Source organism: Serratia sp. GW822-FHT06E05, from assembly GCF_058799445.1.
On sequence record NZ_JBXALM010000001.1, the window covers coordinates 402,069 to 458,707 of the forward strand.

Genomic DNA, 56,639 nt, shown 5'->3' on the forward strand with positions numbered 1-56,639 from the left:
TTAAAGCTGCGGCAATCCCGCAGGCCCTGTTGCTCAGCCATCCGGCAGCCACCAACGTCGCCTCGCTGGCGAAAGTGATCCCGGACTGGGGTAAATCAGACGATTTCATCGCCCCCTGGTTCGCCACGCTTGAAGCGCAACAGGCTAAGAAATAAGGAGCGGTGATGGCAACGCAACCCCTTGTGCAGCCCGAATACAGCCGCAATATGCGGCTGATCGGTCACAGCGATCAGGGCGGCAGGCCGGACGGCGTACAGGTGATGGTTCATCGGGGCTATGCCTATATCGGCCACATGGTTTCGCAGGGCTTTTCCATCGTCGACGTACGCGATGCGAAGGATCCGAAACCCGCCGGCTTTATCCCTGCGCCACCCGGCACCTGGAATGTGCATTTACAGGCGCATGATGATTTGCTGCTGGTTATTAACGCCCGGGATTTATTTGCCGACGTCCGTTTTGCCGATGAAAAAGTCTATTACACCCGCGCCATCAGCCAGACGGTATCGAGCAGCGATCTCCGCGGCTGGAGCGCCGGGATGCGTATTTTCGATATTTCCACCCCGGACCGGCCACGGGAGATTGGTTTTCTGGCGCTGGAAGGGATCGGCGTACACCGCATCTGGTACGTGGGCGGGCGCTGGGCTTACGTTTCGGCGCTGATCGACGGCTACAGCGACTACATTTTTTTGACCGTCGATCTGGCCGACCCTTGTCATCCGCAAATCGCCGGGCGTTGGTGGCTACCGGGTATGCACAACGCCGGGGGTGAAACGCCCAACTGGCCGGAGGGCAAGCGCTACGCTTTGCACCATGCGATCATCAGCGGCGATACCGCCTATGCCAGCTGGCGCGACGGGGGGCTAACCCTGTTGGATATCAAGGACCGCAGTCAACCGCAGTTAATTGCCCATCGCAACTGGAGCCCGCCGTTTGGCGGCGGCACCCACACCGCACTACCGCTACCGGATCGGGACCTGCTGGTAGTATTGGATGAGGCGGTGCTCGACAACCAGCAGGACGGCGAAAAGTTGATCTGGCTGTTTGATATTCGCCAACCGACCAACCCGGTGAGCATCGCGACCTTCCCACAGCCGGATGAACGCGATTACGTCAGCAAAGGCGCACACTTCGGCCCCCATAATCTGCATGAGAACCGTCCTGGCAGCTTTATCAGTTCGACGCTGATTTTCGCCACTTACCAAAATGCCGGCGTTCGCGCTTACGACATCAGCAACCCTTATCAACCGAAGGAAACCGGCGCTTTGGTTCCCGCTGCGCCGCAGAGGATGATGGACACACGCCCCGATCGTCCGCAGGTTATTCAGTCGTGCGACGTATTTGTCGACGCTCAGGGGATCATTTACAGCACGGATTACAACGGCGGTTTGTCGATCATTGAATATCTGGGCTGAAAATTCAGCGCCGCGTCGTTCCTTTTGGGGCTATTAAGCCTAAGCTGAAGGAACGTGTAAGCAGGGACAAATAAGGGAAACTATGTTTAGTCATATCACCGTAGGCGTCAGCGATCTGGACAAAGCCGCTGCATTTTACGATGCGATTTTGCTGCCACTGGGACTCAAGCAACGCCCGGTCACGCCCGATGGCGGCCCCGGGGCTCGTTGCTGGGTATTGCCTGACCGGACATTGCCGCGTTTTTACGCCTACCAACCTTATAACCGACAGCCGGCCAGTGCCGGCAACGGCAGTATGGTGGCGTTCACCGCCCAGAATGAACAACAGGTTCGGCAAGCCTATGCCGCCGGGCTGGCGGCGGGCGGCACATCGGAAGGTGAAGCCGGCGAGCGGACCCATTACGGCAAAGGGTATTTTGGCGCTTATCTTCGCGATCCGGACGGCAACAAAATTCATATCACCTACCGGGGCGACCTGCTGTAATCATCCTCGTGCGGGCGGACGCCACCGTTTCTGGCAGCCATCACCAGCGCAAACGCCGCCAGCCCACCCGCGACCAGGTAGGTAATCTGCATGCCATTTGCAACGGCGTGCGACGAAGCCAACTTGATATCGCCGGTGTGGGTTGCCAGCATAAATAACGCCCCCATGGCCGAAGCGCCGGTGATCAACCCAAGGTTGCGCGAGAGGTTGATCATGCCCGAGATCACCCCACGCTGCTCGGGGGCGGCATGCTTCATCAAGGCCGTATTGTTGGCGACCTGAAAGAGCGCATAACCCAGCGTCATCAGGCACAGAGGTGCCACGTAGCCGAACACGCCCTGATTCAGCGACATCATCGACATGATGCCTGCCCCAACAGCCATGGTCGTCAGCCCCACCATAGTGATCCTTTGCGCCCCGAAGCGATCCACCCACCGACCGGCCGGTACCCCGAGCAACGCGGCCACTATTGGCCCCGCCGACATTACCAGTCCCGCTTGCCCAACCGCCAAACCCAGCCCATGCGTCAGATAAAATGGCCCTACCACCAGCGTCGTCATCATGATGGTCATGACCAGCGCACTCATCGCCAACCCGACGCTCAGACCCGGTTGGCGGAACAACGCCAACTGGATCAGGGGAAGCGCCGTGCGCTTTTGCAACCGGACAAATAACCCCATCCCCAGCGCCGCGCCCAGCAACAACGTCAGGTTAACGACGCCAAAGTCACCGCGCCCCAACGTCATCGACAGCGCATAGCAGGCCAGCGTTACCCCAAGCAGTAAGGTCCCTGCCCAGTCAAACCGACCGCGTTCTTTTTGCCGTTGCCGTTGTTCCTGCGGCAGGGAGCAATAAACCAGCAGAAAAGCCACTACGCCCACCGGTATGTTGACCAGAAACATCGCCCGCCAGCCGAAACCCAATATCAGTGCGCCCCCCAGCGAAGGGCCAAGCGCCGTGCCGATGGCCGACATGCTGCCCAGCAATCCCATGGCACGGCCGGTATTTTCTTTACCCACCGCCTCACCAACCAGCGCCATGGTCATTGCCATCATGACGGCCGCTCCCAAACCTTGCGCAACGCGCGCCGCCAACAATAGCCAGATGCCCGGCGCAATAGCACACAATCCGGACGCAAACGTGAACAGAGCAATCCCCGTCAGCAACAGGCGGCGGCGCCCCATCCTGTCCCCCAAGCGGCCCATGGCAATAATCGACGTGGTAACGGCCAGCAGGTAGACGATAACTACCCATTGTACCGCCTGAAAAGAGCTGTTGAACGCCTGCGCCAGCGTCGGCAAGCCCACGTTGGCAATGCTGGCGCCCAGCGAGGAAACCAGCATCGACAAAGAAAGGCTGGCAAGGATCCCACGCAAATTGACTGGCGGGCTGGCGTGTTGGGTTATTGACTTCATGTTGCTGACTCCTGAAAGAACCTGTCAGTAGCCTATGCCGTCCAGAGAGCAGGCGGAAGGCGCAGCAAATGCAGTTTATTAGTGCACCAGGCGCCATGTCACGGCGGACCTGTACCCGCATTAAGAAGCAAACGTCAAAACGGCTTCAGGTAGATGATGAGGACACCCCCTCAAGGAGAGATAGATAATGAAAATCGACCTGCTGTTTGACGATCTGTCGATGCGCGCCGTGCAGTACAACGCCCGTGCCTCGGTAGAAGATTTTGACGCCTGTATGGCGCAATATGAACAACTGGCCACGCAGGCCAAAGCGCAGACGCCGGGGATTTACGATATCCACTACGGGATGGGCGTCGCCGAGCGCCTGGACTTGTTCCCTGCCGCCAGACAACCGTCACCGCTGTTGGTGTTTATTCACGGCGGTTATTGGCACTCCCAGCGTAAGGAAGAAGCCTGTTCGATGGCGGCAACTTTCACCCAGCATGGCGTAGCGGTCGCTACGTTGGAATACACCTTGCAACCTGAAGCCACGCTGGCAGAAATCGTCCGAGAGGTTCGTAGCGCAATAGCCTGGCTTTACCACCACGCCGGCCAGTACGGCATCGACCCAGAACGCATCTTCGTCAGCGGCAGCTCGGCCGGCGGCCACCTGTGTGGCATGCTGATTGCCGATGACTGGCAGCACCTGTATCAGGTGCCCGTCAACGTGATCAAAGGGGCGCTGGCGCTGAGCGGCCTGTACGACATACGACCGCTGTGCGATATCTACATCAATGACTGGATGCGCCTGACGCCTGAGCAGGCGGCAACCCTCAGCCCGCTGTTTATGCTGCCGGAAAAGGCGCATGCGCCGCAGATCCTGCTCGACGTCGGCGCCAAAGAAACCCAGGGGTTCAGAAACCAGACGCTGGCTTACTTCGCCGCCTGCCGAGAAAAAGGGCTGAATGTGGCGCTGCTGGAAGATCGGCACAACAACCATTTCACGCTGGTTAACGAGTTGGCCAACCCCGACAGCATCCTGTTCCAACGCGTTATGGCAATGATTAAGTGACGCCGTGAGTCACTGCGGCGCCGATTCGAGGGTAGAGCCTGATTTTAAACGCGATCGTCACCGTCGCCAGCGCCGCGAACACCCCACCGGAGAGCATGATGCCCTGCAGCCCCACGGCATCAATAAAGCCGCCGCTGACCACCGAACCCAACGCCACCCCCAGATTGATAAAGGCAATATACAGCCCGGTGGCGAATTCCGGTGCCTGCGGCGCTTCGGCCGTCAGCCACATTTGTGTCACTATCAAACCGCTGGTATGCGCCGCCCCCCAAAACAGGCAAAGAACGATCATCGTGCCCAGATGGGTGCTGCCGTACAGATACAGCAACCCATAAGCCAGCGCCAGCACCACTGGGTGCAATAAGGTGGCCGCGAACCGGTGACGGTTCAGTAATTTCCCCGCCAGCAGATTGCCGGACACGCCGCCCAAGCCAAAAATCACCAGTAGCAAGCCAACCCTTGGTCCACTGATGCCGATTTCACCACTCAGGTATTCGGTGGCATAGGCATAAACGGAAAACATCGCAGCGAAGATCAGCACACAGGCAAGAATATTCAGCCACAGCGCACCGCTGCGCAATATTGCCAACTGCTTGCCATATTCCATTCGCTGGGGGGCACTATCAGGCAGGCAGAAAAATAAGCCGATACCCGCCAGCAGGTTAACCAGGGCACAAAACAGGAAAGAGGCCTCATAGCTGAACTGCCCGGCGATCCAATGCGTCAAGGGGATCCCCAGCACCATGCCCATACTGGTGCCGACAAAAGCATAAGCCGTCGCCCGCGTCACCTGCTGTTGGGGATACAACGAAGCCGCCGCCACCATCGCCAACGCGAAATATATCGGGTGGAACAGCGCCGGTAAAATGCGCAACACCAGCAGGGAGCCGAAACTGGCCGCATAAGCCGAGAGCACACTGGTCACGACAAATACGGCCAGTGAAATCAGCAGCATGCGCTTACGGTTAAACCGTGAGGCCAACAGCACCAACAGTGGCCCCAGCAAAGCAATCGTTATCGCGAAACCCCCCACCAGCCACCCTGCCTGCGAGGCTGAAATTGCGTAACGTTCCATGATCAGCGGTAATATGCCCACCACGCCAAATTCGATGCAGTACACACCGAACAGCCCCAGGGCAATGAAAAAAATCGGCGACAGGATTTTCATCATCATTGGTCTCCTGCGAGAAGCGGTAATCCGTCATATACCGCCTGGCAGAGTTCCCCGACAAATGCTCCCGCCATCCCTTCCAGCGCGGTATTGGTAAAAGCCACGACGCTGAGCTGCCGGGCCGGATCGACAAACCAGGAATGGCCGTACGTCCCGCCCATACGCCAGGTACCTACCGATTCCGGCGTCTGGGCCGCCCGCGGATCTTTCAATACGGTGATCCCCAGCCCAAAACCGCGCCCCGGCCAGAATGGCATCGGTAAATCGCCGATCTGGTTGCTGGTCATGACCGTTACCCACTCTTCGGGCAGCAATGGTGCGCCGCCCCGACGCAGGGTTTCCAGCAAACGCAGAAAATCTTCCGCCGAACCTACCATGCCGGCCCCGCCTGACGCATAGGCGCTGGCATCCAGCGCCCTGGCAGGTGAAAGCTTAAAACCGTCGGTGCCGTCAATAAACTCGATGCGATCCGGTTGTTGCAGAGGCCGGGGCTCGGGGTAATGGTTAGCGTAAGCCACTGTCAGCCGCTGCGCATCGTGGGTACTGAACCCGGTATCTCGCATCGCCATCGGTCCGGTCACCAGATGTGCCACCGCTTGTGCCAACGGCAAACCACTGGCTTGTTCAATCACCGCACCCAGCACATCGGTGGCAATCGAGTAGCGCCATTCGGTTCCTGGTGCTGCCTGCAGAGGAGCCGAGGCAATACGACGCACATTTTCCGCCAGGCTAAGCGGATCGTCATCCATACCGTCGGAAACTCCCGCCTGCGCATAGGATCCATGCTCAGGTTGGAAAAAGCGGTAACTCAGCCCTGCGGTGTGGGTCATCAGATGACGTACGGTCACTAAGGGTTGCTGGCCGTCCGGCGTACGCGGCCGGAACGACGGCAGCCAGCGCACCACCGGGTCTTCAAGCCGTAAACGCCCTTGAGCCATCAGCACCAGTGCCGCCGTGGACAGGATCGGTTTGGAGACCGAAGCCAAGCGAAACAGCGCATCGATGCGCATCGGTTTGCCCGCCTCTCGATCCGCCATACCGGCCGCACGACGATAGACCTGCTCGCCGCCCAACGCCACCAACACCACTGCACCCACCAGCCGTTTTTGTTCCAGCGCCAGATCGATGACCTTATCAATAGCCTTGGCATCAAGTTTGTATTTATTCATTAGCCATACCTCAGGTTGACAGCGAATTCTGTCAACCCCGAGGATAGATTGTGGCGAAAAGAAGAAAAACAGGCTAGATTTCCCTTCATAACGGACATTAACGTCCGTAATAGGAGGCACGAGATGGATAATCTGGCCGGGATCTCCGCCTTCGTTCAGGCGGCAGAAGCGCTCAGTTTTGTCGAGGCCGGACGCCTGTTGGGCGTATCCGCTTCGGCAATCGGTAAAAGCGTTGCCCGATTGGAGGCCCGTCTGGGCGTGCGATTGTTCCATCGCAGTACCCGCAGCATGACTTTGACGGCCGAAGGTCGGCTTTTCTTGCAGCGTTGCCAGCGGATCCTCGGAGAAATGGCAGCGGCGGAACAGGAACTCAGCGACACTCGCAGCGCCCCGCGTGGCAAACTTCGCGTCAGCTTGCCCCTGGTCGGCGGACTGCTCAACCCGGTGCTGGCGACGTTTATTCGTCGATATCCCGAAATTGAACTTGAACTGGACTTTTCCGACCGTCGTGTTGAGGTAATCGAGGAAGGATTCGACGCGGTGATCCGTGTTGGGGAAACGGAAGACTCAAGATTAATGAGCCGCCAACTGGGCAGTTTTCATCTGCAACTGGTCGCTTCGCCCGCCTATTTGCGTCAGGCCGGCACACCACAATGCCCGGACGATCTGCGTCAGCACGCCTGCTTGCTGTACAAATTCCCCACCACCGGCAAAGTCGAAGCCTGGCCGGTAATGGACTGGGATAAAATGCTCGGCGACGGTCTGCATGCAAGCGCAGTGTGCAACAGCGTCGATACGCTGATCTATTTGGCAGAACAGGGCCAGGGCATTGCCTGCCTGCCTGACTTTGCGGTAAAGCAGTCGCTGGCTGAGCAACGTCTTCAGCAACTGCTCGGTGCGCATTGCCGGCACACGGGCAGCTTTAAAATTCTCTGGCCCTCCAGCAAGCACCTGACGCCCCGACTGCGGGTGTTTATCGATCTGCTGAGTGAACAACTTTTCCCGCTTTAGCGCCCTTTTTTCTTAAGCCAAATGGCGACTTTGCTTTGCCTTAAAATGACTAAGCCAGATGCCCCGCGGTATTGAGCCAGCTTTATTGCCGGGATCGGCATCCACCATATTCCATTTTGAAATATGAAATTTCCGTTCGTTCTTTCGGGGCTAATGAAATCGCCACACAATGAAATCTGAATCGCAGGCCGGCGCATAACCGCATAAAAAATCAGGTTTTATATCTTGTCATCGCTCATAACCGCTCAATTTGCCCATTTGGTGCTGGATAGCCGGCCCGAAGCATCAGCCCTGTCGGCCGCCCGCCTTGGGCTGATAGATTATTTTGCCTGCGCGTTGCCGATCGCCCAGGGCGTACTCACCGACAGCGGCCTGGCAGCGGTAAAAAAAGTGTTCCCGCCTGCCAGTGCCGAGAACCGTGCGCTCTATTTCGGCTATATCAGCCATTCGCTGGATTTTGACGATTATCACCCCGCGCTGCGCGGGCACCCCAGCACGGTGGTGCTCTCTGCGCTGCTGGCATTGACCGACGATAACCCCGACGTTGACGCGCTACTGACCGCCTATGTCATTGGCGTAGAGGCAGCCGGGCGACTGGGGCTGGCTGCCGGTACTCAGCACTATCAGTTGGGATTTCACAGCACTGCCACCCTTGGTGCCGTTGCCGCCACTGCGGCGGCGGCACGCTATTTACACCTCACGCTGCACCAAACGCAGATCGCCCTTGGGCTGGCGGCCACCCAGGCCGCTGGGCTGCGCAGTCAGTTCGGGTCAGCCGCCAAGCCGTTGCACGCAGGGATCGCCGCTCGGGCGGCAGTCAATGCCGTGCTGCTGGCGCAACTGGGTTTTGCCGGGCAGCCGGAAGGCGTGATAGACAGCCTGTTGAGCTCGCATGGCGACGGACGGCAGCGGCCCGAGCTGTTGACGGCCGATTGGGGGGCGCCGTGGCGTATCCTGCAACCGGGGCTGGAATTTAAACGCTATCCCACCTGCGGCGGTACCCACAGCGCTGCGGAGGCCGCATTTATCCTGCGCGAACGCCTGCTCGAACAAGGCATTGCCGTCGAGGATATTTCCGCTGCCATCGCCAAGATCCAGGTCAGTTTTCCACCCGGTGCCGATACCGCTCCCTATATTCGCCGCCCGTCAACCGGCGTTGAGGCGCGTTTTAGCCTGGAATACGTCATCGCCGATGCGTTGTACAGCGGCAGCGTGCCGCTAATGCACTACGGTGAGGCCCCCGTTGACCCAAATATTTCAGCCCTGGCGGCACGGGTTGAACGCCATGCCGACCTGACGGCACCGCCAGACGAGCTGGATGCGGAGTTACGCTTCCACCGCGTCACGCTAACGCTGCACGACGGCCGCCAGTTAAGTGACATTGTCACAAGAAAGCAAACCGCCGCCCGACAGACCGACGTCGGTGCGAAACTGCGCAGCATCCTGCTATTGCTGCCGCATTTGAACGGTGACCGCGTGATCGAGGACTGCGCGCTAACGCAGCCCGCCGCGCTGAGCCGTTTAATCGAATTATTAAACCAATAATAAATATAGGAATAATTATGAGTACTTCACCTTCAACACCATCGCGTCAATTACGTCTCGGCCTGTTTGTTCAAGCTCTGGGCCATCACGTCGGCGGCTGGCGTGCCGAAGGGGCCAGCGGCTCGCCTACGGACATTGACTGGTTCACCTGGATCGCCCAAAAGGCCGAAGAAGGCACCTTTGATATGTTCTTCGTCGGCGATGCGCTGGCGACCAGCGTGCACCGCTTGCCTTCCACCCTGTCCCGCCTGGAGCCGCTGACGCTGCTGGCGGCGCTGGCGGTCAGAACCCGACACATCGGCCTGGCGGCCACCGCCTCCACCACTTTCGACCAGCCTTTCCACCTGGCGCGCGCCATGGCCTCTATCGATCACATCAGCCACGGCCGCGCCGCCTGGAACGTGGTGACGTCATTCTCCAGTGACGCGGCACGTAACTTCAGCCGTGACGATCTGCCTTCGCACGCCGAGCGTTATGAAGTGGCACGAGAGTTTCTCGAAGCCAGCTACAAGCTGTGGGACGGCTGGGAGGAAGGGGCTATCGTACGTGACAAGCACAGTGGCGTGTATGCCATTGACGAGAAAATCCACGCGGCCAACCACCAAGGCAAGCACTTCTCGGTGCAAGGCCCGCTGAACATTGCCCGTTCGCCACAGGGGCGCCCGGTGATCATCGAAGCCGGTTCTTCGCCGGCCGGACAACAGCTGGCCGCAGAGACCGCCGAGGTGGTGTTTACCGCCGCCGCCACGCTGGAGGAAGGCCAGGCCTTCTATCGCAGCCAGAAGAAATTTGTCGCCGATGCCGGCCGCAACCCGGATCACCTGCTGATCCTGCCGGGCGTGATGCCGATCGTGGGCCGCACCAAAGCCGAGGCGCAGGAAACCTGGTATCAGCTCAATCAACTGGTGGATATCGATAACGGCATCGAACAGCTTTCCGCCCGCTTCGGCTTCGATCTTAGCGACTTCCCGCTCGATGGCCCGGTACCGGACGTCGGCGCGACCGAAGGCGGCCAAAGCCGGGTGAAGCTGCTGACCGATCTGGCGGCACGCGAAAACCTGACGCTGCGTGAACTGGCGGCGGTTGCTGCCGGTTCGCGCGGGCATCGCGTGGTGGTGGGAACTGCCGAAGAGATCGCCGATGACTTCCAGCTGTGGCTGGAACAGCAAGGTGCCGACGGCTTTAACATCATGCCTGCGGTATTGCCGAATCAGTTGGAACTGTTCGTCGAACTGGTGATCCCGGAGCTACGCCGTCGCGGCCTGTTCCGCGAGGAATATCAGTATTCAACCCTGCGTGAAAACCTGGGCCTGCCGCAACCGGCAATCAACTTCGCTAACGTAAAATCGGCTTAATTCGCAGGGGAACATGATGAAAACCAACCTCAAACGCACCGTACTCTCCCTGCTGCTGGCCGGCGCTACCTTGGCTCCGCTGGCCGTTGGTTATGCCGCTGAAGGCGATGTGCCCTTCCGCGCCGCGGTAAAAGCCAGCGCCGATCCCGCACTGCACGACAGCCTGCCGGAAGCAATAAAAAAAGCCGGTTACATCGTGGCGGGCACCAACCCCAATACGCCCCCGACCACCTTCTATGAAGCCGACAACAAAACGCTGGCCGGGCGTGAAATCGACGTGATGAGCGCCATCGCCGATCGCCTCGGCGTGGCAATCCACTGGAAGGATACCGGCGGCTTCGACAATATCATCCCCGGCCTTAAATCCGGCCGTTATGACGTTGCCCTGGCCAATATCGACGCAAACAAGAAGCGCTTCCAACAGGTCGATTTTGTCGGCTATTACAACGCGTCCAAGCTGGCGCTGATCGCCCGTAAAGATGCCGCCCTCGGCCCTTACACCGAGCTGGCGCAGCTTTGTGGACAAACCGTCGGCGCCGGGGCGGGCACTTCACAAATTACCCGCTTGCAGCAGGCCAGCGACAGCTGCGTCAGCGGCGGAAAACCGGCGATCACCATTCCGATTTTCCCCGACCGTCCGGCCGGTGTTCAGGCCGTAATCAGCGGACGCGTGCCGATGTTCTTTGGTCCGTATGAAGGCCTGCGTTATCAGGCTACCCACGTTAAACCGCTGGCGCTGGCAGGCGACATCAACATTGAAGGCACCACGGTCGCCCTCGCCTTGCCGAAAGGTTCCGACCTGGTGAAACCGGTGCAGGCGGCGCTTAACTCGCTGATTGCCGACGGCAGCTACCAGAAAATCCTCGACGGTTGGGATATCGGCTTCGGCGCGGTGAAAACCGCTGGCATCAATGAAGAGATTGCAAAATGAATGGGCCACAAGCGACCGGTGATGCCGAACTGCGCATCGTCGGTCATCGGCATTATGGGCGCTGGTTCAGCGCCCTGTTGGTGCTGCTGATCGTCGGCATTATCGCCAATTCGATGCTGCATAACCCTCGCTTCGAATGGGCGGTGGTGGCGGAAAACTTTACCGAAGCGTCGATTATCAATGGCGTGATCATGACGCTGAAGCTCACCGTGATTTCGGTGATCTTCGGCTTCGCCGGGGGCGTGCTGCTGGCGTTGATGCGTCTGTCGGCCAACCCGGTGCTGGTGGCGGTGAGCTGGTTTTATACCTGGTTCTTCCGCGCGGTGCCGATGCTGGTGCAGCTTTTCCTGTGGTACAACATCGCCGCACTCTACCCGCGCATCAGTCTGTGGATCCCCTTCCTGGGTGAAGTGGCCAGCGCTCCGACCAACACCATCATCAGTACCTTCAGCGCGGCGGTGATCGCCCTGGTGATGCATCAGTCGGCTTATGCGGCGGAGATTGTGCGCGCCGGTATCCAAAGCGTCGGCAGTGGCCAGCTGGAGGCCGCCAAGGCCTTGGGGTATCGCCGTGGACAAATCCTGTGGCGCGTAGTTTTACCGCAGGCCATGCGCACCATTTTGCCCCCTGCCGGCAATGAGGTGATCGGGCAGCTTAAAACCACTGCGGTGGTGTCGGTGATTGCCCTGCAGGACGTGCTCTATTCGGCGCAGATCATCTATCAGCGCACCTATGAGGTGATCCCGCTGCTGTTGGTTGCCACGTTGTGGTATCTGGTGATGACCTCGATTTTGTCGATCGGCCAGTACTATGTTGAGCGCTATTTTGGTCGAGGTAGCCAGGCGGTGCGCAGCAACTGGCTGTTCCGTCCCCGCAAAGCCGCATCCAGTCCGCCACAGGAGACACAATCATGAGCGCCGCCATTCAGATCAACCAGGTGCGCAAGTCATTTTCCGGCACCGAAGTGTTGAAAAATATCAGCCTGCAGATCCCGGCAGGCTCGGTAACGGTGATCCTCGGCCCTTCCGGTTCGGGGAAGTCGACCTTGCTGCGCTGCATCAATCACCTGGAAAAACTCGACGGCGGAACCATTCGGGTGGGCGAGCAACTCATCGGGTACCGCCAAAAAGGCAACCAGCTGTATGAACTGAAGGAACGCGAAGTGGCCGAACAGCGTAAAAGCATCGGTATGGTGTTCCAACAGTTCAATTTATTCCCGCACCGCACAGTGCTGGAGAACGTTACTGAAGCCCCGCTGCTGGTCAAAAAGGAAAAGAAAAGCCTGGTGGTGGAACGGGCAAAAGCGCTGCTGGCCCGCGTCGGGCTGGAACATCGCATTCACGCCTGGCCACGCGAGCTTTCTGGTGGACAGCAACAGCGAGTGGCGATCGCCCGCGCCCTGGCGATGACGCCAGAGGTGCTACTGTTCGATGAGCCCACTTCTGCGCTCGATCCCGAATTGGTTGGCGAAGTGCTGCAGGTGATGAAAGGCCTGGCGCACTCTGGCATGACCATGGTGGTGGTGACGCATGAAATCGGTTTTGCCCGCGAAGTGGCGGACCAAATCATCTTTATGGATCAAGGAAAAGTGGTAGAAACGGGGACGGCAAAACAGGTGCTGGATGAACCGGTACATCAAAGAACGCGGGATTTCCTGGCAACGGTACTTTAAGCCTGCATCGGGGGGCATTGCGCCCCTCGAACATTATTTCAGCGTCAGCTCTTTTTCCCGCCCACGGCAGAAAACAGATTAAACAGTTCACCCAAGCCATAAATCGAGCCAAGCAACAAGGCAATCATTACCGGCACCATGATCACCACGGTGGCCAAACTCTCTAGCATTTCTAACATCGTTGTCTCCTGGTTTTTAAGCAGCAAAAAGCCTGCCCAGAAAGGAAAATTTCCCTGGAATTTCTTAAGGTTATTTTTGCTTGATTTCAATCTGTGATGCAGATCACAACTCAATATCGCTAATGTAACTTACACAGTTGCATTACCGCAATGCAAAAAAATGCTCTCTGTCAGGGACAACCAGCACCAGAAGCAGTGGCGCCAACACCCAGCGGTATCCGTACGCCAATGCAGGCCGGAACGCGTCATAGCCCATAACCCTCAGCCTTAGGATTTTTAACGCGTTTTAAGGATTATCCAACCTGCCCCAAGAGATAACAGGCTGGCGATTTAATCATCACCCCAAAGTAAAATGGCGATTAAATAAAATCCGATGGCACAAAATTAAGAATATTTACCTGTTCTATTTTCTTTCGGCAGAATACATTCATCTCAACTTCTACCGGCCGATTAATCAGTGCTTTCTTTGTCTGTTAATTAGGCAATTTATCAGGAAACTCTTATGAACCTTAAACGTGCCGCAGGCGTGATGGTTATCATCATGGCAACACTTTCTGTCACCGCATGTGGGAATATGTCTCACCGCGATCGCAACACCGCTATCGGTGCCGGCGTTGGCGCCCTGGGTGGCGCAGTATTGACCGACGGCAGTACGCTGGGTACCTTGGGCGGCGCAGCGCTGGGCGGTATCATCGGCCACCAAACCAGCCGTTAATATTTTTAGGCCGGGTTGTTTTCAATTCAAAATACCCGGCAGAATTTATTTTAATCGCCACGCATTGGTGCATCAGATTCTTTTTATTTTATAGAATTAATCAGATTGTCTTATCTATAAATATTCCCGCCCAGACAAAGTATCGACGCTTAAAAAATATTCCCCTTTTTAATAAAACCGCCAGATTTATCTTAACTTCACTCGTGATGTCGAATGGGCACAGGCCCACCTTGCGACGTTGAAAAAGTGACTGGTTCCCCCTCCACAGAGGGGGAACATCAGGTTAGCCTTTAACCTGCGAAACGACGTTCAACGGCTGGGCATCAGGCAAGATATTCATATGTTCCAATACCTGCGCCATGATCTTGCCGAACACCGGGCCAGCCACCGAACCACCGAAGTGCTTGCCGGCTTTCGGGTTGTTGACCATCACCACCAGCGCCACCTGCGGATCGCTGGCGGGCGCCACGCCGGCGGTGTAGTTAATGTAACCACCGTCGTATTTGCCGTTGGTGCCCATTTTCTCTGCGGTACCGGTTTTAATCGCCAAACGGTAACCTGGTACCGCAGCGCTGACCCCGCTGCCCCCCGGTAAGGCATCGCTTTCCATCATATGCACCACGGTTTTTACCGTATCTTCCGGCAGAATGCGCTGCCCCATCACCGGTGGCGTCACTCGGGTGATCGACAATGGCCGATAAACGCCATAGGAACCGATAGCCGCGTATTCACGCGCCATCTGTAACGGGGTCACACGCAAACCATAACCAAACGAGAAGGTTGCGCGTTCGATGTCAGCCCAGCGTTCGCGGTGCTGCGGCAAATAACCGCTGCTTTCGTTGCCGATGCCCAGGTCGGTCGGTCTGCCCAAGCCAAAGCTCTTGTAAACCGCAGGCAGTACGGTGGCGGGCAGCGCCAGCGCAATATGTGAAACGGCGATGTCGCTGGATTTTTGCAGCACGCCGGTAATGGTCAATTTCGACCAGTGGCCTACGTCCTTGATCAAATGACCATTGACCCGGTAAGGCGTGGTGTCCAGTACGGTATCCGGCTTAATCAACCGGTGTTCCAGCCCGACCATCACCACCACCGGCTTCACGGTAGAACCCGGTTCGAAACTGTCGCTACTGCACACGTTGCGGATATCTTTGGCCGGGGTATTGGCGTAGTTGTTCGGGTTGAATGACGGGTAGCTGGCCATCCCCAGCACTTCACCGGTATTCACTTTTACCAGCACCGCACAGCCGGAATCGGCCTGGTTTGCCACCACGCCGTCGCGAATTTGCGCGTACAGCACGTACTGGATGAATTTATCAATACTCAGCGTGACATTCGGCGGCGGCACAGGATCGACGTTCTTGATCACGCCAATCACCGCCCCGCTGCCGTCCTTCTGGTAAACCCGCAGGCCGTTCTTGCCTTGCAGCAGGTGGTTAAAGCCCAGCTCGATACCTTCAAGACCCTGATTGTCCTGCCCGACAATGCCGATCAGCCCGGCGGCATCCTGGCTCATCGGGTAGAAACGGCTGAAGTCCTGCAGGGTACTGACGCCGGTTAAACGCAGCTTGCTGATGTAATCGGCATTATCATCTTCGACTTTGCGCGCCAGATAGACAAAACGCTTGTGGGCATTAGCCTGGATCAGCTTTTGCACCTCGGGTAGCGGCATTTTCAGCACGTTGGCCAGGCTCTGCCAGCGTTCATTGCCGATATCGGTATGGGTGTCGAGAATATGCTTGGGATCCAACACAATATCTTTCGATGACACGCTGACGGCCAAGGCCTCGCCGTTACGGTCGGTGATCATCCCCCGGTTGGTGGGCAGCACCTGGGTGCGAATCGAACGCTGATCGGCCTGATCCGCCAACTGCTGATGCTCCAGCAACTGCAAATAGCCGACCCGAAAGGCCAGCAGGAAAAAGCAAACCAGGATCCCGCCGCAAATCCAGCCAAAGCGAAGGGTCGAATAATTTTTACCGCTTTTTTTTGTTAATGGCGCCACTGTTAACCCTGCGTTTTTATTAAAGTTATGTGATTATTTCAGTCTACCCTGACAGAAATAGTTAGAAGATTGCAGTTTGTAAGAAAGTAAAAACAAACGCGTTTACTGTTGCACATCCGCGCTGTCGTTTAACTCCGGTTTAACTTTCTGGTTAACCTCAGGCTGCGGGGCGTTGGCCGGGTCAAAAATATGGTCGAGGATCGCCCGGGCCGTCGGCCCCGCGACCACACCGTCACCGCCGCCGTTTTCCAGAATTAATGCCATCGCCACCCGCGGATTTTTATAAGGCGCGAACAACGTATAGAAAATATGGTCGCGCAGCCGTACCGGGATCATTTTGGCGTTATAAGTCTGATTCTCTTTCAGACCAAACACTTGTGAAGTCCCGGACTTGGCGGCAATCTGATACGGCGCAGTATGGAACAGCTTATAACCGGTGCCGTTTGGCAGATTGGCCATGCCGTACATGCCATTGCGAACGATGCCCCAGTACGGCGATTTGGCATCACCAATCTGTGCACTCTCTACCGGTGGCTGGTAGCGACTCACCAGGTTGCCCTGCCGCATGGAGTACAACAAATGGGGCGCTTTCACCTTGCCGTTGTTGATCAGCGTCGTTAACGCCTTCACCATCTGGATCGGCGTAGCCACCCAATATCCCTGGCCGATGCCTACCGAGATGGTGTCCCCCTGATACCAGGCTTTTTTATGCACCCGCTGTTTCCATTCGCGGCTTGGCAGCACGCCGCGATACTCTTCGTTAAGGTCAATCCCGGTCGCCTGACCGTAACCAAACTGGCTTAGCCAGCTGTGAATACGGTCAATGCCCATTTCAAACGCCACCTGATAAAAGAAGGTATCGGCGGACTCCTCTATCGCCTTGGTCACGTTCAGCATGCCATGCCCGGTTTTAAGCCAGTCACGATAACGGCGCTGGGTACCCGGTAAGGTCCAGGTCGGCGCGCCAAAGAAGGTGGTGTTGGGGGTGATCACTCCGGCAAACAGCGCGGACGTGGCCATGTAAGGCTTCACCGTGGATGCCGGTGGGTAGAGCCCTTGCGTGACGCGGTTAATCAGCGGCAGATCGGGGTTGCTCAGCAGAGCTTTATACGCGGGATAGCTGATGCCTTTCACAAAAGGGTTGGGATCGTAACTGGGGCTGGAGACCATGGCCAAAATGCCACCGTCGCGCGGGTCTTCCACCACCACTGCCGCCCGCTGCCCTTTAAGCACTGATTCGATATATTGCTGCAGCGGCAGATCGAGCGTCAGGTAAATGTTTTTGCCCGCCTGTGGCGGTTGTTCTTTCAGCAGGCGTATCACGCGACCGTGGTTATCCACTTCGACTTCCTGATAACCGGTGGTGCCATGCAACTCTGACTCATAATAAGCCTCGATGCCCTGCTTGCCGATATTGTGGTCGGCGGCATAGTTCTCGCTGAGGCCCGCCTTGTCCAGCCGCTTCAAATCGCCATCGTTGATTTTAGACACGTAACCCACCACGTGGGCCAGTTCGGCACCGTAGGGATATTCCCGCTGCTGATAGGTGTCAATCGTCACCCCGTCAAAACGGTATTGATTGACCGCGAAGCGCGCCACCTCGGTTTCCGTCAGCCCGCTTTTCAAGGTAACCGGCTTGTAGCGGCCATTGTGGTGCATGTCATCGCGAAAAGCGGCGATGTCTTCGGGGGTCAGATCGACAATCGGCGTCAGCGCCTGCAGCAGCGCAGTCATATTGTCGATTTTGCTGGGGATAATCTGGATCTGATACAGCGTAATGTTACGCACCAGCGGAATGCCGTTGCGGTCGAAAATCAGCCCGCGACTGGGGGCAATCGGCACCATCTTGATGTCGTTTTGATTGGATCGCGTCTGGTAGAACGCATGCTGTTTTACCTGCAGGCGGTACAGGTTGAGGATCAACACGCCAAAACAGGCGACAACCAACACCATTGCCACGCCGGCGCGGCGTATAAACAACATTTCTTCGGCGGAATGGTCGCGAATTTTATCTTTTAATAGGGCCATACGTGGCGAGTTACCTGTCAGACGTCACATTTTCCCAAGATAAATCAGGGCAGTGAAAAGTCGGCAAGCATAGCGTTATTGGTTTGCGCTCCCCATTAAAAGGTTGCTAATGAAATGGCATAAATGTTTCAGCATGTTGGAATGTTACCAAATGCCGATTTTTCTCCCGCTCAGGGATTGAGCAGCGATTTATCCCAGTGCTACAATGTGACACAGATCACACTATTTCACCCATTGCCCTGACCTTCCGGCCGCTCGCCGGGAGCAGCTTTATCACCAAGGATCCCGTTCGATGAGTGCCATTGCCACAGGTTTTATTATGATGCGCTGGGAGTTGCTTAGCGCCGTTATGATGTTTATGGCCAGCCAGCTAAACGTCGTTTGCCGTAAGACCAGCCGCAACGGCATGGCATTTATGTTCAGCAGCCTCGGGTTGTTCACCACCTGCTGGTTCGTGATGGGCCTGATGGGCATTAGCTTCAGTCAGGAAGGCTTTACGCAATTCTGGTCCCACGCCTGGGACATGTATGTCGAGGTCGTCAGTAACACCCCTACCGATTGGCCACTGCCCTGAGTTATGGCATTCGCTGGCGACGGAATTGACCGTTGTCAGCCTGACCATTTTCAGCCCTGCAGAGCAAAGGGTTGAAATCGCCGGTGGTAACATCCCGTTATTACCCAAAGGTTCACAAAATAAATAAAATATAAGGTAGCGGTCTGAGGCAAATACCGGCTTATGCTGGCCGCAGACAAACCTTGTCACACCGACCGGAAGGCAAACTTCCTGCCCACGCGTTCCTGTTTCCCCCAATTAATCCAGAATCCGGCTTAATAATTAACCGATGACTGGCCTGGCTGATGGATAGCCACGCGCCGCCATCAGGAAACGTGATGATTTCTCCCTCTGCCCTTATTGCAGACAACAGCCTGATCGCGCCCGGCGCGATGATCGGTGCGCACGTGCGTATCGGGCCTTTTTGCGTCATCTCCGCCGGGGTTGAGATAGGCGAAGGCACCACTGTTGCCTCGCACTCGGTAATTAACGGCCTGACCCGTATCGGCCGCGACAACGTTTTCGGCTCGTTTTCTTCGATCGGCGAAGCCGGCCAGGATTTGAAGTATGCCGATGAACCGACCTCGTTAATCATTGGCGATCGTAACCGTATAGGCCATTACGCCACCCTACATCGCGGTACAGTACAGGGGCGCCAGCGCACCGTCATCGGTAACGACAATCACCTGCGAGATAATGTGCATGTTGCCCACGACTGCGTCATCGGAAACGGTGCTTACGTCGGCGAGCACAGCGGCCTGGCCGGGCATGTTGAGATGGGCGATGCTGCATGGGTCGGCGCCCGGTGCGCGGTACACCAATTTTGCATTATCGGTGCCCATGCAAAAGTTGCCGACGGTGCCCTGCTGGTGCAGGATCTGCCGCCCTTTGTTCAGGCCGGCGGCCATCGCGCCAAACCTGACGGCCTGCATCTGGCAGCGCTGGCTTTTCTGGCCGCCGATCCGCAACAACAGCGAGTTATTCACGCTCTCTACGATATGCTGTATCACCGGTCGATGGCGTTGGAGGATTTACGGCAAGAGGTTATCCACCTGAGCGTGGAATACCCATTGCTACGCCTGTTCCTCGACTTCTTCACACGCTCGACGCGCGGCATTATCCGCTGAGCGTATCGCCGTCATCCTACCTTATGGCAACGCACCGCCGTGCCGCCCAAGTTGACTCTCAAACTTTGCGGTCGCTGGCACCCCTCGCCGGCGTAAGGGCAACGTTCGCGAAAAAAGCAGCCCTGCGGCAACTGCCGGTTGCCCGGTAATTCCCCTTTGCGGTCTTCAATTGTGCTGTCGCTCAGTGAACGGCCGGTACGGGGCACCGAATCCAGCAGCAACCGGGTGTAAGGGTGCTGCGGCTGGCGCAACACCTGCGCGGTCGGCCCCAATTCGACAATCTGCCCCAGATACATCACCGCTACCCGATCGCTCATGTGCTGGATCACCGAGACGTTATGCGAGATCAGCACATAAGTCAGGTTGCGCTGGCGTTGCAGTTCCACCAGTAAATTGAGGATCTGCGCCTGCACCGAAATATCCAGCGCCGAAGTAGGTTCGTCCAGCACGATGATGTCCGGCTGTGACGACAGTGCGCGTGCAATGGAAATACGCTGTCGCTGTCCGCCGGAAAACTCGTGCGGCAACCGGTCAATCGCCTCCGGCCGCAGTCCCACCTGCTGAGCCAACTCCGCCGCCTGCGCCCGTCGTTCCGCCACGCTGTTGTGTTGCTGCACGTACACCGGCTCGGTGATAATTCGCCATACCGGCAGGCGCGGATCGAGCGATGACTGCGGATCCTGAAACACCATTTGCATGCCGCTGCCAAACCAGGAGCCGGCATTGCGCGCCCGCAGCAGCTCGCCGCTGCTGGGCTTCAACAACCCCATCAGCAACTGCGCCAGGGTGCTTTTGCCGCAGCCGGACTCGCCAACGATGCCCAAGGTTTCGCCGCGCATAATGTTCAGATCCAACCCATTGAGCGCATGAACATACTCTCGCGGCTTGCCGCGCCAGTTATAGCTGGCGGGGAAACGTAATCGCACGTCGCGCAGTTCCAGCAGTGCCTCAACGTTCATTTTGCATCTCCAAATCGACAGACTGCGGATGCCAACAGGCTACCCTTTGGCTCGGCTCTGCCACCAATGGCGTAAGTCTTGGCGTATGCCGACACTGAGCGTCAGCATGGCGGCAACGGTTGCTGAAAGCGCAGCCTGGCGGTAACGCGCTCAGGTTGGGCACCGTACCGGGGATAGCCTGCAGCAGGCTGCGCGGTTCGGCACGCTCCGGCGCCGCCAGCAATAACCCAATGGAGTACGGATGACTGGGATGCTCAATCACATTGGCGGTTGCGCCACTCTCAATCACGTGTCCTGCGTACATCACATACACCCGGTCGCAAAGTTGCGACACCACAGCCATATCGTGAGTGATAAATAGCACCGCCGTGCCGCTGGCTCGCGCCTTCTGCTGTAGCAAACGCAACACCTGACGCTGGACCGTGACGTCCAGCGCAGTGGTGGGTTCGTCGGCGATGATCAGTTCCGGTTCGCAGGAAAATGCCATGGCAATCAGCACCCGTTGGCGCATACCGCCGGACAACTCAAACGGATATCGCTCCATCACCCGCGGTGCATCGGCAATCTGCATTTCCTGTAACAGCTGAATCGCCTTGTCGCGAGCCGCCGAGGCGGAAAGTCGCTGGTGCAGGCGGATCACCTCGCACATCTGGCGGCCGATCTTGCGCGTTGGATTAAGCGCACTCATGGGTTCCTGAAAAATCATCGACACCCGCGCACCGCGCAACTGGCGCATTTGCCGCTCGCTGGCGTTAAGCACGTCGGTGCCCAGCATCTCCAGCGAACCGCCGGTCACGCGGTAACCCTCTTCCGCCAGCAGCCGTAACGTCATCATCGCAGTGACCGACTTGCCGGAGCCGGACTCGCCCACCACGCCGACGATTTCACCCGCCTTGACCTGCAACGAAACGCGATTGAGCGCCTTGACGCTGCCGCCGTAAACCGGAAACTCCAGCTGCAATTCATCGATTGATAAAACGGTGGTTTCACTCATCAGCGCCCCCGGGTTTTAGGATCCAGCAGGTCGCGCAGACCGTCGCCGAACAGGTTGAAACCGGTGGCGGTGATCAGGATCGCCGTGCCGGGAAAGGCCGAATACCACCATTGGTCGAGCACATAGTTGCGTCCATTGGCCACCATAGCGCCCCATTCGGCGGTCGGTTGCTGGGCACCCAGGCCGATGAAGCCCAGCGTAGCCGCCATCAGGATTGCGGTACCGATATCCAGCGACGCCTGCACCACCAACGGCGGCATCACATTGCGCAGCACGTGCCAGCCAATCAGATGCCAGCGCGAAGCGCCAAAGGTGCGCGCCGCTTGCATATACGCCTGATGACGCAGCGTTAACGTTTGGCCGCGCGCCAGCCGCACGTAGAAAGGAATGCGCACTACGGCAATCGCCAACATGGCGTTGAACAAACTGGGGCCCAACGCCGCCGCCAGCGCCATGGTCAGCACCAGCGACGGCACCGACAGCATGATATCCATGCAGCGCATAATTAACGCATCAACCGTACCGCCCATCACGCCGGAGAAACAGCCGAGCAGCGAGCCAATGCTCCCCGCTAAAACCACCACCGCCAGCCCGGCGGCCACCGATTGACGGCTGCCAACCAGGACTCGGCTGAACAGGTCCCTGCCCACTTCGTCGGTACCGAACAAGTGCTCGGGCGAAGGCGGCAGTAAGCGCGCGGTTAGGTCAATGGCGTCCGGGTTATGCGGCACCAGCCACGGCGAGAACAGCATCAGGAACAGCACGGCTATCATGATGGCGGCACCCAGCAGCGTCAGCGGACTCCGCCGAACCCGGTACCAGGCGCGGCGCAGGCTAAGATAGCGCAATACGGGTTCCGCGATCGGTGGTTGTTCGATTTGAGTCATTGTCATTATCCCTCGCGCCCCATTCTTGGGTCGATCCACAGGTAGAGCAGATCGACGATCAAATTAACCATCACGTAGGCAAAAGAGACCACCACGGCAAACCCCATCACCGCCGGAAAGTCCAGCGCCTGAATGGAATCCACCACGTAAGCGCCCATGCCCGGCCAGGCGAAGACCGTTTCGGTCAGCACCGCGCCATAGAGTAAGTCCCCCAAAGCCAGCCCCAACACCGTCACCGAGGGGATCAACGCGTTGGGCAACGCATGCCCAAGCACCACTCGCCAGTGCGAAAGGCCGTTGGCACGGGCCGTGCGGATATAGTCTTCCCCCAATTGTTCAAGCATCGCCGAGCGGATTTGGCGCGCCACTACCCCAAGATGAACAAAGGCTAACGTCAGCGCCGGCAGGATCAGGTGTTGCAGGCTGTTCCAGAACGCCTCGCCGTTGCCGGTCAGCAAGGAGTCCAGCAGGTAAAACCCGGTGATGTGGGTGGGAGGATCCAGCCAGTCGTCCAGTCTGCCGCCGCCGGGCAATAGATTCAGTTGCCCGTAGAACAGGATAATCACCCCCAACCCCAGCCAGAACGCCGGGGTGGAGATGCCGGTCACCGACAACAGCCGCACCAGATGATCGGGCCATTTATTACGATACACTGCCGACACCACCCCAAGCGGGACACCAAACGCGATCGCCAGCAGTAAAGCGCAAAAAGCCAGCTCTAGCGTGGCGGGAAAGAAGGCGCGCAGATCTTCCAGCACCGGCCGCCCGGTGCGAATGGAAGTCCCCAAATCGCCATGCAGCAAATCAAGCACGTAGCGGCCAAATTGCACATACAGCGGCTGGTCCAGCCCCAGCTGTTGGCGAATATGCTGGACGATTTCCTCGCTGGCGCGGTCACCGGCCAGCAGGCGCGCCGGATCGCCGGGGATCAGGTGCGAGATGGTAAAGGTGATCACGCACACCCCGAACATCACCAGCACCAACCCCCAGCAGCGCTGACGGATAAGGCTCCAAACGTTCATAGCGGTTTCCCATGGTGCAGGGGCAGCCAAACGGCTGCCCGAAAAAAATTACTTGCTCATCTGCCCAACGTTGAACACCTGCTCCAGCATCGGGTTATACACAAAGCCCTTCACCTCTTTGTTCATCGCCACCTGATAGTTTTTCTGGAACAGATAGACGTAGGCCGCCTGGTCGATGACGATTTTCTGCGCCGCCTGGTAATCCGCGGTGCGAACCTGCTGATCGGACACCGATACCGCTTTCTTCAACAGGGCATCCACCTGCGGATCGCTGTAGAACGACCGGTTGCCCGGCAGCCCTTTCTTGTCGGATTCAAACCAGTAGTTCATGAACATATAGGGGTCGGCGAAATCCGGGCTCCAGTTGCCGATGGCGATATCGTAATTGCCCTGACCGATGCGATCCCGCATGGTGGCGTTAGCCAGCTTCTCCAGTTTGACGTTGAGGCCGACCGTCGCCAGGCTCGCCTGCACCGACAGCGCAATCGCCTCCCAGTTAGGGTCACTGATCGAATACAGGAAGTTCAGCGAAGCGGGTTTGTCTTTCACCGCCGCCAGTGCTGCCTTGGCCTTGTCCGCATCCTGACTGTACTGCTGGGCATTGGCGTCATAGCCCCACATGCCTTCCGGGATCGGGCCGCGCATCTGTTTGCCGTTGCCCCCGAGAATGCCCTTCACCATGCCCTGATAATCCACGGCGTAAGAGATGGCGCGACGCAGATCCACCTGGTTAAGCGGCGCTTTGCCGTTGTTAAGGTACAAATAGGTCACCCGTAGCGACGGGTACTCGTTGACCGCAACCTTGTTTTCACTTTTCAGCGCCGTGAGCTGGTCAATCGGCAGCGATTCGGCAATATCCAGGTCGCCTCGGGTCAGTTGCAGACGGCGGGTGGCGCTTTCGCCGATGATTTTCACCGTGACGCGTTTAAACGCCGGTTTGGCACCGCTGTAATGCGGGTTAGGCACCAGCACCAACTGCTGGCCCTTCTGCCAGCGATCCAGTTTGTACGCCCCAGAACCGGCACTATGGTTCGCCAGCCAGGCCTTGCCCTCGTCTGCCGGATTCGCCTTGGCAATCGCCGGATTAACGATGCCGGCACCGTCATTGGCCAAGGTGTACAGGAACGGCGCAAACGGCGTTTTCAGAGTGAAACGCACCGTCAGCGGATCCACCACCGTGACCTGCAGGTCTTTCGGGAAGGCCTCTGACGGCCCCTGACCAATCTTCATCAGACGCTCGAACGACCATTTGACCGCCTCGGCGTTCACGTCCGAACCGTCATCAAACTTGTTGCCGGGTTTTAGCTTAAAGGTCCAGACCAGTTGGTCGTCTGAACTGGTCCAGCTGTCGGCCAGCTCACCCTCCACCTGGGTCGAACCTTTTCCGCCTTCGGTCTTGTACTGCACCAGTCGCTGATAGGCCGGGTAGGTCACCGTCCAGTCGTTGTTATCGATAGTCACCGCCGGATCCAGCGTTTGCGGATCGGCCGCTTTGCCAATCACCAGCATGTCTTTGGGCACCGCCGCCTGTACCGGCCCGGCTACCGTCAGGCCCAACGTCACTGCAGCCGCCAGAGCGGCGTATTTGATCTGATTCATAAACAAAGCTCCTGATGCGTTGAATGTGTGTTGTTTTAGTCGTAAGAAAAACAGCCGAAGCGATCGGCCAGCAGCGGATAATCCCCGGCGTTGGGCAGCTCGAAGTGCCACCATTCGCTGGCGATCCCGCGAAAACCTCCGGCGGCCATCACCGCATTCAGCAGCAGCCGGTTGCGCTGCACCTCCGGAGGGAAATCGGGATAAAACGGGTGTGATTTTTCGCTCATTTCATCAAAGCCGGTGCCCATATCCAGAGCGATACCCTCGGCGTCCAAAAGCGTCACGTCGATCGCGACACCCCGGCTATGATGCGATCCGGTCAAGGTGCTGGTGACATATTGCGGATCCGGACAGGCTTGCCACAGCAATGCCTGCGCCTGCTGCGGTCGATAAGCGTCAAACACCAGTAGGGAAAAACCGGCCAGCCGCGCCGCCAGCAGGCAACGCGTCAGCCCCTGCACCGCATCAGGATGCAGCAGGCAGCGGCTCTCGCGATAAATCGCCCGGCCCGTCAGGTTGTCGGCGCCGGCATATTTCAACTCAATCGGCAGACCAGGGAAGGCCTCGGCCAGATCGGTTAATGTTACATTGTCACTCATTGCGTTTTCCCATACGGTTAAGATTCAAATTGCCCCAGCTCTTTTTGCAGCATTCGGTTGCTTGCCAGCCGTTGCTCGACCGCTGTACCGCCCTGTTCCAGCACCGAAGACAGCAGCAGGTTGAACAGGCAACTGAGCGGGGCCAGCGAATCCCAAAACTGACCGGTGTCGGTTTTTACCTGCAGCAGGTCGATCGGGTAATCCCGAGCCCAGGGGCAGTAAATATCGGTAATCAGCGCCAGCCGCAGCCCACGCGCACAGGCCGCCTGGCAGTATTTTTGTGCGATGGTCGAATACGCGCGCGTGTCCGTCAGCACCAGGTATGGCGCACTGAATTCCGAATTTAGCGACTCCACATAGGTGCCGGATAACCCGTCCGCGTAATAGACCTTGGGCCGCAGATATTCCAGATGGCTGTAAAAGGCATTGGCAATGCCGCGCGTAGACTGTATGCCCACGACAAACACCGCTTCCGCCTGCGCCAACTGACGGCTGACCTGCGCAAAGGCTTCGCCGCCGGCCAATTGGTAAACGTGTTCGATCGCTTCCAGCTCCAGCGTTAATGACTGACGTAATTTTTGGGGTTGCGGCTGTTCGCGCCGGCGGCGGTAAGCCCCCAGGCGATCGGTCACGCCCCAGGGTTGACGCAAAGCCGTACCCTGCTCGCGCAAGGTGCGCTTTAAGTCCTCAAGGTTGCGGTAACCCAGGCTGCGCAGGTAGCGCCCGACCGAAATACCGCTGGTCGCGGTGCTACGAGCAATGCTGTCGGCGGTCTCAAATGGCACCTGCGGCAAATTGGCCAGCAGATATCCGGCAATGCGTTTCCCGGTGGGGGTTTGCACCGCAAATGACGCTTCTATTTGTGCCATCACATCTGGATGCTCTGCCATAGTTCGCCCGCTGTTGTTGAGTTGTCACCAAACCCCACTTTGTTACTCAGATAACAAAGCGAGATGATGACAATGCATGGCCTGTGCCAATTGCGGATTACTGGGGAAATTTCACGCGCGACGGCGTACGGCGGCGCAGGAACGACAAAAACCTGCGGTTACAACATAGTCATCAGTTGATAACTATTGCACAACATTTGGGCAATGCATCGGGCGATGCACCACCCTGAACCCTTAATTTCAATTTTATGACCAGGCTTGCGAAACCAGTGAAAATGTCAGTGCAACGTCGCAATCCGGTCTATGGGGCACGCCACGCACCATAATGGTCGGCGTATCGACGCAGGGTAAACCGCGCTCGGCCAGCCAAGGGCTGAGGCCGCTGGCCAGGGGAGTATCCACCCGCACAAACTCGCCCTGACAAGGCAGGCATAAGGCGTCAACCATGGCAATGGCCCCCGTTAGCTCAGGCGCAACCACCGGGCCGATCATGTTGCCGTGACCAAAACGACGGCGGAAGGCAAATCCGACGGCAATCCCCTGCTGCTCCAGCACCAAAGCCTGTTCGGCGCTTGCCAACATTGCGGCCAACAGGGGTTGGCGGCTGAGGCCGCTGGCGGCCAAATCCAGCTCAACCAGGGTGGCAAGATCCTGCGGCAAGGCCGGCCGTAAACTTGCCCCCTTGGGCAAAGGTGCGGTATGGCCTGCCGGCATCTCCCGGCATTGGTGCTGCGCCAGTAATCCCTGATCGATAAACCCCAATTTTTGGTACAGCGGTTTGCCTTGATCGGTCGCTACCAGATGAAGCTGATAGTCGGGCAAAGGCGCTATCATCTGCTGTAACATGGCTCTGGCGATACCTTGCCCACGACATTGCTCTGCAACAATCACCAACCCTAGCGTGGCCCGTTGGTCGCCCCATAGCCAGCGCAGGGCGCAGCCAACCACGTCTCCCTCGACTTCAGCGATCACCCCGCCACCCAATGACCACGCTTGCTGCCAATCTTCCAGCCGATGCGGCCACTGTATTTTTTGCGACAGTAGATGTGCGGGCGCAACATCGGCCGCCCCCATCTCTCGCAGCGTAAACGTCATTTCCCGCGTCTCCTGAACAATGCTGATTCCTTGCTATAGCACCATGACGGCATCGCCGATGGCAACCGGCAATCTTGCGTTACCGGTGATCATTTTACAGTAGCATTACGGCGCCATAGCGCGGGATATTGCCGTTACAGAGCCATCCGCCAACCGGCAGGTTTTACTTTTGTTCACTTATTTCATCCGGCATGCCCTGGTAACCGGTGTTATTATTATCTTGCTCAATAATTCCCTCCTAATTCAAAGTGGTACGACAAGCTGATGGAAGCGTGGAAACTCAATCTGATTTCGGTCTGGCTCGGCTGTTTCTTCACCGGGCTGGCAATGAGCCAAATCCTCCCTTTTCTGCCGCTGTACGTCGAACAGCTCGGCGTCAGCGGTCACCAGTCGCTCAGCATTTGGTCGGGCCTGGTGTTCAGCGGCACTTTTTTGGTGTCTGCACTGGTGTCGCCGCTGTGGGGCAGTCTGGCGGACCGCAAAGGCCGCAAGCTGATGCTGTTGCGCGCCTCGCTGGGCATGGCTATTGTCATTGCACTGCAGGGCATGGTCACTAACGTTTATCAGCTGTTTGCGCTGCGTGCGTTGATGGGCCTGACCTCCGGCTATATCCCCAATGCAATGGCGCTGGTTGCCTCGCAGGTGCCGCGCGATAAAAGCGGTTGGGCGCTGGGCACCTTGTCCACCGGTCAAATTTCCGGAGTGATCGCCGGCCCGCTGCTCGGCGGACTGATGGCGGACCACTTGGGGTTGCGCGTGGTGTTTTTCGTTACCGCTGGGCTGATGTTCGTCAGCTTTTTGATTACCTTGTTCCTGATAAAAGAGCGGCGTATCGAGGTAAAAAAAGCCGACCGATTGAGCGGCAAGGCCGTTTTCCAGTCGCTGCCCTATCCTGCGCTGATTGTAACGCTGTTTATCAGCACCCTGATGATCCAACTTGCCAACTCCTCCATCAGCCCGATACTGACGCTGTTTATTAAAGAGTTGTCAGGTGATAGCGGTAATATCGCCTTTATTAGCGGCATGATTGCCGCCGTGCCTGGGGTGGCGGCGTTGATTTCCGCACCACGCCTCGGCCGGCTGGGCGATCGTATTGGCACCGCACGCATTCTGCTGGCGGCGCTGGGGCTAACCACCCTGCTGTTCGCCATCATGGCCTGGGTGGAAACACCGCTCCAGTTGGGGATCCTGCGTTTTCTGCTGGGCTTTGCCGACGGTGCCCTGATGCCTGCGGTACAGACGCTGTTGTTGAAGTACTCTTCCGATCAGGTCACCGGCCGTATCTTCGGCTATAACCAGTCGTTTATGTATCTTGGCAACGTGGTCGGTCCGTTGATTGGTTCTGGGGTTTCGGCGCTGCTGGGGTTCCGCTGGGTGTTTGCCGTCACGGCGGTGTTGGTGCTGCTCAATTGCTTACAGGTACGCAGGCAGTTCAAACAGGTCGAGAATGGGCGCAGATGAGTAACAGGGCCGCCGGAGCGGCCCTGTAGCGTTAGAACATGGTGTTGTCGTTGGCCGATTTCTCCGGCACTTCCTGATTGACGTCCCAGTGTTCGGTGATTTTTCCCTGATTGTTCACCCGATAAATATCCACGCTGGCGGTACCGCGGTCTTGTGGATTGTTTTTATACAATACGTGGACATACACCAGGTCGCCGCTCACTGCACTGCGGTATATTTTCGCGCTGAACTGTGGATTATCTTTAAAATTCTGGCTGAAGAAATCCAGGAACGGTTTAATGCCATCGCCAACAAACGGATTATGTTGCTTGTAGTTTTCCACTATCAGCCGCTGCGCCACGCTGATATCATGCTTATTAAAGAAACCGGCGTACAGATCTTCCACTACCTTTAATTTCTTTTGATCCTGAATGTTTTTATTTCCAGCGACTTTATGAGGCTCGCTGTTTTTAACCGCCAATGCAGGGTAATTGGCCAGCATACTGCCGACGATAACCAAAGGGATAAATACCTTTTTCATTGTAGCTCCTTTATTTTCCTGAGTGACCTATGATTTTCAATTGCCCTTTCAGATGGGTGAAAGTCCCATCCTTACTGGCGATATTGGTGTAGACCTCACCCCGCTGAAAATCCTCGACATGAGTGACATTATCGCCGGACTTGGGTTCGCTCCAGTAAACCATGTAGACCTTGGGACGTATCTCAACCGCCGTATACTGAACGGTGTCGGTAACGCCCTGAGAGGCCGCGCCAACCCCCGTAAAAGTCATGGTTTTGTCGTCGGTGAAATCCAGTTTGAAGGCAAAATCGCCGAAAGTAACCTGCACAACTTTTCCGGCCGCGATAAACGACGGCTGCGTTTGCTGGGCCGTAACATCCTTATTTGGCATATTGATATTCTCCGCCATTGCCGTAGGTAATATCATCGTCATTCCCAGGGATATTAATGTTGTCATCCCTACCCTTGCTAATTTGCCCATAGTTCCCTCTTCCTTTCCTTGGTTGAAAACGAGAATCATTATTATTTTAGCGATGGGTGTGGAATATAAGAATTATCTCTATTTAATTTTCCTTAGCGTGTAATTATGAGCACCCTAATTTTATTTAGGCCTCTAAAGAAAGGAAATAACGATCTATGGATGATGTTTTTATCTAACTGACAGGAATAACTATCACCAATCAAATGAAGAGCTCGAGAACAATAGATTTATCGGTTAGGGTTTTGAATAAGCTAATAATAAATTTTTCTAAAAAACGATATATCCCCCACCAGCGGCGAGGGAATTAGACCAGTGAAAATCAATCACGCAACCAAGGGGTAAAGGTAACGCCAATCAATAGCCCTTCAGGGCTGAGCAACCGTGTGACACTCTGGCCCCAAGGCTCTTCGCAATTGGCAACCAGCAGACGGTAGCCACGGTCAATCAACCCCTGAGTTGCCAGCGCCATATCAGCGACGTCAAATTCCATCCAGGCTTGCGGCACCGGCAGGTCTGTCGGCCATTGATCGCTGCCAAAACACGACTGCGCGGCCTGCGCCAGCGGCCAGAGAGCAAAGTGCTTCACGCCTTCCAGCGCGCCGTGCTCGCTCAGCAGATAATCGGCATTGCCTTCCATCGGCTTCAACGGCAGCCCCAGGGCATCGACGTAAAATGCCTTGCTGTGCTCTGTTTGTTGGGTAATAGGCCCAAATCCGGCGACAAACAACACGCCCAGTCCTGCGAACTGCTGTTCCATGTTCTCTCCTGTTGAGGTTAACGCCCCTGACGCCGCTGCGTTGGGGAACATCCATAGGCCACTTTGAAGCGATTGCTGAAATGACTGGCTGAGCTGAAACCGCACTCCAGCGCTATCTGCGTCAGCGGCAACTGACTGTGGCAAAGCAACTGCTCTGCCTGCTGTAGCCGTGCGCGCATGACAAACTGATGCGGCGCCAGACCGGTGTCATGTTTGAACATACGGGCGAAGTGGAACTCGCTCAGCCCCGCCTGCGCGGCCAAATCGGCCAATACCAGCGGCAGATCCAGATGCTGCTCGATATACTCTTTCACCCGTTTGGCAACGGCCGGGGCCAGACCGCCACGGACCTGCGGCAGCGTCCATTGCAGTTCACTGTAGCGCTGAACCAGACAGGTCATCAGCAGCGTTGTGGCACTGCTGAGGGACAGCTGATTGGCCCGTTCCTGCCAGTTGCAACTGAGTAGAAACTGGCGATACAGCAAGGTGATTTGCGGGTCTTCGGCAAACGCGTTGGGCACCAGATTTATCGACGCAGGGCTGCGATCCCAGATTTGTTCCGCCACCTGACGCAGGTGCTTATCGGTACAGTAAAGGTGGACGAAAGACAGATCGCTGCGCACGTCCCAGGTGGACTCATACTGGCGCGGCATAATGCAGAAACGGTCAGGTCCGCCGCCGTTTCTCCACCCTCCGGGCACTTTTTGATAGCACTCGTAACCGTCGGCGACGTACAGGCTCAGAGTATGGTGCTCCGCGCTTTCCTGGGTAATACGGTCGTCACAGTTGGACCAGGCGGCCAGCTCCACGCCGCAGCTTAATCGCACACTGTCGTGCAACTGCGCTTTATGTTCCCGCAGCGTTTCAAACGCCTTGTATCTGGACATTACCGACCCCGCTTTGCTCAATCTTTCCAGTTTAGAGAGTGGCGCGGTGCCATACCAGCCATCAGCACGCGCTTTTGACAAAAAAAGCGCAAGAATATGCAATTGCTCGCAAAGCGCTGAAAGCGCGGCGCCGTGCAGCGGCGGATACTGAGCCTACCCATTTTGCCGGAGTTAATTATGAACGTGCTGTTGTACCTTGCCGTGGTGCTGATTTGGGGCACCACCTGGATTGCCATTACCCTGCAGCAGGAAGGCCCGGTGGCCATTCCCGTTTCCATCAGTTACCGTTTTGTGGTTTCCGCAGTAGTGATGCTCGTCATTCTTTTATTGGCACGACGCCTGCGCCGTATCGCCCTGCGCGACCATCTGTTTTGCGTCCTGCAAGGCTGCTGCGTTTTCGGTTTTAACTTCTACTGTTTTTACCATGCCGCAGCCTACATCAGCAGCGGGCTGGAATCGGTGATTTTCTCGATGGCAGTGCTGTTCAATGCCGTTAACGGCATTATTTTCTTTCGCCAGCGCCCTAGCCCCAATCTGTTACCGGCAGCGGTGCTGGGCCTGACCGGGATCGTCGCCCTGTTCTGGCAAGATCTGGTGGCAACGCAAATGGCGCCGGACCTGTTGAAAGGCATCGGGCTGAGCGCTCTTGGCACCTACGGCTTCTCTTTGGGGAATATGATCAGCTCCCGCCACCAGCGGCATGGGCTGGACATTCTTTCCACCAATACCTATGCCATGAGCTACGGCGCAATCCTGATGGCGCTGATTGCGTTGGCCCAGGGCGCCTCATTCCAGATTGAGTTCAGCACCCGTTACATCGGCTCGTTGCTGTATCTGGCGATTTTCGGCTCGGTGATTGCCTTTGCGGCCTATTTCAGCCTGCTGGGGCGGATCGGCGCCGGGGCGGCTGCCTACAGCACCCTGCTGTTTCCTCTGGTGGCACTGACCATTTCAACCCTGTATGAAGGCTATCAGTGGCACACCAATGCGGTGATAGGCCTGTGCCTGATCCTGCTTGGCAATCTGGTGATGTTTGCCAAACCGGGCCGGTTTGCTGGGTTATGGCGGCGCCCGGTGGCATAAACATACGTCAAAAGCGCCTGAACCCAAGGCGCTTTATCCCAAAACTCCCCAATCTGACTCCGCCATTTACATCCCACTAAAAATTAACAATTAATGCTGAACGACAGACATAACCGTTGACATTAGCGGCTGCAGATCAATACATTGAATACTAAACCGTTACAGTATTTTTTGTATCTTAACGCTATATATCACCATTTTGGTTTGGAAAACAAAGATGAGTAATAAAAAAACTCATTGGAGTATAAAGAGGCTGACCCGTTTCCTGGTCGTCGTGATGCCTTTATATTCTTCATTGAGTTACGCGCAAACTGCTGACGCAGAGAGTGATTTTGCACAGCACAAAGGCCGATATTTAGCCATTGCTTCAGACTGTGTGGCCTGCCATACCGCGTCGGGTGGCAAGCCTTTTAGCGGGGGGTTGGCTATGCCATTGCCCATGGGCAATATTTACTCCACCAACATCACGCCAGATAAAACCTACGGCATTGGCGAATATACATTGGAAGATTTTAAGAAGGTATTACGGGAAGGGATTAGACGTGATGGTTCAAATCTTTATCCGGCAATGCCATTCCCCTCTTACACCAAGTTAACGGACGAAGACATTGCCAACCTGTATGCCTATTTTATGCATGGCGTTGAGCCTGTTAACCAACCGAATAAAAAGCCTGACTTCTCTTGGCCCCTTACCCTGCGCTGGCCGCTGATGGCCTGGAATACTCTATTTCTGGAGAAAGGGGCTTATCAATACAAATCAGACCGCAGCCCAGAGTGGAACCGTGGCGCTTATTTGGTGCAAGGCGCCGCACACTGCGGCTCTTGCCACACCCCCCGCGGATTGGGCATGCAAGAAAAAGCCTATGACGAAAGCCAGAAAGGCTTCCTGGCCGGCGCCAAGATTGGCGGCTGGGAGGCGTTTAACATCACCAGCGACAAAGCATCAGGTATCGGTAGCTGGACACAGCAAGAGATCGTTCAATATCTGAAAACAGGCAATGTCCCCTTTAAAGCTCAGGCAGCCGGTTCCATGGCGGAAGCCATTACCCACAGCTTCAGCAAAATGAATGATGCGGACCTGAACGCCATTGCAGGGTATTTGAAAGACATACAGGCCGTAGGTGATGAACAGACCCGACCGCGCTCATCTCAGGTGCAGCCGAGGCCGAACGACGAAATGCCGGGCGCCAACATTTATCTGAACAATTGTGCAAGCTGCCATGGCAGAGAAGGTGCCGGCACAACGGACGGTTATTACCCTTCAATGCTCGGCAACAGCGTGATCGGCGCGAACGACGCCAACAACCTGATTCAGGTCATTCTACACGGCGCCAACGTGAACAACGGTAAGGACCACTACTTTATGCCCGCGTTCTCAGATCAGTTGAGCAATCAACAAATCGCTCAACTGGCTGAATATCTGGTGGAAAGCTTCGGCGGACATGCACTCAACGTCACCCCCGATCAGGTTGAAAAACTGCGTGGTTCCAGCAATGAGGACGTCGTGCAATGAAAAAAGAGAGCAAAAGTAAAGCGAGCTACGGCTTTTCTCGTCGCCATCTGCTGAAAAGTACCCTCATCGCGGGGGCTGCCTTTCTGTCGGTCAATGCCGTTTCAACCCCGCTAAAACGGCTCGATGACAAACACACAGAGGGGCTTTTTAATCAGTTGGCTCAGTGGCTGACCCTCCGACAGAACCTCGATCCGGCATTTACCGCTGCCATGTATTCAACCATGGCGTCCCATACCGAGAAGTTTGGCGACAGGCTCGGCATGTTGGAAAAAAGGATAAGCGATAGTGGTGCCCCCGATGTGCAATCCTTTATTTCTGCCCTGCCCGCAGAGGATGAAAATCGGAAATTAGCACTGCTAATTATAGAGAGCTTTTATACCGGTAATGTAGGGCGTGGCCGCCAGGCCGTAGTAGTGAATTACGAGAAAGCCTTGATGTTCCAGGCAACGAGTGATGTGACCGTGATCCCTACCTATATTCGCGCGCGACCCAATTACTGGATAGCCACGCCAAATTTAGAAAATTGAAGATCATTAGTGAGCAAATATGGCCATTGAATATGATTGCGACATTATCGTCGTGGGTGCCGGTATTTTAGGCGGTGCTATTGCGAACAGCCTTGCCAGGCAAGGAAGATCCGTCATCATTTTAGAAGCGGGCCCCCGCGTTAAGCGTGCGGAAATCCTTGAAGCATTTCGCCAATATGGGAATAAATCAGATTATAACGGCCCTTACCCAGACCTGCCCTGGGCGCCCAAATCGGCGACCGGCAAGTATTCTGACGACTATATTGAGAGCGTGGGCAATATTACCCAAAAGCCTTCCTTCTTGCGTCTGGTTGGGGGAACCACCTGGCACTGGGGCGGGGCAACCTGGCGTAATCTGCCTGCAGACTTCAAATTAAAAACGCTCTATGGGCACGGTCGTGACTGGCCTATTGACTACGACACGCTGGAACCCTGGTACCAATTGGCCGAAGAAGAAATTGGCGTGAGCGGCTCCGATACCGATGACCAGCGTGGCCATGGTGAAGAACCCTATCCCCCACGCTCCAAACCTTATCCCATGGCGATGCAACCCTGGACCTATCTGACCCAGCAGGTAGCGGAAAAAGTCTCCAGTGCCCATCACCACTTCGTCGATGAACCCAATGCACGTGCGACCCGCCCCTATCAAGGGCGACCAATATGCGCGGGTAACAACAACTGTGCCCCTATCTGCCCGATCGGTGCGCAGTTCTCTGGCGATAAGCCGGTCGTTTGGGCAGAGCATCGGGGGGCAAAGCTGCGGGTGAATGCGGTGGTTTACCGTATCGAAAAAGGCCCGGACAACAAAATCGTCGCCGTGCACTATAAGAATCCGCAGGGGGAAAGTACGCGCCTCACGGCTCGCTATTTCGTGCTGGCTGCCCATGGAGTCGAAACACCGAAATTGATGCTGATGTCGGACATAGGCAACTCGTCGGATCAGGTCGGACGTAACATGATGGGTCATACTGGGCGGGCTATCGCCATGCTGGCGAAAGATCCCGTTTGGGCAGGTCGTGGTCCGACGCAGCAGGGAAGCATCAACACCTGGCGCGACACGCCGCTGCGACACCAGCATGCGGCAATCCGCCACTTTCTCGATAATACCGTCCCTAACGAGTTGATCACCAAGCGTTTGCTGGACCAGGGTATCGTCGGCCCTGAGCTGGATCGTCTTATTCGTCACAACAGCGCACGCTACCTGAAAATTGCGTCCTACGTCGAGGTATTACCCGATCCCGCGAACCGCGTCACTTTGAGCAATAAGCGCGATGCGCTTAATTTGCCGACGCCGCGTATCAATTACGACATCGCACATGAATACACCCTGAACGCCATGGGCCAACTTTATCAAGACTATGAGCAGTTCAAGGCGTTATTTGGCGCCACTGAAGTGCTAAATGACATCCAGGCATGGGTACCCAGTTCCCATATCATGGGCACCACTATTATGGGCAGTGATCCACGGGACTCGGTGGTCAACCACGAGTGCCGCTCCTTCGATCATGCCAATCTCTTTATCACCAGCACCAGCGTCCACCCCAGCTCTACCGTGGTGAATCCAACCTTAACCGGCTATGCCATTGCCCTGCGCGTTGCCGATATCATCAATAAAGAGATTTAATAACCTATTGCTGTTAAAAAGAGCCCGTCACCAGGCTGATTTCCCCCCTTCGCCACCGGTTCGCCGGTGGCAAAAACCTTCGGCGTTAAACACCGGCAGAGGGTTCGTCGACCATTGAAAGATTAAACGGCGTCACCACGCTAACCCTTGAAAAGGCATGCGTGATGATATTGCCGGGAACAAAGCCGTGGTATTGCAAAATGGCCTGGAAGGCATTGCGCGCGTCCCGTTGTAAATCGTGGTCGATCACCGCATCAATCCGCTCTTGTGCCAGCAGTTGGCGATTCTCCTGATCCAAATCGTGACCAATAAACGCCGCCAGCGGCCGCTGTTGCCGGCTGAACGCCTCAACAATCGCGGAGTTCCCGCCACCGACGCTGTAAACCGCGTGAATATCCGGATGACAGCGCAACGTTTCTGTCACTCGTGCCAGAGTCGGTGCATACACCCCCAGGCCGCCGCTAATGTCCACCACGCTCAGGTGCGGTGCCCTTTCCCGCAGCCATTGACGGAATCCACTCTCTCTTTCTTCTTCGCCGCGAAAACCCTGGCTGCTGATCACCACTGCCACCCGCTGCGGCTGGGGCGGTAACCAGCGTGCCATCAGATAAGCCGCTGTACGACCGGCGGCTCGGTTATCCATGCCGATATAGCTGATGCGCCGACTTTGTGGCAGATCGGTCACTATGGTCACCACCGGTATGCCCTGCTGCTGCAACAAACCGACGCTGTCATTGAGCAATTGCTCATCGCTCACCTTCAGGATCACCCCGTAGGAGCCCTGGCTACGGCAGCGCTCGAGCACCTGCTGCAATTCAGCGGTACCGATCTGTTCGAAAATATGAAAGCGCAGCGTAATGCGAAACGGCACAAAAGCACTCAACTGGCTACACAGTGCATCCGTAACCAACTGACTGAAACGCTGCGGCGTGTGCATCACCACGTCAATCGGCAGCGTACGGCCGCTGGCCAGGCCGCTGCGCTGCTGATTTTCCAAATCCTGCAACGCCTGCTCAATACGCCGCAAGGTTTGTTGATGCACCTTGCCCCGCTGATGCAGCGCGCGATCGACCGTTGCCTTGCTGACGCCCGCCTGCGCGGCAATTTGCTTGATAGAGAATTTCATGACGCCACCAAATTGAGGTCTTTTTGAGGTTTCAGTGAGGTTTTGTTAACAAAATGTAGATGCTAGGGTTAGCAATAGCAAGATGAAGATAAAAACAACCGATTGATTTTCAATATCAAAAATTATCTGAGGCTGATGCAATGCACGAGAATGTAAACACTATGTTTTCCGGAAACTATTACGTGGTGACGGGAGCAACCCAGGGGCTAGGCGCTGCGGTGGCACAACTGCTGGCCGAGCGCGGAGCCGCCGGGCTGATGCTTTGCGGCCGCAATCAGAAAGCGGGGGCCGCCCAGGCAGAGAAGTTACGCGCTACCGGCTGCGATGCCCGATTCGTCACCGCTGACATTGCCGATCCGGCAGCCTGCCGCAACGTCATTGCCGAAGCGGAAAACGCTTTCGGTACCCTGCATGGGTTGGTTAACTGCGCCGGCATGTCCGACCGCGGTACCATAATCGACACCACGCCAGAGCTGTTTGACGCCATTTTCGCCGTCAATATTCGCGCGCCCTTCTTCCTGATGCAGGAAGCCATCAAAGTGATGATCAAGCATCAGGTTGCGGGTGCCATCGTTAACATCATTACCATTACTGCGCACGGGGGTCAGTCGTTTCTCGCGCCTTATGCCGCGTCAAAAGGCGCACTGATCACCCTGACCAAAAACGTCGCCTTCAGCGCCATGCGCAACCGAATCCGGGTAAACGGCCTGAATATCGGCTGGATGGACACGCCACATGAGCATGAAATTCAGCGCCAGTATCACGACGCCGATGAGAATTGGTTAGCGCAGGCGGAACGGCAACAGCCGTTTGGGCGCTTGTTGAAACCACGGGAAGTGGCGCGTGCGGTGGCGTTCTTGCTGTCTGAGGAGTCCGGAATGATGACCGGCGCGGTTGTCGACTTCGATCAGGGGGTGATTGGCTGCGGCGATGGCGGCTCACCTAAACCGGACCACCCGCTGAGCCTGAACTCGGGAGCACATCATGACTGAAACTCTTTTTTTACAGCCTGACCGGCTTTCGGTTGATGACTTTGGCCAGACATGTGAGCAGTCGCTCACATTGAGTGACTATCCACTGGCGGCCGACGCGCAAAAAAACGTGCTGATTTATCACGCCGCCACGTTGATTGAGCGTGCGCAAACCGATAAAACCTCGGTATTGAGTGAGCTGCACCGGGCGCTTTCCACCGGCCCCGGCGTGCTGGTGATTAAAAATACCTATCCCGACAAGAGCATCATAGAGCGCCATAACCGGGTTTTCGAAGCCATTTTCCAGGAGGAGGCCGCCAGAGGGAACGCAGGCGATCACTTCTCTGCCGCCGGCAATAACGGCCGCATCTGGAATTCGCTGCAAAAGGCCGCCCAGCACGATCCCGATGCTTTTATTGATTACTACGCCAACCCTGTGCTGGCGTTGGTCAGCGAAGCCTGGCTCGGCCTCTGGTATCAAATGACGGCGCAGGTCAACGTAGTGCGCCCTGGGGGCAAAGCACAGCAACCGCACCGTGACTACCATCTGGGCTTTCAGGAAAATCAGGACGTACAACGTTTTCCGTTGCCGTTGCAACTGCTGTCCCAGTATCTGACGCTGCAAGGTGCGGTGGCGCATTCTGCGATGCCGCTGGAGTCCGGCCCAACCCAATTACTGCCGTTCTCACACCAGTATCCCGGCGGGTACCTGGCCTGGCGACGTCCGGAGTTTATCGACTATTTCCAGCAACATGCCGTACAGCTGCCGCTGGAGCTGGGAGACACGCTGTTCTTTAACCCGGCGCTGTTCCATGCTGCGGGCAACAATGTCACCCGCGACCATGTGCGCATCGCCAATCTGTTGCAGGTCTCATCGGCATTCGGCAAGCCGATGGAAACCGTGAACCGCTTGCGCCTGCTGCAGCAGATCTATCCGGCGTTGCTGCGACGCTATCAAGCAGGAGAACTGCTGGGTGCGGAGTTGGCGGCGACCGTCGCGGCGGCGGCAGACGGCTACTCTTTCCCCACCAATCTGGACAGCGATCCGCCGCTGGCCGGACTGGCTCCGCAGACCCAGCAGCAGTTGCTGATGCAGGCGCTGCAGGCGGATTGGGCCCCCGCGCATTTCAACCAGCAGCTTGAGCGCCAACAACAGTTGCGCAGCGCCTAGCGTTTCATGCCTCCTTTTCATCAGGGAGGCATGGTCTTTACGGCTATACTCAGACTCTTGCCGATTTTCATAAGGACATCAGGATGCTGAGATTGACCCGTCGAGTCGCGCTAGCCGCTGCGCTGGCCGCCTTTTCTGCCAGCGTGGCTGCCGAAACACCCAAATACGGTCAGGAGCTACAGGGCTTTCACTACCCTTACCCGCTGCAACAATTCAGCTTCAGCTCTCAGGGGCAGCAGTTAAGCATGGGCTATATGGACGTGCCGCCAGAGGGCGATGCCAACGGCCATACTGTGGTGCTGATGCACGGCAAAAACTTCTGCGCCGCCACCTGGCAAGACACCATCAAAGCGCTAAGCAAGGCCGGTTATCGGGTGATCGCGCCCGATCAAATCGGCTTTTGCAGCTCCACCAAACCGCAGCACTACCAATACAGCTTTCAGCAGTTGGCGAACAATACCCACGCGCTATTGAATAACCTGAAAATAGCTAAAGCGGTGATCGTCGGCCATTCTACCGGTGGCATGCTGGCAACCCGCTATAGCCTGATGTACCCGCAGGCGGTGGAACGGCTGGTGATGGTCAATCCGATTGGGCTGGAAGACTGGAAAGCCAAAGGCGTGCCGTGGCGCAGCGTCGATCGGTGGTTCGAGCGTGAATTGAAAACCTCCGCTGCCGGTATTCGACAGTACGAACTGCAGACCTATTATGTTGGCCGCTGGAAGCCGGAATATGACCGCTGGGTCGATATGCTGGCCGGGCTGAACAATGGGCCTGGCCATCGTATGGTGGCCTGGAACTCGGCGCTGATTTACGACATGATTTTCACCCAGCCGGTGTTCTACGAGTTCAAGGATCTGCAAACGCCGACCACCTTGATGATTGGCACCGCCGACACCACCGCCATCGGCAGCGATATCGCTCCCCCCGCCGTCAAGGCTCAGCTCGGGCACTATAACCTGCTGGGGAAACAGGTGGCGAAAATGATCCCGCACGCCAACCTGATCGAATTCCCGGGCCTGGGGCATGCGCCGCAAATGGAAGAGCCCGAACGGTTCAATCAGGCGCTGATCAGGGCTCTGCGCCCTTAAAAACCGGAGATGGCAGCTTGAGAAAAAGGGCCCTCGGGCCCTTATCAAGCGCGGCACTCAGGCAAACAGAATATCGCTTTGCTCCACCTGGCCTACGACCTGGATTTTGAAATCCGCCGCATAGCTGTCGTTATGGGTATTCAGCAATAAATCGGTCGTGCCGTTAAAGGTATCGAAGTTAAGTTTGAACTCGCCTTTCTGTCCGCTGAAGCTGTCGGCACTGTCGATCAACCGCAGTTCACTCAGGCTGTTGTTGAAACGCAGCCCGGAAAGGTCGATTTTGTCGACGCCGTGCTCGAAATCCTCGATCACATCGAATGCCGTCGTGGTGGACTCATTAGCATTGAGGTAAACGAAATAATCGGCGAAGTTGTTGGCGTCTTTACCCCCCCACAGATGGTCCGCCCCCAACCCGCCATACAACATGTCCGAACCGGCATTGCCGGCCAGTAAATTGTCCTGTTCGTTGCCGATGAGCACATCACGACCACTGCCACCAATGGCGTTCTCGATCGCCGCATTATTGGCGATCGATACGTTCTGCGTGCCGCCGCCGACGCTGGAAAAGGCGCCGTCATTGAGATTAATCAGTTGCTGCTGGCTGTAGCCGGAAAAATCCAGCGTGTCGTTGCCGCCCGCGTCCCACACCGCAAAGTTCACCGGCTTGCCGTTATCCGCCGTTGCGGTCAGGAAGTCACGCCCGGTATTGGAATTAAACCCGTACACCGAATCCCCGGTGCGCGTTTCCATATTGGCACCGTAGAGTTTCTGCATCGCGGCGATGTCGTCAATCATCGGGCCATAACCGTTGACCCCTTTGGTATCGGAGCCGGTGTTATTGCCGCTGAAGTAGCTCATTATCGAATATTGTACCGAATCCTGATAATACACGGCGTCATCGATATAAGTGGGGTCCTTGTCGTCGGAAGCATCATAATCGCCAGGGTGCATCAAGCCCAATGCGTGGCCAATTTCATGGGTGAAGGTCTGGCTGCTGAAATCCCCTGGCACCGGCGCTTGATGAGTAAGAAAACCTTTATTAAACCAGACCGTACCGGCGTAGCTGTTATCATCCGCAGGATCAGAGGTGGCGGGATAGTAACCAAAGGCATTGTCATCCGCAGCGCTGCCATCGGCTTTCTGGGTGTAATAAGCGAAGGTGATGTCTGCCCGGTGGTTCAGATCCGTGGACTGCGCTTCGGTAAAGGTGACATTTGCCACGTCTGCCCAAGCCTGCATCGATTTTAACGCCTGGCTTTTAGCCGCTTCGGTCAACGGCTCCAGCCCTTTATTGGCGTTGTTACCCGTTCCGGTTCTGCCGATAACATCCAGCGCTTCCTGGGTCAGGAAGGAAAAGGTCAGATCTGCCGGTTGATGGAAAACGTTGTCGCCGTTGTGCGTATACCCGCTGCGAGTCAGCTGATCGGCAGCGCGCTCGGAGCTGTAGTTTTCGCGGGTCTTACCCCAGGTAGTCAGCGGGCCGGTACCTCGCTGGTTGCTGTAGAGATTGGCATTATCCAACGTCAGATAAGCGCCATAGCCCAGCCCATTGTAGATGCTGCCGGTTTGGTGATAGTAGAATTGATAGTTGGGATCGTGGGGGGATGTGGCCGCCAGGCCGGTAAACGCTTCGTCATCTTGCAAAATTTCATTGTGATTGCGGTTCATCGCATTCTCCTTTACACAATAGGAATTCAGTCAATTGGTGAGGCATTCAATCAAAATAACTAATGGGAACATTCCAGTTCCGCAATCCAGCATAGGGAATTAGTCTGACGGCGCAACCATACAACAGTGGAATAATAAGCAGGCATTTCAAATCAAATAAAATCATTAAAGCAATTAAAAACAAATAATTGAAAAATATAGACCACAATAACAAGAAGACTACTGGCTTTAATTGCTCGTCATTTATACTGCGGGCTATTCATTGATTCAGAATAAACGAGTATTAAAATCACTTATCCTTGGATCACCCAGCAACAAGGATCGTGCTATGGTATTAACGGATTTCAGTAAGGAGTGGCCGATGTCGAGATTTCTCTCTTTGCGCGCACTCAGGCGCGTTGCCCTGACAGGAGTTGTTATGAGCCTTATGTTAAGCAGCACTACCTTTGCCAGTTCACTGCCCCTGCTGGCCCCCTCTGCGCTGAAGGGGCACTGGCAGTTGAACGATGCCGAAGGCAAAGCCCCAGCCTGCAACGTTGAATTAAGCGATGAACTGATCGAAGGGACTAACGCCTACCGTTTCACCGCTTCAGAGCAGTGTCTGCAACCCTTGTCGCTCACCGAACTGCCGGTGGCCTGGCGTCCGACGCCGGACGGCATGACGCTGACCAATGCCGACGGCAGCATGGTAGCGTTTCTGGCGCTGACGGCCCCCAAACGCTATGAAGTGATGAACCATAACGGCAAGCCCCGCTTTTCGCTGACGCCGCGCCAGTAACTCACTCTGGCGGCAGCAGCCCCTGCCGCCAATATCGATTACGCCACCAACAGCCCCAGTATTGCCCCGCCCGCCAACACCCATAATGGGTGGATACGTTTGCTCATGCTCAGCACCGTTGCCAGCAGGATAATCATCGCCAACGGCCAATTCGGTGCGGAAGCTTCGGCAATCAGCACGCCACTGGCCGCCACCAAACCAACGGTCACCGGCACCAATCCACTTTGCACCCGACGCCGCCAGGGCTTGTCCTTGAAGCGTCGCCAGACGCCCATCACCAGCAGGGTAACAATCGACGACGGGCCGAACTTGGCGATGGAGGACACCAACAGCCCGGCCCACCCGGCCACGTGCCACCCCACCAGCGGCACAATCATCATATTCGGCCCCGGCGCGGCCTGCGCCATGGCGAACAGCGCACTGAACTCCTGCGCGCTCATCCATTGGTGAACCTCCACCACCTGACGCTGCATTTCCGGCAGAATGGTCATGCCGCCGCCAAAGGCCAGCAGTGACAGCTCGGTGAATATGATCGCCAGCGAGATCAATACCGCCATCATAAGCGATCCCTCCACCACATCAGCAGGATGCTCAACGGCGCCAATGTCAGCATGGTCGGCAGTAAGGGCAAACGCAGCCAGGCGATGGCGATCAGACACAGCGCCACAATGCCCAGTGCCAGCCATTTACCGCGCAGCGGCAGCAGCATCTTCACCCCGGTAGACAGCAACAAACCGGCCGCCGCGGCAGCCAGACCGGCAAATACGTGTTGTACATGCGCGTCATTTTGGAAGCGGGCATAAACCATACCCAAACCGACTACGATGGCCGTCGGTGCGCTGATCAGCCCCAGCAGGGCGCAAAAAGCCCCGCGCAGGCCGCGAAACTCCATGCCAACCGCTACCGAAAGGTTAATCACGTTGCCACCCGGCAAAAACTGGCACAGCCCCAGCAGCTCGGTAAACTGCTGACCACTGAGCCAGCGGCGATCTTCCACCAGCATATTGCGCGCCAACGGCAGTACGCCGCCAAAGCCAATCAGCCCGAGCATCAGAAAGCCCAAAAACAACTCGCCGTTGCCCGGCGGTGCTGCCTGCGGGTCATTTTTTACCGCATCAGATTCCGACATTGTCCGTTCCACATCGCTTATTTTGATGGCTGGTATGATGCGCGTCGCCATGCCATGATGTCTAATGCATTTCATAAGCAACAAGGATACCTTCAAGGTATGTCAATGATCGAACTTCGCCGCCTGCGGGCTTTCGTTACCGTGGTGGAAGAAGGCAACATCACCCGCGCCGCCGAACGACTGTTTATACAACAACCGCCGTTGACCCGCCTGTTACAGGGGCTGGAAGAGGAATTGGGGGTAAAACTGCTGCAGCGCCTGCCCCGTGGCGTACGCGTTACCGAAGCCGGCAGCGTGTTGTTCAATGAAGCGCGGGCGCTACTGACGCGGGCAGAGCATCTGACCGAAGCGGTGCACCGCGCCGCGCGGGGTGAACAAGGGCATATCGCTATCGGCTTCACCAGCTCCGCCGCCTTGCATCCCTTCGTGCCCAATCTGCTGCGCCGCTACCGTGAGATCCTGCCTGGCATTACCACTCAGTTGGAAGAAGCAGGCAGCGGCGAACTGTTGGATGCCTTGGTGGATGAGCGGCTCGACGTGGCCTTTGTCCGCTCGCCGGTGGGCGGTATTCCCGGTTTGACAATTGAGCCGGTGCTGCGCGAACCGATGCTGATCGCCCTGCCCATCGGTCACCCGCTGGCCACCCATGACGACCAGCCGCTACCGCTGACTGCGTTAACCCAGGAGGCCTTTATTCTTTATCGTCGCCCGGCGGGCCAGGGCTTGTATGATGCGATTCTGGCGGCCTGCCACGGTGCCGGGTTCAGCCCACGCGTTATTCAGGAAGCCCCGCGCCTGCCCGCAACCCTTAGCCTGGTAGGTGCCGGTCTGGGGTTGTCGATCGTACCGGCCTCCATGCGGCGGTTGGGTGGGGACGGCATCGTTTACCGAACCATTGCCGAACAGGCCCAGCTCAGCGCGCCGCTTTATCTGGCGCTGCGCAGCAACCGGACGTCGGCCATCATCCAACGCTTTCGCGATCTGGTGGCCGAAGCCGTCAGCGAGCAGTCGCCCGGCTAATCAGACCGGTCGGCGATACGCGTCAGATGGATCACCAGATACAGCAGTTCATCGTTCGACATCTCCATCTGCAGCAGATTCTTCACGTAGTCGCGGATCAGCAGTGCGCCGCGATAGGCATGCGGATACTCCCTGGTCACCTGCGCAAAGATAAAGTCGTCTTTCGACGCCATTTGCTGCCCCTCGATCATTCGCTGAATAAAAAACTGCATATGCACCAAAAAACGCGAGTAGTTGAGCGAGTCAGTGTCGATAGTGATGCGAAAATGGTATTTGATGATATTGAAAATGTCTTTCAGCATCTTCACCGACAGCAGCGTGTGCTCCATGTTCTGCACGTCGGTTTGACCATTAACCAGATGAAAAGCGATATTGCCCGCCTCTTCTTCCGGCAGCGCAATGTTCAACCGCCGGTTGATGTGTGCCAGTGCCTGGCTCGCCACTGCGAACTCCTGCGGGTAAAAGCGCTTCACCTCGAACAACAGGCGATTTTGGATTGCGATACCCTTGTGATAGCGCTCAATGGCGAAACTGATGTGGTCCGCCAGGGTGAAGAAAATCTGCTCGTTAATTCGCCCGTTAAGCTGCCGGTTAGCCTCCGCCAGGATCATCTGCACAATCTCGATGTGCTCTTCCGGCGTGGTTTCAATCAGCCGCAGGTAATCGCGACCCTTTTGACTGTTCTGCACCACATACACTTTCTCTATCGCGGCCGGGTCGAGAACGTCACCCACTTTGCTGTTAAAGCCAATACCCTTGCCCATCACGATAGCTTCATTGTTATCGTCATCCGCCGATAGCACCAGGCTATTATTGAGTACCTTAATGACTTTCATCGTCGCGGCCACACCCTCTGTTTTTATTATCGTTGCCGGCCATTGGAGATAATCAGCCGTTGGTACCAGTCAAAACTGCGCTTTTTGATCCGCCGCAGATCCTTCAGATCCTGCTCACCCCGGTTTACATAGATAAACCCATAGCGCTTGGCATAGCCCTGATGGGTGCTGACCACGTCTATTGCCGCCCAGGGGCAATAGCCGATCAGTTCGACGCCGTCGTTGATGGCCAACTGCATCTGTTCGACGTGTTGTCGCATAAACTCGATGCGGTAATCGTCGTTGATTGTATCATCGGCCTGTAGCTGGTCCGGGGCGCCAATGCCGTTTTCAGTAATTAATATCGGTAAATGGTAACGTTCCGCGGTTTTACGTAGCGTCAGCCGCAATCCGACAGGATCGATCACCCAGCCGTAGCGGGTTTTACCGACGAACGGGTTCTCCGCCGCGCGATATACGCCCGGTTCCCCCAGCATGATTTGCTGATCGCCGGCTCGCGCGCTGATGTCCGACGCATCGCCTCGGCTGGCGGCAATGGTGGCGGTCGAGTAATAATTTATCGCCACGAAGTCCGGTTTGCCCTGCAGCAACAGCGCCGCATCACCGGGTTCCATCCGTGGCGCCAATTGACGATCCAGCAGGTAACGCCAGGCCAGCGGGTTATAACGACCCTGCACGGCCACGTCGAGGAAGCTCCAGCAACGCAGCGTTTCCCAGTTATGGGCGGCGATGGCATCCAGCGGATTGCAGGTTTCCTGATACATCGAGGTGGTATTTATCGCCGGGCCGATCTTCCCGGCCGGGCAGCGCTGATGATACAACGCCATCACCCTGGCCTGAGCCACCAACATATGGTGGCTTTGCTGATACAGCACTCGCCTGGATGGCAGTTCACCGCCCTTCGGCGTGCCAATGGCGCCCGGATGCAGGATCATGGTGTTCTGCTCGTTGATGGTCAGCCAATACTTTACCCGGTCACCGAATGCGTCAAACAACACTTCGGCATAATCGACAAAGGCATCGATGGTGGCGCGGTTCGACCAACCGCCCTGTTGCTCAAGCACATAAGGCAGATCGAAGTGATAGAGCGTTACCACAGGCTCTATGCCATGGCTCAGCAGTTCATCAATCAACTGGCGATAAAAATCCAGCCCTGCGGCGTTGACCTCATCGGTCCCCTGCGGCAGCACTCGCGTCCAGGCAATCGAGAAACGGTAGGCCTTTAACCCCAGTTCGGCAAACAGCTGCACATCCTCTCGGAAGCGGTGATAGTGATCGCTGGCGACCTTAAAATCAGCGGTTTCTGCCGGGTGATCAAGCATATCCACAATCGATGGACTTTTGCCGTCTTCGTTCCAGGCCCCCTCCACCTGATAGGCAGAGGTGGAAGCCCCCCACAGAAAATCTGCGGGGAAATCGTTCAGTCGTTGGTAAATCATGCCTGCTCCTGCTGCGCATTATTAAGGGTGATGATGGGCTGCCCAAAATCCACTGCCCCCGGTTGGCGGCAATTCAACTCAGGAAAAGCTTCGCTGTTAACCACCAGCACCGGTGTGGTGATGTCGTAACCCAGCCCGACGATCGCCGCCAGATCAAAGCGCACCAGTTCATCTCCCACCTGGACGCGGTCGCCCACTTTAAGCTCGGAAGTGAAATGCTGTCCCGCCAGATTGACCGTATCAATGCCGATATGCACCAGCAGCTCGACGTCGTTGTCACCTTTGATACCGACCGCATGCATGGATGGCAGGAACGTCACTACTTCCCCCGTCAGCGGTGCGCGCAACACGCCTTCCTGCGGCCGTATTGCGACACCCTGACCCAATAGCCCCTGTGAGAACACGTCGTCGTTAACCTGCGCCAATGCCACCAGTTGACCGTTGAGCGGACTGAAAATTTGCTGTTCGTCGCCACTGACGGCCTCCGAGCCCCCAGATCCCGTTTCTTCAACCGGATCGTCGAACCCCAGCATCCAGGTCAGTGCAAAAGTCACCACAATGGCAATGGCGCAGGTGATCAGCGCATGGACAATGTTCATTGGGTTTTCGCCGATAAACGCCGGCAGCGCCGCTAATCCGGGAGAAACGAAGGCATAGCGCACCAGCCCACTCAGCCCGGCGTAAATACCGGCACAGCCGCCGCCGATCATTGCTGCAATCAGCGGTTTGCGCAGTTTGAGCGTCACGCCGTACAACGAAGGCTCGGTGATACCCAGCAGCGCGGTGAAACCCGCAGAGGACGCCAGCTGGCGCAGATTTTTGTTTTTGGTGCGAAAAGCCACGCACAGCGTCGCAGCGCCCTGTGCAATGTTGGAAGCCAACATGCCTGGGCCGTTAATCATTTCGAAACCATTTTTACTCAGTTGACCGGTAGCAATCGGCGTCATTGCCCAGGCCGTACCGGTGATCACCAGAAACGGCTGGAGGCCGCCCATCAGCATCGGGATCAGCCAACTGGCTTTACCGTCGACGATAGCGGCACCGGCGGCCACCAGATCGTTGAGGAAAATACCGAACGGCCCTACCACCACCAACGCCAACGGGGCGGTCACCAACAGGATAATCATAGGTTTGGTGAAGAACTTGATCATCGTCGGCGACACTTTCTCGGCAAACCGTTCGATATAGGACATTAACCAGACGGTGAAAATGATCGGCAACACCGAGCCGGCGTAATCCGCCAGGCGCACCGGTATGCCGACGAAATCAATCACCGTGCCCGCCGCCAGCATCTGCGCCAAATTGGGGTGCAGCAACGCGCCGGCAATGGTCATTGCCAGGATCGGGTTACATTCGAATTTGATTGCCGCGCCATAAGCCAGCAGCACCGGCAGGAAGAAAAAGGCCGCATCGGCGATGGTGTCCAGCAGATGGTAGGTCGGGCTGGCGGCATCTATCACTCCGGTCAGTTTGAGGATCGCCAGCAGCGCCTTAATCATCCCCGCACCGGTGATAGCCGGGATCACCGGGGTGAAAGTGGTTGAAATAACGCTGATAATCTGTGAAATCACCCCGCCCCGCGCCTGGGAATTTTTCTCACTCTGACGGCCACTGAGATCGCCGATTTCTTTTTGCATCGCACGGAAGGTTTGCTGCACGTTGTTGCCGACCACGATCTGAAACTGGCCACCACGCTCCACCACGCTGATCACCCCAGGCAAGGACTCGATCGCTTTCGCTTGTACCTTGCTGTCATCGTTAAACTCCATCCGCAGACGGGTGGCACAGTGCGTCAGTTTGCTGACGTTGTCCTTGCCCCCGACCTGCAGCAAAATTTCCAGGCCCAACTGTTTGTAATCCATCGAATATCCCCGGTAAAAAAGCAAAAAAAAAAGACCAAAATCAAAATGCGCCTCATCACAAGGAGAGGTGCATTCCTATTTTGGTCTTGCCTGCCTGAGCAGTAACACGCCGTAATAAAAATGTCTGGCGATCGCTAAGATCGCGGCGAAAGTATCGTCATAGTTGCCATTTTTCGGCAATAGTCTTAGTTACGCTTTGTGATTCACATCACTCTTTACCGAAAACGCACTTCAACTTAGCCCGCCGTACCCTGCCATGCCTTTTTTACTGATGCCCATTTACTCAACCGCATAAAATAGCACCTGAACACATTATCCACTTTAATTAAACTCACTTTGTTTACCCTTTATTTAATAATGGAATACATTTATTTGATACCGGTAGATAACTATTTTAAAGCGGATTTAAAAATCACAGCCGCACTCAATTAGTAACATAAATTAATATATTATTCGCGGCATCCAATTTTTGACTCACTATGCTTTAACCGTTGCCGAATGCTTCCATTTCAGCAATAAACCGCCTGCACACAATAAAACCAAAGAATAAACCCAGTCAGCCGTATTCGCTGTGGGCCACTTTTATTTGGAGAAAGCCCTATGTTATCGCGTCGAGATATATTGAAAGTTTCCGCAGTCAGCGCCGCAGCCGCCGGCGTTATGGGCGGCATGATTAAATCCGCCAGTGCCGATGAACATCGAAATATAGTTCCCCCCAGCAATTTCCAACCCGCTGCCGATGCGAAAAATCTGTATAAATACGTCTTTAGCCACAGTAAAAAACGCAGTTTACCCAACGGCTGGGCCAGGGAGGCTACCGTCGAACAATTCCCGATTTCAGAGGGGGTTGCCGGAGTGGATATGACGCTGGAGCCGGGTGGCGTACGTGAACTGCACTGGCACGCCATCGCTGCCGAATGGGCATTTATGCTGGAGGGGCATGCCCGCATTACCATCATTGATCCTGAAGGAAAATGTGAGGTGGCAGATTTCGGCCCCGGCGACGTCTGGTATTTCCCCAAGGGTTACGGCCACTCGATTCAGGCGTTGGCAGACGGCGCACATTTTGTTCTGACCTTTGATAATGGTCACTTTTCCGAGTTCGGCACCTTCAGCATTACCGACTGGGTAGCCCACATGCCCAAAGAAGTGTTGGAAAAAAGCGTGAATATGCCGGCGGCGGTATTTTCCAAGGCAAAACAAGGTGAGGCTTATATTGTCGGCGGTGCCATTCCGCCCGCACTGCCCTTACCAGCCCACGACGGCGGTTTAAATAATGCACCTTTGGCTCATCGCTATGAATTAATGAAGCAAAAGCCTTTCTTCGAAAATGATGCCGGCAGCGTGCACTTGGTCTCTTCAAAAGAATTCCCTATTTCCACTACCATGACCGGCATTATAGAAATCGTTAAGCCTGGGGCGGTGCGGGAATTACACTGGCATCCCAATGCCAATGAGTGGCAATACTATATTTCCGGCAAGGGGCGCATGACGGTGTTCAGTTCGCACGGCCATGTGCAGACTGAAGAATATTCTCCTACCGACGTTGGCTATGTTCCACAGGGTTTTGGTCACTATATCGAAAATATGGGGGATGACGATCTTAAGGTATTAATCGTGTTGGATAATGGCATCTATCAGGACATTTCGCTGTCTGACTGGTTGGCGAAAACTCCAGCCTACCTGTTAGCGGATAACTTCAATAACGAGGTTGCCGATTGGCTGGATCGCCCCAAAGACAAACTGGTAATGTCCCGGCGCAGAAAATGACAGGTAGCGAGGGGGGCAGCCCCCCTCGCCGCCTCTTACTGTTTGCGTTGTTCAGCGACTTGTTTGGCCGTTACCTTGCCCTGTTTTTCGCCAAATTGGCCGACAACATAATTGGCAACCGCCGCCACTTCCTGGTCCGAGTATTGAGCACCGAAGTCCGGCATGAATTCATGCTGTTCGCCGATGCTGATGCGCGTCCCCTTCAGGATCGCCTGCACCACGCTGCGGCCCTGCGGATCGTTAACCGCCGTGCTGCCGACCAAGGAAGCATATTTGCTCTGGCGTCCCGTTCCGTTCCACTGGTGGCAACCGCTGCAGTCTCCGGCGAACAGTCGGCGTCCCAACGAGTCTTCCTGCCCACCCGGCAATATCGCGCTGGACGACGTTGCCCCCTTCGGCTGCAGATTGACCGCGCTGGCACTGTCCGTGGCGATAGGCTCGATATTGCGCAGGTATTTCACCAGCGCCTGATTATCCTCCGGCGTCAGATACTGCAGGCTGTTTTCCACCGCCTCTGCCATCGGACCGGCTGCGCTGCTGCGCCCTTCCGCGTGACCGGTCGCCAGATACTGCGACAGCTGTTGTTCGCTCCAGGCACCGATACCGGTCTGCGGATCGGGAGTAATGTTGGCCGCAAACCACCCCTGGATCACCTCACCGCTGAGGTTTTTACTCTGATTAATGCCAAAGCCCAAATTGCGCGGCGTGTGGCATTCGCTGCAGTGTCCCAGTGCGGTGGCCAGATATGCGCCTCGGTTCCATTGCTCATCCTGATTCAGGTTCGGCTCGAAGCGTTTTTCGTTGAAGAACGCCAGGTTCCAAAACTTCATGCCCCAGCGCTGGTTAAACGGGAACGACAGCCCATTTTCCGGATTGGCCTGCTTCACCGGCGGCAGGCTGAACAGATACTCTTTGATCGCCAACACGTCGTCACGGCTCATGGCCGTGTATGAGGTGTACGGCATTGCCGGGTAAAGATTACCCTGCGGCCCAACGCCTTCACGCACCGCACGCACAAACTGATCGTCACTCCAATTACCGATACCGGTGTCGGGATCGGCGGTTATATTGGTGCCGTAAATGGTGCCGAAAGGCAGTTTAAAGGCAAAACCGCCGGCGAAAGGTTTACCGCCGGGCGCAGTGTGGCAGGCCACGCAGTCCGCAGCCCGCGCCAGATATTCGCCACGGGCCAATTTATCGCTGATCCCGGCAGGGGCACCGGCGATCGGCGCAGCAGGTTCCGGGCCGACCGGCCGCAGCAGCGTATAGATCGCATAACCGCCGGCCAGCACCACGATTGCCACGATCAACCAAAATAGCCATCTCAGGGCGTTGCTCATGAGTTTCTCCCTTAATCCAACGCCTTGGCGGCCTGGTGGATGGCAGCGCGAATGCGCACATAGGTGGCGCAGCGACAGACGTTGCCGCTCATTGCCGCATCGATATCCGCATCGCTCGGATTTTTACTCTGGGCCAGCAGTGCACTGGCACTCATGATCTGACCGGACTGGCAGTAGCCGCATTGCACTACGTCCAGATTGACCCAGGCCGCCTGCACCGCTTTGCCCGCCGGCGTTTCGCCGATCGCTTCAATGGTGGTGATTTTCTTGCCTTCGGCGGCAGAGACCGGCGTCATGCAAGAACGCACCGGCACCCCATCCAGGTGGACGGTACAGGCCCCGCACATCGCGATGCCGCAGCCGAATTTGGTGCCGGTCAATCCGGCCTCATCACGCAAGAACCACAGCAGCGGCATATGGGGATCGCCATCAAACGTCAGCGGTTGGTCGTTTACAGTTAAAGTTATCATGCTGTTCTCCTTGCTCAGACGCTGGCGTCACGGTTGGGACGGTGTAAAGGCAGGCTAAGTGAACTGCGAGGTCTCCCGAGCAGTGCCAGTGCATTGCCGACGGCCGGAGCGATGGTCGGCACCCCCAACTCGCCAACGCCGGTAGGCGCTTCGCTTGAAGGTACGATAATCACCTCTATCTCCGGCATTTCGTCGATGCGCAGCGGACGGAAATTATTGAAGTTGGACTGCTCAACCACCCCGTCTTTCAGCGTAATGTTGCCGTACAGCGCAATACTCAGGCCATAACCTATGCCGCCCTCAATCTGCGCGCGGATCACATCCGGATTGACCGCCACACCGCAATCCACCGCGCACCACACCTTGTGCACGCGCGGAATGCCGCCTTCGCCGATAGACACCTCGGCTATCTGCGCCACCCGAGTATTAAACGCCTTGGCGACGCCTACGCCGCGTGCTCGTCCATCCACCACCTTCGCGCCCTGCCAGTTGGCGGCTTTGGCCACCGCCCGCAGCACGCCGGCCTCACGCGGCGCATCACCCATCAATGCCAGACGCCCCTCGACCGGATCCTGCCCGGTCTCCTGCAACAACTGGTCAATAAAACTTTCGACGGCGTGACCGGTATGAGTACTGGCGACCGATCTTAATGAGGTGGTCGGCACTTTACCCGCGACGATATGCGCGTCGCAGAGGAAGTTTTCGAAGGTGTACGGCACTTCGCTGGCACCTTCGACCATCATCTGGTCGAGACCGTTAACCACCAGCGCCGTCATCGCGCTGTTAAGCGTCCAGGAATGACCAACGACGGTATCGCTCCAGCCCACGACTTTACCGTCGCGGATCGCCCCTCTCATCCGGTGGAGGATCATCGGACGATACCAGCCGTTGCGAATATCATCCTCTCGCGTCCACACCACTTTGACCCCGTGACCGGGACCAATAGCTTTGGCCGCCGCGGCCATGTCCGCCGCCAGGTCAGGCCCGAGCTTCGGGTTGCCCAGATCGATGCGGCGGCCAAAGCTGCCGCCGGCCAAAATGGTGTCGATTTGCACTTTTTCCGGCGGTAGCTGGAACAGATCGCACAGCTGTTTATGGTCGAGGGTTTGGATTTGGCAGCCGTACCGTGCCTTGACGCTCTCGCCATCCCAAAACAGATAGCCATCCAACGGCTCCATCGGCGCATGGGCAACATAGGGGAAGGTATATTCCGCTTCGATCACCTTATCCGCCTTATCGAAAATCTCGCCCGGCTTGCCCTGGCTTTTCGCCACTACGCCGGGCTTTTGCGCCAACTGACGGAATTCGGCAAATATCTGCTCGGTGTCGCGCCGCTCTGCCTGCGAGTCGTCCCACTCCACCTGTAATTTTTCACGGCCCTGGATAGCCGCCCAGGTATTTTTGGCATATACCGCCACGCCGGTATCGGTCTGTTTCACATCCACCACGCCGGGCACCTTCAGCGCCCGGCTGGCGTCGAACGAGGCCACCTTGCCGCCAAAACGCGGCGGTTTTTTAATGGTAACGGTCAGCATATCCGGCTCATGAATATCCTGAGTGAACTGCGCCGAACCGTTGGTCTTCGCCAACGAGTCTACGCGGTGCAAGCCACTGACCTTACCGATCAGGGTGAAATGGCTCGGATCCTTCAGGGTCAGGCTGGCGGGATCGGGTGGTGGCAACTGGCTGGCCAGCGCCGCAAACTCACCGAACCCTGCTTCGCGACCACTGGCGGCATGGCGGATCTTGCCCGCCTGCACGGTGATTTCTTCCGCTGAGGTTTTCCAACTTTGGGCAGCGGCCTGAACCAGCATGGCGCGCGCCATCGCGCCCATGCGACGCATCTGCTCGTAGGCGTTGGCCACCGAGCTGGAGCCGCCGGTGCCCTGAAAACCGAACGCCAGATTCTTATAGACATTGGTATCCACCGGAGCGGCAACCACCCGCACCTGCGACCAGTCGGCATCCAGCTCTTCAGCGACCAGCGTTGCCATGCCGGTATAAACGCCCTGGCCCACTTCGGTGTGTTTACTGAGGACGGTGACAATGCCATTTTCGTCGATCTGCACGAAAGCATTGGCTTCATAAGCGGTGTTTTCTGGCGCCGTGGTCGTCGTTGTACGCGCCAGTGCGCCGGTTGACGGCAGATAGGCGCCGATCACCAATGCACTGGCGCCAACGATAAACCGCCGCCGGGTAAGCGGGACTTGAGGTAGTTTCATTGCTCATCGCTCCAAAATGCCGATCAACCTTAATCAATGCGGCGACATCGTTCTTTTTATCTGCGCCGTCTGCCTGCACTGACGCGACGGGCTAATAGTTAGCGTAGTCTATTATTTTGTCTGTTTAACATTTCATCAGGATTTTCCGTTACGGATTCGTGCTGTGCATTGAGCCGCTATTGCAACCCCTATGCTATAAATTAGACCTTTGTTTCATGACACTAATGAGTGTAAAAGCCATGCCGCAGACCCATAAAAAGTTCCGTTTCTATCGTCCGTTGAAAAGCTTCACCCACACCTTTGGTGACGAATGGTTTGCGCTAAAAGCCGAAGCCTTCGCCCGTTTTTTCGGCACGCCAACCTTTCTGGTCGGCCAAACGGTGGTGGTCGCCGTCTGGATCTACCTTAACCTGGCGGGTTTCGCCAAATTTGACCCCTATCCCTTTATACTGCTGAATTTGGCGTTCAGCCTGCAGGCTGCTTATGCCGCCCCGCTGATTCTGCTGGCCCAAACTCGCCAGGCCGAACGCGATCAGGCACATGCCTTGACCGACGCTCAGCACCGCGAAGATTTGGATGAAGCCATGGCCCAACGCCAAACCCTCGCCGCGCAGCAATCTGAACAGTTACTGGAACTACTGAAGCAGAACACCGAATTAACCAACTTGACGAAACAAATGGCTGAACGCATCGAAAGTCTGGCCATCCAGTTGGCTAATCGCGATCGTGCCTGAGACAGGATCTAGTCGTGAAAATATGCCCCGTCGCAGACCAGTGATTGCACCAAATTGCATCATAACGCTCCTGATAGCGCTCTGACCGCGTTGCCCGCTGAGCATACGCAGGCTGGTACGGAAATTGCTTCTCCCCATCGTGGCTATGGAGGAGAAAAACATGAAAGCAATCATCATTGGCGGCGGTATTGGTGGGCTGTGTAGCGCCATCGCATTGCAGCGTTGCGGTATCGAAACCGAGGTTTTTGAAGCGGTCAAAGCGATCAAACCGGTTGGCGCGGCAATCTCGATCTGGCCTAACGGCGTCAAATGCCT

54 protein-coding genes (2 of these 54 cut by a window edge) are annotated in these 56,639 nt (G+C 56.5%); 26 read left to right on the forward strand and 28 right to left on the reverse strand.

Annotated features, from left to right (window positions below; all coding sequences use genetic code 11):
- The 3 genes from AC1RKC_RS01770 to AC1RKC_RS01780 all read left to right on the forward strand — a co-directional run.
- On the forward strand, positions 1-155 hold the 3' end of the coding sequence (locus tag AC1RKC_RS01770) for a sugar ABC transporter substrate-binding protein (protein ID WP_046373581.1). The gene continues 919 nt to the left of window position 1, outside the view; 155 of the gene's 1,074 nt are visible here — the last part of the coding sequence; its start codon lies beyond the left edge, outside the window; the stop codon is at positions 153-155.
- Positions 156-164: 9 nt separating this feature from the next.
- Positions 165-1,412: an LVIVD repeat-containing protein gene (locus tag AC1RKC_RS01775; protein WP_493092195.1), complete on the forward strand. Its 1,248-nt coding sequence runs from the start codon at positions 165-167 to the stop codon at positions 1,410-1,412.
- A gap of 82 nt (positions 1,413-1,494) precedes the next feature.
- The gene (locus AC1RKC_RS01780; protein WP_490635250.1) at positions 1,495-1,896 is read left to right on the forward strand and encodes a VOC family protein; all 402 of its coding nucleotides are present in this window, start codon (positions 1,495-1,497) and stop codon (positions 1,894-1,896) included.
- Here the strand turns inward: AC1RKC_RS01780 and AC1RKC_RS01785 are convergent.
- Positions 1,875-3,311 (reverse strand): MFS transporter, encoded by a 1,437-nt coding sequence (locus AC1RKC_RS01785; protein WP_493092194.1) that lies wholly within the window; start codon positions 3,309-3,311, stop codon positions 1,875-1,877. The two genes, AC1RKC_RS01780 and AC1RKC_RS01785, sit on opposite strands and share 22 nt — an antisense overlap.
- A 187-nt stretch (positions 3,312-3,498) precedes the next feature.
- Here AC1RKC_RS01785 and AC1RKC_RS01790 point away from each other — a divergent pair, with 187 nt between their 5' ends.
- Positions 3,499-4,362, forward strand: coding sequence for an alpha/beta hydrolase (locus tag AC1RKC_RS01790; RefSeq protein WP_048758990.1), 864 nt, complete (start codon positions 3,499-3,501; stop codon positions 4,360-4,362).
- Here AC1RKC_RS01790 and AC1RKC_RS01795 read toward each other — a convergent pair.
- Both AC1RKC_RS01795 and AC1RKC_RS01800 read right to left on the reverse strand, forming a co-directional pair.
- The gene (locus AC1RKC_RS01795) at positions 4,355-5,530 is read right to left on the reverse strand and encodes an MFS transporter (RefSeq protein ID WP_493092264.1); all 1,176 of its coding nucleotides are present in this window, start codon (positions 5,528-5,530) and stop codon (positions 4,355-4,357) included. The genes AC1RKC_RS01790 and AC1RKC_RS01795 overlap by 8 nt on opposite strands.
- A 2-nt stretch (positions 5,531-5,532) precedes the next feature.
- Positions 5,533-6,702: a serine hydrolase domain-containing protein gene (locus tag AC1RKC_RS01800; protein ID WP_234530255.1), complete on the reverse strand. Its 1,170-nt coding sequence runs from the start codon at positions 6,700-6,702 to the stop codon at positions 5,533-5,535.
- A 123-nt stretch (positions 6,703-6,825) separates the two neighbouring features.
- Here AC1RKC_RS01800 and AC1RKC_RS01805 point away from each other — a divergent pair, with 123 nt between their 5' ends.
- From AC1RKC_RS01805 to AC1RKC_RS01830, 6 genes are all read left to right on the forward strand, one after another.
- A complete protein-coding gene (locus AC1RKC_RS01805; protein WP_048758992.1) occupies positions 6,826-7,713 on the forward strand; it encodes a LysR family transcriptional regulator in 888 nt (295 codons plus the stop codon).
- Positions 7,714-7,938: 225 nt separating this feature from the next.
- Complete coding sequence (locus tag AC1RKC_RS01810; RefSeq protein WP_048758993.1) at positions 7,939-9,258, forward strand: MmgE/PrpD family protein; 1,320 nt, start codon at positions 7,939-7,941, stop codon at positions 9,256-9,258.
- A gap of 17 nt (positions 9,259-9,275) precedes the next feature.
- On the forward strand, positions 9,276-10,613 hold the full coding sequence (locus AC1RKC_RS01815; RefSeq protein ID WP_234530253.1) for an LLM class flavin-dependent oxidoreductase: 1,338 nt from the start codon (positions 9,276-9,278) through the stop codon (positions 10,611-10,613).
- 16 nt (positions 10,614-10,629) lie between these two features.
- Complete coding sequence (locus AC1RKC_RS01820; protein ID WP_234530251.1) at positions 10,630-11,544, forward strand: ABC transporter substrate-binding protein; 915 nt, start codon at positions 10,630-10,632, stop codon at positions 11,542-11,544.
- Entirely contained in the window at positions 11,541-12,458 is a 918-nt protein-coding gene (locus AC1RKC_RS01825; RefSeq protein WP_048759000.1) for an amino acid ABC transporter permease, read from the forward strand. Before AC1RKC_RS01820 ends, AC1RKC_RS01825 begins: the two co-directional genes overlap by 4 nt.
- The gene (locus AC1RKC_RS01830) at positions 12,455-13,216 is read left to right on the forward strand and encodes an amino acid ABC transporter ATP-binding protein (RefSeq protein WP_020826835.1); all 762 of its coding nucleotides are present in this window, start codon (positions 12,455-12,457) and stop codon (positions 13,214-13,216) included. Before AC1RKC_RS01825 ends, AC1RKC_RS01830 begins: the two co-directional genes overlap by 4 nt.
- Before the next feature lie 44 nt (positions 13,217-13,260).
- Here the strand turns inward: AC1RKC_RS01830 and AC1RKC_RS01835 are convergent, their stop codons facing one another.
- Positions 13,261-13,395: an AcrZ family multidrug efflux pump-associated protein gene (locus tag AC1RKC_RS01835; protein WP_044550993.1), complete on the reverse strand. Its 135-nt coding sequence runs from the start codon at positions 13,393-13,395 to the stop codon at positions 13,261-13,263.
- A 502-nt stretch (positions 13,396-13,897) separates the two neighbouring features.
- On the opposite strand from AC1RKC_RS01835, the gene osmB reads away from it, so the two are divergent.
- Positions 13,898-14,110: an osmotically-inducible lipoprotein OsmB gene (osmB, locus tag AC1RKC_RS01840; protein WP_020826833.1), complete on the forward strand. Its 213-nt coding sequence runs from the start codon at positions 13,898-13,900 to the stop codon at positions 14,108-14,110.
- A gap of 283 nt (positions 14,111-14,393) precedes the next feature.
- Here the strand turns inward: osmB and AC1RKC_RS01845 are convergent, their stop codons facing one another.
- Together AC1RKC_RS01845 and mrdA are read right to left on the reverse strand one after the other, a co-directional pair.
- On the reverse strand, positions 14,394-16,112 hold the full coding sequence (locus tag AC1RKC_RS01845) for a penicillin-binding transpeptidase domain-containing protein (RefSeq protein WP_115058856.1): 1,719 nt from the start codon (positions 16,110-16,112) through the stop codon (positions 14,394-14,396).
- A 102-nt stretch (positions 16,113-16,214) separates the two neighbouring features.
- The gene (mrdA, locus tag AC1RKC_RS01850) at positions 16,215-18,140 is read right to left on the reverse strand and encodes a penicillin-binding protein 2 (protein ID WP_165801829.1); all 1,926 of its coding nucleotides are present in this window, start codon (positions 18,138-18,140) and stop codon (positions 16,215-16,217) included.
- Between the two features lie 292 nt (positions 18,141-18,432).
- On the opposite strand from mrdA, the gene AC1RKC_RS01855 reads away from it, so the two are divergent.
- The gene (locus AC1RKC_RS01855) at positions 18,433-18,714 is read left to right on the forward strand and encodes a YjcB family protein (protein ID WP_020826830.1); all 282 of its coding nucleotides are present in this window, start codon (positions 18,433-18,435) and stop codon (positions 18,712-18,714) included.
- 317 nt (positions 18,715-19,031) lie between these two features.
- Positions 19,032-19,820 carry an acyl-ACP--UDP-N-acetylglucosamine O-acyltransferase gene (lpxA, locus tag AC1RKC_RS01860; RefSeq protein ID WP_197820869.1) on the forward strand — a complete coding sequence of 263 codons (789 nt, stop codon included), beginning with the start codon at positions 19,032-19,034 and terminating at the stop codon, positions 19,818-19,820.
- A gap of 11 nt (positions 19,821-19,831) precedes the next feature.
- Here the strand turns inward: lpxA and AC1RKC_RS01865 are convergent, their stop codons facing one another.
- The 8 genes from AC1RKC_RS01865 to AC1RKC_RS01900 all read right to left on the reverse strand — a co-directional run bounded on the left by AC1RKC_RS01865 (position 19,832) and on the right by AC1RKC_RS01900 (position 27,865).
- On the reverse strand, positions 19,832-20,779 hold the full coding sequence (locus AC1RKC_RS01865; RefSeq protein ID WP_048759009.1) for an oligopeptide/dipeptide ABC transporter ATP-binding protein: 948 nt from the start codon (positions 20,777-20,779) through the stop codon (positions 19,832-19,834).
- Positions 20,769-21,773 carry an ABC transporter ATP-binding protein gene (locus AC1RKC_RS01870; protein ID WP_234530249.1) on the reverse strand — a complete coding sequence of 335 codons (1,005 nt, stop codon included), beginning with the start codon at positions 21,771-21,773 and terminating at the stop codon, positions 20,769-20,771. The genes AC1RKC_RS01865 and AC1RKC_RS01870 overlap by 11 nt, the downstream gene beginning before the upstream one ends.
- Positions 21,773-22,660 carry a D,D-dipeptide ABC transporter permease gene (ddpC, locus tag AC1RKC_RS01875; protein WP_234530247.1) on the reverse strand — a complete coding sequence of 296 codons (888 nt, stop codon included), beginning with the start codon at positions 22,658-22,660 and terminating at the stop codon, positions 21,773-21,775. Before ddpC ends, AC1RKC_RS01870 begins: the two co-directional genes overlap by 1 nt.
- Positions 22,661-22,665: 5 nt before the next feature.
- Positions 22,666-23,682, reverse strand: coding sequence for an ABC transporter permease (locus AC1RKC_RS01880; protein ID WP_044550981.1), 1,017 nt, complete (start codon positions 23,680-23,682; stop codon positions 22,666-22,668).
- A gap of 48 nt (positions 23,683-23,730) precedes the next feature.
- Complete coding sequence (locus tag AC1RKC_RS01885) at positions 23,731-25,281, reverse strand: ABC transporter substrate-binding protein (protein ID WP_115058858.1); 1,551 nt, start codon at positions 25,279-25,281, stop codon at positions 23,731-23,733.
- Between the two features lie 35 nt (positions 25,282-25,316).
- Positions 25,317-25,880, reverse strand: a complete 564-nt coding sequence (gene ddpX / locus AC1RKC_RS01890; protein WP_046373595.1) for a D-alanyl-D-alanine dipeptidase — start codon at positions 25,878-25,880, stop codon at positions 25,317-25,319.
- A gap of 17 nt (positions 25,881-25,897) precedes the next feature.
- The gene (locus AC1RKC_RS01895; RefSeq protein WP_129982883.1) at positions 25,898-26,770 is read right to left on the reverse strand and encodes a MurR/RpiR family transcriptional regulator; all 873 of its coding nucleotides are present in this window, start codon (positions 26,768-26,770) and stop codon (positions 25,898-25,900) included.
- Positions 26,771-27,016: 246 nt separating this feature from the next.
- Complete coding sequence (locus tag AC1RKC_RS01900) at positions 27,017-27,865, reverse strand: GNAT family N-acetyltransferase (RefSeq protein WP_493092193.1); 849 nt, start codon at positions 27,863-27,865, stop codon at positions 27,017-27,019.
- A gap of 264 nt (positions 27,866-28,129) precedes the next feature.
- On the opposite strand from AC1RKC_RS01900, the gene AC1RKC_RS01905 reads away from it, so the two are divergent.
- Positions 28,130-29,326 (forward strand): multidrug efflux MFS transporter, encoded by a 1,197-nt coding sequence (locus AC1RKC_RS01905; RefSeq protein ID WP_122079281.1) that lies wholly within the window; start codon positions 28,130-28,132, stop codon positions 29,324-29,326.
- 31 nt (positions 29,327-29,357) lie between these two features.
- Here AC1RKC_RS01905 and AC1RKC_RS01910 read toward each other — a convergent pair whose 3' ends face one another.
- From AC1RKC_RS01910 to AC1RKC_RS01925, 4 genes are all read right to left on the reverse strand, one after another.
- Entirely contained in the window at positions 29,358-29,846 is a 489-nt protein-coding gene (locus tag AC1RKC_RS01910; protein ID WP_020826819.1) for a nuclear transport factor 2 family protein, read from the reverse strand.
- Positions 29,847-29,856: 10 nt separating this feature from the next.
- On the reverse strand, positions 29,857-30,306 hold the full coding sequence (locus tag AC1RKC_RS01915; RefSeq protein WP_020826818.1) for a MoaF-related domain-containing protein: 450 nt from the start codon (positions 30,304-30,306) through the stop codon (positions 29,857-29,859).
- Positions 30,307-30,625: 319 nt separating this feature from the next.
- Positions 30,626-31,063, reverse strand: coding sequence for a VOC family protein (locus AC1RKC_RS01920; RefSeq protein ID WP_493092192.1), 438 nt, complete (start codon positions 31,061-31,063; stop codon positions 30,626-30,628).
- A 17-nt stretch (positions 31,064-31,080) separates the two neighbouring features.
- Entirely contained in the window at positions 31,081-31,950 is an 870-nt protein-coding gene (locus AC1RKC_RS01925; protein WP_020826816.1) for a helix-turn-helix domain-containing protein, read from the reverse strand.
- A 177-nt stretch (positions 31,951-32,127) separates the two neighbouring features.
- Here AC1RKC_RS01925 and AC1RKC_RS01930 point away from each other — a divergent pair, with 177 nt between their 5' ends.
- From AC1RKC_RS01930 to AC1RKC_RS01945, 4 genes are all read left to right on the forward strand, one after another.
- Entirely contained in the window at positions 32,128-33,033 is a 906-nt protein-coding gene (locus tag AC1RKC_RS01930) for a DMT family transporter (protein ID WP_020826815.1), read from the forward strand.
- Positions 33,034-33,250: 217 nt separating this feature from the next.
- Positions 33,251-34,546: a cytochrome c gene (locus AC1RKC_RS01935; RefSeq protein ID WP_130015709.1), complete on the forward strand. Its 1,296-nt coding sequence runs from the start codon at positions 33,251-33,253 to the stop codon at positions 34,544-34,546.
- Positions 34,543-35,073, forward strand: a complete 531-nt coding sequence (locus AC1RKC_RS01940) for a sugar dehydrogenase complex small subunit (protein ID WP_410529401.1) — start codon at positions 34,543-34,545, stop codon at positions 35,071-35,073. Before AC1RKC_RS01935 ends, AC1RKC_RS01940 begins: the two co-directional genes overlap by 4 nt.
- 19 nt (positions 35,074-35,092) lie before the next feature.
- Positions 35,093-36,697, forward strand: a complete 1,605-nt coding sequence (locus AC1RKC_RS01945) for a GMC family oxidoreductase (protein WP_174574187.1) — start codon at positions 35,093-35,095, stop codon at positions 36,695-36,697.
- Between the two features lie 85 nt (positions 36,698-36,782).
- Here the strand turns inward: AC1RKC_RS01945 and AC1RKC_RS01950 are convergent, their stop codons facing one another.
- Positions 36,783-37,823, reverse strand: a complete 1,041-nt coding sequence (locus tag AC1RKC_RS01950; RefSeq protein WP_262255417.1) for a LacI family DNA-binding transcriptional regulator — start codon at positions 37,821-37,823, stop codon at positions 36,783-36,785.
- A 161-nt stretch (positions 37,824-37,984) separates the two neighbouring features.
- Here AC1RKC_RS01950 and AC1RKC_RS01955 point away from each other — a divergent pair, with 161 nt between their 5' ends.
- The 3 genes from AC1RKC_RS01955 (at position 37,985) to AC1RKC_RS01965 (ending at position 41,056) form a co-directional block, all read left to right on the forward strand.
- Positions 37,985-38,815: an SDR family oxidoreductase gene (locus AC1RKC_RS01955; RefSeq protein WP_493092191.1), complete on the forward strand. Its 831-nt coding sequence runs from the start codon at positions 37,985-37,987 to the stop codon at positions 38,813-38,815.
- On the forward strand, positions 38,808-39,965 hold the full coding sequence (locus tag AC1RKC_RS01960) for a phytanoyl-CoA dioxygenase family protein (protein WP_493092190.1): 1,158 nt from the start codon (positions 38,808-38,810) through the stop codon (positions 39,963-39,965). Before AC1RKC_RS01955 ends, AC1RKC_RS01960 begins: the two co-directional genes overlap by 8 nt.
- An 83-nt stretch (positions 39,966-40,048) precedes the next feature.
- Positions 40,049-41,056 (forward strand): alpha/beta fold hydrolase, encoded by a 1,008-nt coding sequence (locus tag AC1RKC_RS01965; RefSeq protein WP_142815234.1) that lies wholly within the window; start codon positions 40,049-40,051, stop codon positions 41,054-41,056.
- 57 nt (positions 41,057-41,113) lie between these two features.
- On the opposite strand, the gene AC1RKC_RS01970 is transcribed toward AC1RKC_RS01965, so the two are convergent.
- Positions 41,114-42,724, reverse strand: coding sequence for a serralysin family metalloprotease (locus AC1RKC_RS01970; protein WP_493092189.1), 1,611 nt, complete (start codon positions 42,722-42,724; stop codon positions 41,114-41,116).
- 418 nt (positions 42,725-43,142) lie between these two features.
- Between AC1RKC_RS01970 and AC1RKC_RS01975 the strand changes: the two genes are divergently transcribed.
- On the forward strand, positions 43,143-43,502 hold the full coding sequence (locus AC1RKC_RS01975; RefSeq protein ID WP_048759042.1) for an AprI/Inh family metalloprotease inhibitor: 360 nt from the start codon (positions 43,143-43,145) through the stop codon (positions 43,500-43,502).
- Positions 43,503-43,540: 38 nt separating this feature from the next.
- On the opposite strand, the gene AC1RKC_RS01980 is transcribed toward AC1RKC_RS01975, so the two are convergent.
- Both AC1RKC_RS01980 and AC1RKC_RS01985 read right to left on the reverse strand, forming a co-directional pair.
- Positions 43,541-44,062 carry a chromate transporter gene (locus tag AC1RKC_RS01980; protein WP_020826805.1) on the reverse strand — a complete coding sequence of 174 codons (522 nt, stop codon included), beginning with the start codon at positions 44,060-44,062 and terminating at the stop codon, positions 43,541-43,543.
- Positions 44,059-44,631: a chromate transporter gene (locus tag AC1RKC_RS01985; protein WP_493092188.1), complete on the reverse strand. Its 573-nt coding sequence runs from the start codon at positions 44,629-44,631 to the stop codon at positions 44,059-44,061. The genes AC1RKC_RS01980 and AC1RKC_RS01985 overlap by 4 nt, the downstream gene beginning before the upstream one ends.
- Positions 44,632-44,730: 99 nt before the next feature.
- Between AC1RKC_RS01985 and AC1RKC_RS01990 the strand changes: the two genes are divergently transcribed.
- Complete coding sequence (locus AC1RKC_RS01990; RefSeq protein WP_046373611.1) at positions 44,731-45,651, forward strand: LysR family transcriptional regulator; 921 nt, start codon at positions 44,731-44,733, stop codon at positions 45,649-45,651.
- Here AC1RKC_RS01990 and licT read toward each other — a convergent pair.
- The 3 genes from licT to AC1RKC_RS02005 are packed head-to-tail and all read right to left on the reverse strand — an operon-like array spanning position 45,648 to position 49,788.
- On the reverse strand, positions 45,648-46,487 hold the full coding sequence (licT, locus tag AC1RKC_RS01995; RefSeq protein WP_048759048.1) for a BglG family transcription antiterminator LicT: 840 nt from the start codon (positions 46,485-46,487) through the stop codon (positions 45,648-45,650). The two genes, AC1RKC_RS01990 and licT, sit on opposite strands and share 4 nt — an antisense overlap.
- Positions 46,488-46,513: 26 nt before the next feature.
- Positions 46,514-47,926 carry a glycoside hydrolase family 1 protein gene (locus AC1RKC_RS02000; protein WP_493092187.1) on the reverse strand — a complete coding sequence of 471 codons (1,413 nt, stop codon included), beginning with the start codon at positions 47,924-47,926 and terminating at the stop codon, positions 46,514-46,516.
- Positions 47,923-49,788: a beta-glucoside-specific PTS transporter subunit IIABC gene (locus AC1RKC_RS02005; RefSeq protein ID WP_493092186.1), complete on the reverse strand. Its 1,866-nt coding sequence runs from the start codon at positions 49,786-49,788 to the stop codon at positions 47,923-47,925. Before AC1RKC_RS02005 ends, AC1RKC_RS02000 begins: the two co-directional genes overlap by 4 nt.
- A 600-nt stretch (positions 49,789-50,388) precedes the next feature.
- Between AC1RKC_RS02005 and AC1RKC_RS02010 the strand changes: the two genes are divergently transcribed.
- On the forward strand, positions 50,389-51,558 hold the full coding sequence (locus AC1RKC_RS02010; protein WP_048759053.1) for a cupin domain-containing protein: 1,170 nt from the start codon (positions 50,389-50,391) through the stop codon (positions 51,556-51,558).
- Between the two features lie 35 nt (positions 51,559-51,593).
- Here the strand turns inward: AC1RKC_RS02010 and AC1RKC_RS02015 are convergent, their stop codons facing one another.
- Genes AC1RKC_RS02015 through AC1RKC_RS02025 form a run of 3 tightly spaced genes read right to left on the reverse strand, consistent with a single transcriptional unit; the run spans position 51,594 to position 55,590 of the window.
- The gene (locus AC1RKC_RS02015) at positions 51,594-52,898 is read right to left on the reverse strand and encodes a c-type cytochrome (RefSeq protein ID WP_493092185.1); all 1,305 of its coding nucleotides are present in this window, start codon (positions 52,896-52,898) and stop codon (positions 51,594-51,596) included.
- 11 nt (positions 52,899-52,909) lie between these two features.
- Complete coding sequence (locus tag AC1RKC_RS02020) at positions 52,910-53,368, reverse strand: (2Fe-2S)-binding protein (protein ID WP_020826797.1); 459 nt, start codon at positions 53,366-53,368, stop codon at positions 52,910-52,912.
- Between the two features lie 14 nt (positions 53,369-53,382).
- Positions 53,383-55,590 carry a xanthine dehydrogenase family protein molybdopterin-binding subunit gene (locus tag AC1RKC_RS02025; RefSeq protein ID WP_493092184.1) on the reverse strand — a complete coding sequence of 736 codons (2,208 nt, stop codon included), beginning with the start codon at positions 55,588-55,590 and terminating at the stop codon, positions 53,383-53,385.
- A gap of 224 nt (positions 55,591-55,814) precedes the next feature.
- Here AC1RKC_RS02025 and AC1RKC_RS02030 point away from each other — a divergent pair, with 224 nt between their 5' ends.
- Both AC1RKC_RS02030 and hpxO read left to right on the forward strand, forming a co-directional pair.
- Positions 55,815-56,324: a DUF1003 domain-containing protein gene (locus tag AC1RKC_RS02030; RefSeq protein ID WP_187962840.1), complete on the forward strand. Its 510-nt coding sequence runs from the start codon at positions 55,815-55,817 to the stop codon at positions 56,322-56,324.
- Between the two features lie 160 nt (positions 56,325-56,484).
- Positions 56,485-56,639, forward strand: the beginning of a protein-coding gene (gene hpxO, locus AC1RKC_RS02035; protein WP_493092183.1) for an FAD-dependent urate hydroxylase HpxO. It continues 1,003 nt past the right edge of the window; the window shows 155 of its 1,158 coding nt (coding positions 1-155); the start codon lies at positions 56,485-56,487; the stop codon falls past the right edge of the window.

Bases quoted from the DNA above. Each gene is read 5' to 3' on its own strand.
- AC1RKC_RS01775 (WP_493092195.1), top strand. From the start codon at position 165: ATGGCAACGCAACCCCTTGTGCAGCCCGAATACAGCCGCAATATGCGG.
- AC1RKC_RS01780 (WP_490635250.1), top strand. From the start codon at position 1,495: ATGTTTAGTCATATCACCGTAGGCGTCAGCGATCTGGACAAAGCCGCT.
- AC1RKC_RS01785 (WP_493092194.1), bottom strand. From the start codon at position 3,311: ATGAAGTCAATAACCCAACACGCCAGCCCGCCAGTCAATTTGCGTGGG.
- AC1RKC_RS01790 (WP_048758990.1), top strand. From the start codon at position 3,499: ATGAAAATCGACCTGCTGTTTGACGATCTGTCGATGCGCGCCGTGCAG.
- AC1RKC_RS01795 (WP_493092264.1), bottom strand. From the start codon at position 5,530: ATGAAAATCCTGTCGCCGATTTTTTTCATTGCCCTGGGGCTGTTCGGT.
- AC1RKC_RS01800 (WP_234530255.1), bottom strand. From the start codon at position 6,702: ATGAATAAATACAAACTTGATGCCAAGGCTATTGATAAGGTCATCGAT.
- AC1RKC_RS01805 (WP_048758992.1), top strand. From the start codon at position 6,826: ATGGATAATCTGGCCGGGATCTCCGCCTTCGTTCAGGCGGCAGAAGCG.
- AC1RKC_RS01815 (WP_234530253.1), top strand. From the start codon at position 9,276: ATGAGTACTTCACCTTCAACACCATCGCGTCAATTACGTCTCGGCCTG.
- AC1RKC_RS01820 (WP_234530251.1), top strand. From the start codon at position 10,630: ATGAAAACCAACCTCAAACGCACCGTACTCTCCCTGCTGCTGGCCGGC.
- AC1RKC_RS01825 (WP_048759000.1), top strand. From the start codon at position 11,541: ATGAATGGGCCACAAGCGACCGGTGATGCCGAACTGCGCATCGTCGGT.
- AC1RKC_RS01830 (WP_020826835.1), top strand. From the start codon at position 12,455: ATGAGCGCCGCCATTCAGATCAACCAGGTGCGCAAGTCATTTTCCGGC.
- AC1RKC_RS01835 (WP_044550993.1), bottom strand. From the start codon at position 13,395: ATGTTAGAAATGCTAGAGAGTTTGGCCACCGTGGTGATCATGGTGCCG.
- osmB (WP_020826833.1), top strand. From the start codon at position 13,898: ATGAACCTTAAACGTGCCGCAGGCGTGATGGTTATCATCATGGCAACA.
- mrdA (WP_165801829.1), bottom strand. From the start codon at position 18,140: ATGGCCCTATTAAAAGATAAAATTCGCGACCATTCCGCCGAAGAAATG.
- AC1RKC_RS01855 (WP_020826830.1), top strand. From the start codon at position 18,433: ATGAGTGCCATTGCCACAGGTTTTATTATGATGCGCTGGGAGTTGCTT.
- lpxA (WP_197820869.1), top strand. From the start codon at position 19,032: ATGATTTCTCCCTCTGCCCTTATTGCAGACAACAGCCTGATCGCGCCC.
- AC1RKC_RS01865 (WP_048759009.1), bottom strand. From the start codon at position 20,779: ATGAACGTTGAGGCACTGCTGGAACTGCGCGACGTGCGATTACGTTTC.
- AC1RKC_RS01870 (WP_234530249.1), bottom strand. From the start codon at position 21,773: ATGAGTGAAACCACCGTTTTATCAATCGATGAATTGCAGCTGGAGTTT.
- ddpC (WP_234530247.1), bottom strand. From the start codon at position 22,660: ATGACTCAAATCGAACAACCACCGATCGCGGAACCCGTATTGCGCTAT.
- AC1RKC_RS01880 (WP_044550981.1), bottom strand. From the start codon at position 23,682: ATGAACGTTTGGAGCCTTATCCGTCAGCGCTGCTGGGGGTTGGTGCTG.
- AC1RKC_RS01885 (WP_115058858.1), bottom strand. From the start codon at position 25,281: ATGAATCAGATCAAATACGCCGCTCTGGCGGCTGCAGTGACGTTGGGC.
- ddpX (WP_046373595.1), bottom strand. From the start codon at position 25,880: ATGAGTGACAATGTAACATTAACCGATCTGGCCGAGGCCTTCCCTGGT.
- AC1RKC_RS01895 (WP_129982883.1), bottom strand. From the start codon at position 26,770: ATGGCAGAGCATCCAGATGTGATGGCACAAATAGAAGCGTCATTTGCG.
- AC1RKC_RS01900 (WP_493092193.1), bottom strand. From the start codon at position 27,865: ATGACGTTTACGCTGCGAGAGATGGGGGCGGCCGATGTTGCGCCCGCA.
- AC1RKC_RS01905 (WP_122079281.1), top strand. From the start codon at position 28,130: ATGGAAGCGTGGAAACTCAATCTGATTTCGGTCTGGCTCGGCTGTTTC.
- AC1RKC_RS01910 (WP_020826819.1), bottom strand. From the start codon at position 29,846: ATGAAAAAGGTATTTATCCCTTTGGTTATCGTCGGCAGTATGCTGGCC.
- AC1RKC_RS01915 (WP_020826818.1), bottom strand. From the start codon at position 30,306: ATGGGCAAATTAGCAAGGGTAGGGATGACAACATTAATATCCCTGGGA.
- AC1RKC_RS01920 (WP_493092192.1), bottom strand. From the start codon at position 31,063: ATGGAACAGCAGTTCGCAGGACTGGGCGTGTTGTTTGTCGCCGGATTT.
- AC1RKC_RS01925 (WP_020826816.1), bottom strand. From the start codon at position 31,950: ATGTCCAGATACAAGGCGTTTGAAACGCTGCGGGAACATAAAGCGCAG.
- AC1RKC_RS01930 (WP_020826815.1), top strand. From the start codon at position 32,128: ATGAACGTGCTGTTGTACCTTGCCGTGGTGCTGATTTGGGGCACCACC.
- AC1RKC_RS01935 (WP_130015709.1), top strand. From the start codon at position 33,251: ATGAGTAATAAAAAAACTCATTGGAGTATAAAGAGGCTGACCCGTTTC.
- AC1RKC_RS01940 (WP_410529401.1), top strand. From the start codon at position 34,543: ATGAAAAAAGAGAGCAAAAGTAAAGCGAGCTACGGCTTTTCTCGTCGC.
- AC1RKC_RS01945 (WP_174574187.1), top strand. From the start codon at position 35,093: ATGGCCATTGAATATGATTGCGACATTATCGTCGTGGGTGCCGGTATT.
- AC1RKC_RS01950 (WP_262255417.1), bottom strand. From the start codon at position 37,823: ATGAAATTCTCTATCAAGCAAATTGCCGCGCAGGCGGGCGTCAGCAAG.
- AC1RKC_RS01955 (WP_493092191.1), top strand. From the start codon at position 37,985: ATGTTTTCCGGAAACTATTACGTGGTGACGGGAGCAACCCAGGGGCTA.
- AC1RKC_RS01960 (WP_493092190.1), top strand. From the start codon at position 38,808: ATGACTGAAACTCTTTTTTTACAGCCTGACCGGCTTTCGGTTGATGAC.
- AC1RKC_RS01965 (WP_142815234.1), top strand. From the start codon at position 40,049: ATGCTGAGATTGACCCGTCGAGTCGCGCTAGCCGCTGCGCTGGCCGCC.
- AC1RKC_RS01970 (WP_493092189.1), bottom strand. From the start codon at position 42,724: ATGAACCGCAATCACAATGAAATTTTGCAAGATGACGAAGCGTTTACC.
- AC1RKC_RS01975 (WP_048759042.1), top strand. From the start codon at position 43,143: ATGAGCCTTATGTTAAGCAGCACTACCTTTGCCAGTTCACTGCCCCTG.
- AC1RKC_RS01980 (WP_020826805.1), bottom strand. From the start codon at position 44,062: ATGATGGCGGTATTGATCTCGCTGGCGATCATATTCACCGAGCTGTCA.
- AC1RKC_RS01985 (WP_493092188.1), bottom strand. From the start codon at position 44,631: ATGTCGGAATCTGATGCGGTAAAAAATGACCCGCAGGCAGCACCGCCG.
- AC1RKC_RS01990 (WP_046373611.1), top strand. From the start codon at position 44,731: ATGTCAATGATCGAACTTCGCCGCCTGCGGGCTTTCGTTACCGTGGTG.
- licT (WP_048759048.1), bottom strand. From the start codon at position 46,487: ATGAAAGTCATTAAGGTACTCAATAATAGCCTGGTGCTATCGGCGGAT.
- AC1RKC_RS02000 (WP_493092187.1), bottom strand. From the start codon at position 47,926: ATGATTTACCAACGACTGAACGATTTCCCCGCAGATTTTCTGTGGGGG.
- AC1RKC_RS02005 (WP_493092186.1), bottom strand. From the start codon at position 49,788: ATGGATTACAAACAGTTGGGCCTGGAAATTTTGCTGCAGGTCGGGGGC.
- AC1RKC_RS02010 (WP_048759053.1), top strand. From the start codon at position 50,389: ATGTTATCGCGTCGAGATATATTGAAAGTTTCCGCAGTCAGCGCCGCA.
- AC1RKC_RS02015 (WP_493092185.1), bottom strand. From the start codon at position 52,898: ATGAGCAACGCCCTGAGATGGCTATTTTGGTTGATCGTGGCAATCGTG.
- AC1RKC_RS02020 (WP_020826797.1), bottom strand. From the start codon at position 53,368: ATGATAACTTTAACTGTAAACGACCAACCGCTGACGTTTGATGGCGAT.
- AC1RKC_RS02025 (WP_493092184.1), bottom strand. From the start codon at position 55,590: ATGAAACTACCTCAAGTCCCGCTTACCCGGCGGCGGTTTATCGTTGGC.
- AC1RKC_RS02030 (WP_187962840.1), top strand. From the start codon at position 55,815: ATGAGTGTAAAAGCCATGCCGCAGACCCATAAAAAGTTCCGTTTCTAT.